Annotated in this window: 50 protein-coding genes; 36 read left to right on the top strand and 14 right to left on the bottom strand. The window is 42.2% G+C overall.

The features are described from left to right. Positions 1-148: 148 nt before the first annotated feature. Positions 149-1,036, bottom strand: a complete 888-nt coding sequence (locus ACKPEB_RS09190) for an ABC transporter permease (protein ID WP_408964568.1) — start codon at positions 1,034-1,036, stop codon at positions 149-151. 142 nt (positions 1,037-1,178) lie between these two features. On the opposite strand from ACKPEB_RS09190, the gene ACKPEB_RS09185 reads away from it, so the two are divergent. Beyond that, positions 1,179-1,847, top strand: coding sequence for a sigma-70 family RNA polymerase sigma factor (locus ACKPEB_RS09185; RefSeq protein WP_408964567.1), 669 nt, complete (start codon positions 1,179-1,181; stop codon positions 1,845-1,847). A 25-nt stretch (positions 1,848-1,872) separates the two neighbouring features. On the opposite strand, the gene ACKPEB_RS09180 is transcribed toward ACKPEB_RS09185, so the two are convergent. Further along, complete coding sequence (locus ACKPEB_RS09180) at positions 1,873-2,391, bottom strand: hypothetical protein (protein ID WP_408964566.1); 519 nt, start codon at positions 2,389-2,391, stop codon at positions 1,873-1,875. Positions 2,392-2,652: 261 nt separating this feature from the next. Between ACKPEB_RS09180 and ACKPEB_RS09175 the strand changes: the two genes are divergently transcribed. Continuing rightward, positions 2,653-2,955, top strand: coding sequence for a hypothetical protein (locus ACKPEB_RS09175; RefSeq protein ID WP_408970058.1), 303 nt, complete (start codon positions 2,653-2,655; stop codon positions 2,953-2,955). Between the two features lie 81 nt (positions 2,956-3,036). Here the strand turns inward: ACKPEB_RS09175 and ACKPEB_RS09170 are convergent, their stop codons facing one another. Further along, entirely contained in the window at positions 3,037-3,606 is a 570-nt protein-coding gene (locus tag ACKPEB_RS09170; RefSeq protein ID WP_408964564.1) for a hypothetical protein, read from the bottom strand. Between the two features lie 114 nt (positions 3,607-3,720). On the opposite strand from ACKPEB_RS09170, the gene ACKPEB_RS09165 reads away from it, so the two are divergent. Next, complete coding sequence (locus ACKPEB_RS09165; RefSeq protein ID WP_408964563.1) at positions 3,721-4,311, top strand: rhomboid family intramembrane serine protease; 591 nt, start codon at positions 3,721-3,723, stop codon at positions 4,309-4,311. Between the two features lie 359 nt (positions 4,312-4,670). Here the strand turns inward: ACKPEB_RS09165 and cheB are convergent, their stop codons facing one another. The 8 genes from cheB to ACKPEB_RS09125 form a co-directional block, all read right to left on the bottom strand. Beyond that, positions 4,671-5,807, bottom strand: a complete 1,137-nt coding sequence (gene cheB, locus ACKPEB_RS09160; RefSeq protein WP_408964562.1) for a chemotaxis-specific protein-glutamate methyltransferase CheB — start codon at positions 5,805-5,807, stop codon at positions 4,671-4,673. A gap of 88 nt (positions 5,808-5,895) precedes the next feature. After that, the gene (locus ACKPEB_RS09155; RefSeq protein ID WP_408964571.1) at positions 5,896-8,496 is read right to left on the bottom strand and encodes a response regulator; all 2,601 of its coding nucleotides are present in this window, start codon (positions 8,494-8,496) and stop codon (positions 5,896-5,898) included. Between the two features lie 57 nt (positions 8,497-8,553). Beyond that, the gene (locus ACKPEB_RS09150) at positions 8,554-9,999 is read right to left on the bottom strand and encodes a methyl-accepting chemotaxis protein (RefSeq protein ID WP_408964561.1); all 1,446 of its coding nucleotides are present in this window, start codon (positions 9,997-9,999) and stop codon (positions 8,554-8,556) included. 84 nt (positions 10,000-10,083) lie between these two features. Next, positions 10,084-11,184, bottom strand: coding sequence for a chemotaxis protein CheW (locus ACKPEB_RS09145; RefSeq protein ID WP_408964560.1), 1,101 nt, complete (start codon positions 11,182-11,184; stop codon positions 10,084-10,086). 67 nt (positions 11,185-11,251) lie between these two features. Beyond that, positions 11,252-12,859: a CheR family methyltransferase gene (locus tag ACKPEB_RS09140; protein WP_408964559.1), complete on the bottom strand. Its 1,608-nt coding sequence runs from the start codon at positions 12,857-12,859 to the stop codon at positions 11,252-11,254. A gap of 379 nt (positions 12,860-13,238) precedes the next feature. Next, positions 13,239-14,993, bottom strand: a complete 1,755-nt coding sequence (locus tag ACKPEB_RS09135) for a R3H domain-containing nucleic acid-binding protein (protein ID WP_408964558.1) — start codon at positions 14,991-14,993, stop codon at positions 13,239-13,241. Positions 14,994-15,106: 113 nt separating this feature from the next. After that, on the bottom strand, positions 15,107-16,366 hold the full coding sequence (ldpA, locus tag ACKPEB_RS09130) for a circadian clock protein LdpA (RefSeq protein WP_408964557.1): 1,260 nt from the start codon (positions 16,364-16,366) through the stop codon (positions 15,107-15,109). 150 nt (positions 16,367-16,516) lie between these two features. Next, the gene (locus ACKPEB_RS09125; protein WP_408964556.1) at positions 16,517-16,993 is read right to left on the bottom strand and encodes an NAD(P)H-quinone oxidoreductase subunit N; all 477 of its coding nucleotides are present in this window, start codon (positions 16,991-16,993) and stop codon (positions 16,517-16,519) included. A 686-nt stretch (positions 16,994-17,679) separates the two neighbouring features. Between ACKPEB_RS09125 and rplC the strand changes: the two genes are divergently transcribed. The 33 genes from rplC to ACKPEB_RS08960 all read left to right on the top strand — a co-directional run bounded on the left by rplC (position 17,680) and on the right by ACKPEB_RS08960 (position 38,759). Further along, complete coding sequence (gene rplC / locus ACKPEB_RS09120; protein WP_408964555.1) at positions 17,680-18,369, top strand: 50S ribosomal protein L3; 690 nt, start codon at positions 17,680-17,682, stop codon at positions 18,367-18,369. A 14-nt stretch (positions 18,370-18,383) separates the two neighbouring features. Continuing rightward, positions 18,384-19,016, top strand: a complete 633-nt coding sequence (gene rplD / locus ACKPEB_RS09115) for a 50S ribosomal protein L4 (RefSeq protein WP_408964554.1) — start codon at positions 18,384-18,386, stop codon at positions 19,014-19,016. Further along, positions 19,009-19,323 carry a 50S ribosomal protein L23 gene (locus ACKPEB_RS09110; RefSeq protein ID WP_408964553.1) on the top strand — a complete coding sequence of 105 codons (315 nt, stop codon included), beginning with the start codon at positions 19,009-19,011 and terminating at the stop codon, positions 19,321-19,323. Before rplD ends, ACKPEB_RS09110 begins: the two co-directional genes overlap by 8 nt. Positions 19,324-19,491: 168 nt before the next feature. Next, on the top strand, positions 19,492-20,355 hold the full coding sequence (gene rplB / locus ACKPEB_RS09105; protein ID WP_408964552.1) for a 50S ribosomal protein L2: 864 nt from the start codon (positions 19,492-19,494) through the stop codon (positions 20,353-20,355). Positions 20,356-20,423: 68 nt separating this feature from the next. Beyond that, on the top strand, positions 20,424-20,702 hold the full coding sequence (gene rpsS / locus ACKPEB_RS09100; protein WP_072719714.1) for a 30S ribosomal protein S19: 279 nt from the start codon (positions 20,424-20,426) through the stop codon (positions 20,700-20,702). 186 nt (positions 20,703-20,888) lie between these two features. Next, positions 20,889-21,242, top strand: coding sequence for a 50S ribosomal protein L22 (rplV, locus tag ACKPEB_RS09095; RefSeq protein ID WP_408964551.1), 354 nt, complete (start codon positions 20,889-20,891; stop codon positions 21,240-21,242). Positions 21,243-21,278: 36 nt separating this feature from the next. Then, positions 21,279-22,007 carry a 30S ribosomal protein S3 gene (rpsC, locus tag ACKPEB_RS09090; RefSeq protein WP_408964550.1) on the top strand — a complete coding sequence of 243 codons (729 nt, stop codon included), beginning with the start codon at positions 21,279-21,281 and terminating at the stop codon, positions 22,005-22,007. Positions 22,008-22,040: 33 nt separating this feature from the next. Then, on the top strand, positions 22,041-22,466 hold the full coding sequence (rplP, locus tag ACKPEB_RS09085) for a 50S ribosomal protein L16 (protein WP_408964549.1): 426 nt from the start codon (positions 22,041-22,043) through the stop codon (positions 22,464-22,466). 52 nt (positions 22,467-22,518) lie between these two features. Then, positions 22,519-22,746, top strand: coding sequence for a 50S ribosomal protein L29 (gene rpmC, locus ACKPEB_RS09080; RefSeq protein ID WP_408964548.1), 228 nt, complete (start codon positions 22,519-22,521; stop codon positions 22,744-22,746). A 117-nt stretch (positions 22,747-22,863) separates the two neighbouring features. After that, entirely contained in the window at positions 22,864-23,121 is a 258-nt protein-coding gene (rpsQ, locus tag ACKPEB_RS09075) for a 30S ribosomal protein S17 (RefSeq protein ID WP_408964547.1), read from the top strand. 85 nt (positions 23,122-23,206) lie between these two features. Further along, positions 23,207-23,575: a 50S ribosomal protein L14 gene (rplN, locus tag ACKPEB_RS09070; protein ID WP_408964546.1), complete on the top strand. Its 369-nt coding sequence runs from the start codon at positions 23,207-23,209 to the stop codon at positions 23,573-23,575. After that, a complete protein-coding gene (gene rplX / locus ACKPEB_RS09065) occupies positions 23,576-23,929 on the top strand; it encodes a 50S ribosomal protein L24 (protein ID WP_408964545.1) in 354 nt (117 codons plus the stop codon). It abuts the gene before it with no gap. A 92-nt stretch (positions 23,930-24,021) separates the two neighbouring features. Further along, positions 24,022-24,567, top strand: coding sequence for a 50S ribosomal protein L5 (gene rplE, locus ACKPEB_RS09060; protein ID WP_408964544.1), 546 nt, complete (start codon positions 24,022-24,024; stop codon positions 24,565-24,567). A 45-nt stretch (positions 24,568-24,612) separates the two neighbouring features. After that, positions 24,613-25,014: a 30S ribosomal protein S8 gene (rpsH, locus tag ACKPEB_RS09055; protein ID WP_408964543.1), complete on the top strand. Its 402-nt coding sequence runs from the start codon at positions 24,613-24,615 to the stop codon at positions 25,012-25,014. Between the two features lie 91 nt (positions 25,015-25,105). Further along, positions 25,106-25,654 (top strand): 50S ribosomal protein L6, encoded by a 549-nt coding sequence (gene rplF, locus ACKPEB_RS09050; protein WP_408964542.1) that lies wholly within the window; start codon positions 25,106-25,108, stop codon positions 25,652-25,654. 3 nt (positions 25,655-25,657) lie between these two features. Beyond that, complete coding sequence (rplR, locus tag ACKPEB_RS09045) at positions 25,658-26,020, top strand: 50S ribosomal protein L18 (RefSeq protein ID WP_408964541.1); 363 nt, start codon at positions 25,658-25,660, stop codon at positions 26,018-26,020. Between the two features lie 137 nt (positions 26,021-26,157). Next, positions 26,158-26,697 carry a 30S ribosomal protein S5 gene (gene rpsE, locus ACKPEB_RS09040; protein ID WP_408964540.1) on the top strand — a complete coding sequence of 180 codons (540 nt, stop codon included), beginning with the start codon at positions 26,158-26,160 and terminating at the stop codon, positions 26,695-26,697. A gap of 39 nt (positions 26,698-26,736) precedes the next feature. Continuing rightward, entirely contained in the window at positions 26,737-27,195 is a 459-nt protein-coding gene (gene rplO, locus ACKPEB_RS09035) for a 50S ribosomal protein L15 (protein ID WP_408964539.1), read from the top strand. Between the two features lie 149 nt (positions 27,196-27,344). Next, entirely contained in the window at positions 27,345-28,652 is a 1,308-nt protein-coding gene (secY, locus tag ACKPEB_RS09030) for a preprotein translocase subunit SecY (protein WP_408964538.1), read from the top strand. Further along, positions 28,652-29,221: an adenylate kinase gene (locus ACKPEB_RS09025; RefSeq protein ID WP_408964537.1), complete on the top strand. Its 570-nt coding sequence runs from the start codon at positions 28,652-28,654 to the stop codon at positions 29,219-29,221. Before secY ends, ACKPEB_RS09025 begins: the two co-directional genes overlap by 1 nt. 313 nt (positions 29,222-29,534) lie before the next feature. Continuing rightward, a complete protein-coding gene (gene infA / locus ACKPEB_RS09020; RefSeq protein WP_008191178.1) occupies positions 29,535-29,759 on the top strand; it encodes a translation initiation factor IF-1 in 225 nt (74 codons plus the stop codon). Positions 29,760-29,863: 104 nt separating this feature from the next. Next, entirely contained in the window at positions 29,864-29,977 is a 114-nt protein-coding gene (gene rpmJ / locus ACKPEB_RS09015) for a 50S ribosomal protein L36 (protein ID WP_071782548.1), read from the top strand. Between the two features lie 310 nt (positions 29,978-30,287). Continuing rightward, a complete protein-coding gene (rpsM, locus tag ACKPEB_RS09010) occupies positions 30,288-30,668 on the top strand; it encodes a 30S ribosomal protein S13 (protein ID WP_408964536.1) in 381 nt (126 codons plus the stop codon). 93 nt (positions 30,669-30,761) lie between these two features. After that, the gene (rpsK, locus tag ACKPEB_RS09005; protein WP_072719730.1) at positions 30,762-31,154 is read left to right on the top strand and encodes a 30S ribosomal protein S11; all 393 of its coding nucleotides are present in this window, start codon (positions 30,762-30,764) and stop codon (positions 31,152-31,154) included. A 137-nt stretch (positions 31,155-31,291) separates the two neighbouring features. Then, positions 31,292-32,251, top strand: coding sequence for a DNA-directed RNA polymerase subunit alpha (locus ACKPEB_RS09000; protein ID WP_408964570.1), 960 nt, complete (start codon positions 31,292-31,294; stop codon positions 32,249-32,251). A gap of 204 nt (positions 32,252-32,455) precedes the next feature. Further along, positions 32,456-32,806 (top strand): 50S ribosomal protein L17, encoded by a 351-nt coding sequence (gene rplQ, locus ACKPEB_RS08995; RefSeq protein WP_408964535.1) that lies wholly within the window; start codon positions 32,456-32,458, stop codon positions 32,804-32,806. 12 nt (positions 32,807-32,818) lie between these two features. After that, complete coding sequence (truA, locus tag ACKPEB_RS08990; protein ID WP_408964534.1) at positions 32,819-33,655, top strand: tRNA pseudouridine(38-40) synthase TruA; 837 nt, start codon at positions 32,819-32,821, stop codon at positions 33,653-33,655. A 95-nt stretch (positions 33,656-33,750) separates the two neighbouring features. Beyond that, positions 33,751-34,209 (top strand): 50S ribosomal protein L13, encoded by a 459-nt coding sequence (gene rplM, locus ACKPEB_RS08985; protein WP_408964533.1) that lies wholly within the window; start codon positions 33,751-33,753, stop codon positions 34,207-34,209. Further along, positions 34,209-34,619 (top strand): 30S ribosomal protein S9, encoded by a 411-nt coding sequence (gene rpsI, locus ACKPEB_RS08980; RefSeq protein ID WP_408964532.1) that lies wholly within the window; start codon positions 34,209-34,211, stop codon positions 34,617-34,619. Before rplM ends, rpsI begins: the two co-directional genes overlap by 1 nt. Before the next feature lie 86 nt (positions 34,620-34,705). Continuing rightward, positions 34,706-34,933, top strand: a complete 228-nt coding sequence (rpmE, locus tag ACKPEB_RS08975) for a 50S ribosomal protein L31 (RefSeq protein WP_408964531.1) — start codon at positions 34,706-34,708, stop codon at positions 34,931-34,933. Positions 34,934-35,133: 200 nt separating this feature from the next. Further along, positions 35,134-36,243 (top strand): peptide chain release factor 1, encoded by a 1,110-nt coding sequence (gene prfA, locus ACKPEB_RS08970; protein WP_408964530.1) that lies wholly within the window; start codon positions 35,134-35,136, stop codon positions 36,241-36,243. A gap of 256 nt (positions 36,244-36,499) precedes the next feature. Beyond that, positions 36,500-36,901 (top strand): response regulator, encoded by a 402-nt coding sequence (locus ACKPEB_RS08965; RefSeq protein WP_408964529.1) that lies wholly within the window; start codon positions 36,500-36,502, stop codon positions 36,899-36,901. A 157-nt stretch (positions 36,902-37,058) separates the two neighbouring features. Then, positions 37,059-38,759 (top strand): ABC-F family ATP-binding cassette domain-containing protein, encoded by a 1,701-nt coding sequence (locus ACKPEB_RS08960; protein WP_408964528.1) that lies wholly within the window; start codon positions 37,059-37,061, stop codon positions 38,757-38,759. A gap of 28 nt (positions 38,760-38,787) precedes the next feature. On the opposite strand, the gene ACKPEB_RS08955 is transcribed toward ACKPEB_RS08960, so the two are convergent. From ACKPEB_RS08955 to ACKPEB_RS08945, 3 genes are all read right to left on the bottom strand, one after another. Continuing rightward, positions 38,788-39,504, bottom strand: a complete 717-nt coding sequence (locus tag ACKPEB_RS08955) for a DUF928 domain-containing protein (protein WP_408964527.1) — start codon at positions 39,502-39,504, stop codon at positions 38,788-38,790. A gap of 69 nt (positions 39,505-39,573) precedes the next feature. After that, positions 39,574-41,388 carry a CHASE2 domain-containing protein gene (locus ACKPEB_RS08950; protein WP_408964526.1) on the bottom strand — a complete coding sequence of 605 codons (1,815 nt, stop codon included), beginning with the start codon at positions 41,386-41,388 and terminating at the stop codon, positions 39,574-39,576. A gap of 240 nt (positions 41,389-41,628) precedes the next feature. Further along, positions 41,629-41,766: a CHAT domain-containing protein gene (locus tag ACKPEB_RS08945; RefSeq protein WP_408964569.1), complete on the bottom strand. Its 138-nt coding sequence runs from the start codon at positions 41,764-41,766 to the stop codon at positions 41,629-41,631. Positions 41,767-41,779: the final 13 nt, after the last annotated feature.

The following is a 41,779-nucleotide window of genomic DNA, read 5'->3' as shown; positions in this document are numbered from 1 at the left end:
GCATCAAAACGAGAGTCATTAAATGAATAAATAATTAAGATTAAAATCGGTAAATAAAGAAAGGTAAATACAAGGGTTGCTTGGAGAGCTAATACTGGTTTTTTATAGGTTTGAATCCATTTTTCCAGGGGCGCTATTTTCATGATATTTATTCAATAGAATTTTCTGAATTAGAACTGCGGAAATAAATAAGAACTGGAATTAAAACTAATAGCATTAATCCCATTGATAAAGCTGATCCAAAAGGCCAATGACGAGCTTGTAAAAATTGATTTTGAATTAAATTTCCAATCATAACTGTTTTGGCTCCGCCGAGAATATCGGGGGTAATAAATGCACCTAAAGCGGGAATAAAAACGAGAATAGACCCTGCAAGAATTCCAGGGGAAGTTAAGGGTAAAATAATTCTGAAAAATGTTTTAATATCGTTTGCCCCTAAATCTTGAGCCGCTTCAACTAAGGAAAAGTTGAAGCGTTCAAGGATTGCATACAAAGGAAGAATCATAAACGGTAAATATCCATAAATTAAACCTACAATAACAGCAAAGGGAGTAAACAGTAAATTCAAAGGTTCTTGAATTAAATTTAAACTTTGCAGAACCGTATTAATCAAGCCTTCAGACCGCAAAATAATCATCCAAGCATAGGTTCTAACTAAAAAGTTAGTCCAGAAGGGAATAATCACTAAAAATAACAGTAAATTTCGCCAACGGGGGGAAATTGTGGCAATAAAAAAGGCTAAGGGATAGCCTATGATTAAGCAGATTAAAGTGGTTAAGGCAGCCAGTCCGAGGGAACGTGCAAAAATATTAAGATATAAATCATTGGCTAACCGTTGATAGTTTCTTAAGGTAAATTCCCAAGTTATGCCTCCATAAGTTCCTCGTTCTAAAAAACTATAAATTAAGACAATTACAAGGGGAATAATAAAGAAAATAACTAACCAAAGGGTGGGGGGAAGTAATAGAAGTAATAATTGTCGAGTTTTACGAGTTTTAAGGGGAAAATGGGATGATTTTTGTGGTAAAAAAGCCATAAATTAATATTAAGAAGATTAGAGTCAACGGATGAGAAGGTTTGGGGGAATGAATCTGGGTTTAAGAGTTGATTTCAGATCCAAGATCAGCTATTATGCAACGGGAAAACACATATCCAGCTAAAATTTGCTGTAGGTTACCGTGCAAACGCTCCATTTACCTGAATCAAGTCATCCTCTGGTCAAGTCTCTATTTCATCACAAAGACCAGGAATTGTTAACCCTGTTTCAGAATTATCCTGATCAGGGGAAATACTTTGTTGCTATTTTCTGCCGTTATGCGTTAATTGTCTATACTTTGATTCGTCATTCAGTGCGATCGCCTGTACAAGCTGATTATTTATTTTCTCAAACGTGGCGACATATTTTTTATGAAATGCGCCCTTTAAATTTAAGAGAACAAGATAATACAGAAGGGGGAACAACGCTACAAAACTGGTTAATTAATATCACTGCTATTTGTATTAACCAAGCGGATTTACCCCCGGTTGAATCGATTCAATATTCTTTATCTGTTGCACCTCCTCCTCTGTGGTGTTATGTGGGGTTAGTATTAGATACAATGGAACCTTTATTAAGGTTAATTCTGGTGATGGCGCAAACCTTTCATTGGAGTGAAACTCGAATTTCTGCCTATTTACAAGCCGAAGGAGAATCCGTTTCTCCCAATGAAGTCAAAGAGCTATTAAAAGGAGCTTATCGCGCATTAGGGGATAATTTACCTGCTGATATTCGGGAAATTTATTTTAATGATCAGACTTTAGCGTCTCCGTTAGAAGAAAATCCTGATCAACGAGTTTTTAAACTTTGAATCATACAATCAGATCAGCCTTGCATTAGTTTAAAAACACGCTTCCAGTTTCCGTAATATTCAAAGCTTTTGTATCAACATCTAAATCATTAGTGACTTGAAATTGTACTTCTAAAACTCCAGGGGACGTTGGCTTGGGTCTGACTAATAATAGCCCGCCATCTTGTCGCCGATAGGTTAAAGTAACCGGAGGTGAACCTTGGATTTGAATGGTGGCATTTTGGGCTAACCATTCTTCACGAGTACCCCCAATGAGTTGATATTTAATGGGTACATTTGCATTATTAATTAATTTAAGAGTGACGACTCCATTCACCGCCCCAACTCTAGCACTCGGTAAAGGGAACTGAGGGGGAATATCATCTTTTTTTGCATTATTTTCTGGGTTAGAAGTTGCCGTTGAAGGTGTTGTTGCAGGTGCCGATTGCGGTTGTGCTGACTTACCTGGAGGGGGGCCACCTGCTAATACCATTAGGGATAAATTGCTGAGTCCTGCGCTGAGTGTCAGGAATAAAACGATTAAAGGAAATCGGGTTGTTTTCATGATCTATCCTGCGTTAATCGAGATTGACAAAATTTGGGAGCAGTCGATGTAATCCAGTTTAATCTAAATTAACAATTTGTGGAAATAATTTGACTTTTGTTTAACTTTTACAGAAAATCCAGATTTGTTCAAGTCATCAGGTTTAGGATTGATCGGTTTTTACACAAAATTCAGACTTGGCTCTATAATAGGTGTATCGTCCTGATCTGATTTCCGTCAATAGGTAACAGGTTAAAACACAATATTGTTATCCGTCTCGCTATGAAATTGCTCAAAAAATTACCGATTTTGATCTTATCATTAAGTGTTGTGGTTATCTCTATTTTAGCGATCGCCAAACCTGGGTTTGCTTCACGCCATACTCACCCATTAATCGCTGAATGGATGCCAATTATTCCTGCTAAAATTGCCTGGGTAGCTCCTCAAATTTCTCAAAATAATCGGGTTAAACAACCTGTTAGCCTCAATCAAATTTCTGCAACTTTAGCTTCAACCTGGACAACCAATCACAACAACGCCTCCATTCCGGGATGCAATTGTCCTCAATGTCAATTAGCCGTTTAATTTCACTCCATGAAAAGACTTCTGGTGTTGAGTGAAATTAACAACAACATCAGAAGTTAGCAATAAATTATTAATCATTAATTAGAATTCCTTGGCTCTTTTCACCCAAGCTTCAATTCCTTTTTGAGTCGGTTTACCTGTCGTTGTAAATGCCCAAATCTGGCGTTTTTGTTGAGGGCCATAACTAATATGAATTGGTCGATTTTTCCCATAAAAATAAAGAGAATCAAAGGGAAGTTTTTGTTTTAAAATCCAATCCACTAATTCATCACTGTCTAACTCTACAATCAAGAAATCACAAGCCGCCCCTAATCGTTGACAGTAATAGTCTCCATTCTTTTTAACTTCATGAGCAATATGTTGATCCAGATTCGGGGCAACTCGACCATTTTTTAATCCAGTAATTGGGTCTTTCTTTTCTAAATAAATTCTTAAATCATGGGAACAAAATCCATAGGTTAGCTTAAATCTATCCAAAGTAAAATAATCAATAATTGGATCAATAATATAATAATTTAATTCTTTTAAAGCTTGAATCGATTCTCCTGAATTGGGATAGGGATTAATGTGATCTGAATATTTTTGATAAGTATTCGTACAGGTACAAAAATCATGCAAGCTCAAATATTTCCCTAATTGAACGTCTTTCATAGGTATTCGGCTCAATTTTTGGTTATCCTATAATTAATCATAGCCGAATGCGAAACGACGGTCTCTAGTTTTGTAGTTAACCCAAACACCTAATTGTCCTACCCTAAAGCCATTATGTCTCATCGCACTGAAACCTCTCTGACTCAGGAACTCAAAAGCCATATCCTCATTCTAGGTAGCATTGTTGCATTGCTATGGATTATTGAAATTATTGATTTTTTTGTATTTGGAGGCGCGTTAAATCGTTTAGGAATTCGTCCCCGTTATATCCAAGGGTTAGACGGCATTTTTTTTGCCCCCTTTTTACATGGAAACTTCCATCACTTAACTGCCAATACTTTACCCTTAATTACATTGGGTTGGTTTGTGATGCTGCGAGGTGTTAAAGATTTCTTTACTGTGACATTCATCACGATGATTGTTAGTGGTTTAGGAGTGTGGTTATTCGCTTCTCCCTATACTATTCATATTGGAGCAAGTGGCGTTATTTTTGGATATTTAGGATTCTTGCTATTAAGAGGATTTTTTGAACGGAGTTTCGTTTCTATTGTCTTATCCTTACTCGTGGGTTGGCTGTATGGCGGTTTATTGTGGGGCGTTTTACCCTTACAATATGGGATTTCTTGGCAAGGACATTTATTTGGATTGATCGGCGGTGTCTTCGCTGCACAAATACTAGCTAAATCTTACCGAACCAAAGCCTAATTTAATTTAAAATAGAGAGAATTTTTAATCAACATTAACTTTAAAAACGTTGATCAAGAATTAGTGATGAGGATTGAAACACTAATACACTTTTCCGATTTTGTATTTGTAATTGCAGCTATCGCAAAAATCCTGTTGGGGTTGGGTCTTCTAACCCCTATCATTTGTGTAGCAGCTGACCACAGTCCTCGTTTTTAAAATTTTATTTTTCGGATTTATTACTAATTTTAAATGAGATTTTATTTTCATATTAATAATCCTTTATTGCCAACCCAATACAGCAACAGCGAGTTAACAGACAACATTCCTGAATGAGTTGCCATTCCTCCTGACTCCTAACTTCTAACTTCTAGCCCCTGCTATAACCCCTTCACCCGATTTAACAAAAACGGAGCTATTTCACTAACAGGTAGGATATATTGAGCCGCCCCTAATGCAATGGCTTCTGCGGGCATTCCAAAGACTACACAACTGTCTTGATTTTGAGCAATCGTTAACCCTCCAGCCTCAGCAATGGCTTTCATCCCATCAGCCCCATCCCGCCCCATTCCTGTTAATAAAACCCCAGCCGCCGACGCTCCATAAAATTGAGCAACCGATTTTAAAGTAACGGTCACCGAAGGGCGATGACCACCTAAAGGAGGTGCAGTTGAGTAACTAAAGCGACCATTACGGCTCAATTCTAAATGATGTCCTTCTGGTGCAAAATAAACCCAGCCCGCTTGAGGCATTTCTCCTGCCGTCGCAATTTTAATTGATAAACGGCATTCTCCATCCAACCAAGTGACTAACCCTTGCAAAAATCCTTCAGTAATATGCTGAATACAAACCACCGGAACGGGAAAATTACTCGGAAGTTGAGTCAAAATGGTATGTAAGGCTTGAGGGCCACCTGTCGAGGCTCCAATGGCTAACATTCTAATCGTTTTACAACAGAGGACAGAAAGTTTTGAGAGATCAACCCCAGTGGACAAGGGAGGCGGTGAAAACGGTGTGCGAGCCACTGGGTCATGGGTGGGGGTTGGAATTGACGGTAGCTTGTTCACAGGAACAGATGATAAAGGTGGGGAAGATTTACGATGTTTCGTAAAAACTTTCACTCCCGAAAGCACTTTAATTTTTTGAATTAATTCCTGCCCAATTAACTCATAATCGGAAGCTAAACCCGTTTTCGGTTTCGGAAATACATCAACCGCCCCAGCATTTAACAGTTGAAAAACATTATGGGTATCATCAGCTTGAACGGAGGCACTAATCACTAAAATCGGACGAGGATAAAGCACCATGACTTCTTGAATAAATTCCAGTCCGTTCATCTGCGGCATATGAAAATCGGTACAAATCACATCCGGTTGTACAGTGGGAACTAATGTTAATGCTTCCTGACCTGTTCGAGCCGTTCCCACAACACAAAGGTCTGAAGAAATTGATAGAATTCGTTTCAGAATAATTAACGCAACCGGAGAATCTTCAACTAAGAGAACTCGAATTGGCATTTGTTAGGAGATGGTCAGTTGTTGGTTGACAGTCAACAGTTAAAAGTCAACGGTCAACGGGTTAGGGTGAGATACCCCCGCACCTAGATCATACCAGTCTTTTTAGAGTGTCTATCAAAACCTCTTGATTAAAAGAGGCTTTCGTAATGTAGGCATTTGCTCCGGCTTCTGCTCCTTTGCGTTTATCTTCATCAGAAGCAAGAGAGGTGACAAGAATAATCGGCAGTTCACTATATTCTTGATGTTGTCGAATTTTTGCGGTTAAACTTAATCCATCGAGATTTGGCATTTGGATATCAGAAACAACCGCATCAAAGGAACGAGTGGTAAGTTTATTAAACCCATCTAACCCATCAACAGCCGTGACCACTTCATAACCCGCAGATTCTAAAATTCGTTTTTCCTGGGTACGAGTTGCAATGGAATCTTCCACTAATAAAATCACAGGTTTATGGGCGGATGACTCCTGAATCTTTAATGAAGAACGCACAGGGGCAGATGTTATGGCTCCTGCTTGCTTGCGGACGGATTTAATTAAATCTTGAGGACTTAAAATAATACAAACTTCCCCTGTTCCTAAAATCGTTGCCCCTGCAACATTTCTCACCCGTTTTAACAACTGGCTTTGAGGTTTTAAGACAACATCTTGCTCATCAATTAACGCATCGACAAATAATCCTAATTTGTCTTCACCAACTTTTAAAATAATACAAGGTAAGGAAACATCAACCGCACCCAAAGTTTCATTTTTTTTCTGCTTTTGATTGGGTGAATTTCGCTGGCTTTCTCCTGAATTTGACCGTTGCCAATTTGTTGGAGTCAAGGAGGAATTTGGCTGATTAAAAGACTGAAGAAATGAAGGAGACATGGAAAGCAGAGATTGGGCATCTGTAGACCCAGTTCTTTCGGAATTAACAGTCGATTCAACTAAGCGAATTTCTAATAAATCTGAGAGTTGAGCCACTGAAATCGGTTGCTCTTCAAACACAATCGTTTCTCGCCCTTCAATGGAAAAAATTTCATGGGACATCACCAACCGAGTCATCTGGACAAACTCAACGGGAATAGCATAAGAAATCCCTTGAACCGACACAATTAAAACGTGAGCCGTTGCTAATGTCGTTCCTAATTGAATCCGAAATAAACATCCTTTTCCGGGTGTAGAATCAACTTGAATAATTCCTTTTAATCGTTCAACATTGGTTCGTACCACATCCATGCCAACACCCCGTCCTGATACTTCCGTGACCACCGTTCGGGTCGTAAAACCTGGAGTAAAAATTAAAGCATGAATTTGTTGGAGAGTCATTCCTAATAATTCTTCTGTTTGACAAATTCCTCGTTTTAAAGCGGTTTGTTTAATTTGTTCAATATCTAATCCTCGACCATCATCCTTAACTTCTAAAACAACATGGGTTGCCGTTTGATAACCTTTTAATTCAATTTTTGCAACGGTCAATTTCCCTTTTCTTTCCCGTTCTTCTGGCGTTTCGATTCCATGATCAATGGCATTTCTTAAAATGTGCATCAACGGATCTTTCATTTCTTCTAAAATCCGTTTATCAGCACGGGTATCTCCACCAGCAATCACTAATTCAATTTGTTTTCCTTGTTGTCGGGCTAAATCCCGTACCATTCGGGGAAATAAATTAAAAATTGTTGATAAAGGTAATAATCGCAGTGTCCGAACTCCATCTTCGAGTTCATCACTAATCGTTTCTAAGCGAGCAATATCTTCTGAAAAAGTATTTCTGAGTTGATTAATTAACTGTCCCAACTTTTCTAAACGTTCAGCACTGCGATGATAATAATTTTGGAGTTGCCCCATAGTTCCATTACTAGAATGATGTTGATTGAGGCGATTTTCTAAGTCATGAACAACAAACCGATTCACAAACGCATCTCGACTCCATTCTTCCCATAAACTGGTAATTTCTTCAATTTCATTCAATCGATGGGCAATGCGAATTTTTGTAACTGTTAATTCTCCTGTTTGGGTCATTAACCCATCTAAATTACTGGTCGGAACTCGAATAGTTTCAATTTTATAAGCCGTTTCTGGGGTAGCGACCACAGGAACCTTAGAATGAGAAGCCGTCTTGGAAATGAGTTCTGGGTTCGGTTCGGGGCTGGCTAAAACCGGAAGCTTAGAATCAGAAGCCATCTGGGAAATCGCTTCTGAGTTCGGTTCTGGGGTGGCTACAACCGGAATCGGAGCAAGTTTCTCCTTCTGTGTCTGTGGAGGTTCAACCCCTACAGAGACAGGGACTGGGGGAGCACCGGGATCGGGGGGAGCACCGGGAGGACTAACAGGTTTGGCCCCCATGAGATAGGCAAGACTTTGAAAGGTATTAATTCCAGAGGCTTCTCCGGTGACTGCCTCATGAACTAATTGACCTATGGCATCAATACCATGGGAAATCCGATCAACTAATTCAGCAGAAAGAGTGGTTTCTTGACGTTTTAAACTGCCTAATAAATGTTCAATTTGGTGGGCTAAAGTGGCAATATCCTTTACCCCCAGCATTCCCGCATCCCCTTTTAGGCTATGGGCTTCTCGCAATAATTCTTCTAGTTTTGTCGTATCATTGGGATTTTTCTCCAGATATAACAATCCATCATCCAAGTTTTGCAAATGTTCTGCACTGGCGGTTTTAAAAACTTCTCGCAGTTCATCATCTTCAATCATCATAGGTGCTTAATCCTTTGACTGTAATTCAATATAGTTTAATTTTTGCAACAGTTATTAAACAATGGAATTGAGGTCTAAGGCAACTTCATTCAATTTTTGCATTCCTATTTTTGCTTGACCTAAACCATTGGCTGTTTCTCCCACACCTTGGCTTAAACTATTCATGGCATCTAAAATCTGTCCAATGGCAATCGCTTGTTGTTTAACATTCAGAGAAATTTGTTGATTATTCAAAACCACATTATTTACGGCTTCAGCGACCCCTGCAAAGGCATCTGCCGTTTCTTTGGCTAATTCCACACTGAATAACACTGTTTTTGTGCCTTCTTCGGTTGCCATAACCGTTGAATTAATTGCCATTAAAATATCAGCAACTAAAGTATTAATTTTTAAAGCCGATTTTCGACTTTCATCCGCTAATTTCCGAATTTCTGTTGCAACAACCGCAAATCCTTTCCCATGTTCTCCGGCTCGAACTGCTTCCACCGCAGCATTTAAAGCTAACATATTGGTTTGATTTGCTAAATCACTAACCAATTCAGAAATATTCCCAATTTGATTAGTTTGTTCACTTAATCGAATAATTTGTTGAGCAATGGCTTCCACTTTGACCTGAAGATTTCCCATCCCTTCTAAGGTACTATTGACCGCTTGTTTCCCCCCTTCTGTTAATCCTAAAGCTTGTCTAGCTCCAAATGTTGCTGACTCAGCTTGTTGGGCAGTTGATTGAGAAGAAGCACTTAATTCATCCATTGTGGTTGTTGTTTGATGGACAGAAGCCGCCTGTTGATTTGCCGTTCGTTCTTGTTCTTCGATGGTCGCTGCAATTTCAGTGGAAGAAGTTGCAATCACCTGTGTGGCGCGATGAATAGTTCCACTAATATTAACGGCAATGGATAAAGCAATTCCAATCGCTCCAATTAAAATTAAAATTGAACCCAAGATTAAAGCATATAATAACCATTGTAAAGATTCTTCGGTATTGTCAGTTTGTTGTGCTAACACTGAGCGTTCAAAGTCTGAAAACTTTAAGCTTTGAGCATCAAACTCCTGCACATATTGAGTACCAATTCTGGCTTGCTCAATGGCTAATTCAATTTTACCTTCATTTACTAAATTAAAAGCTTTTCGAGCAATAACATCATATTGTTTAACATAATTATTGAGATTATTTAAACGTTGTTTCTGCTCTTCACTGATAATTAAAAGAGCGATATCCTGAGAGGCTTCCCTGTAAGTATTCAATGCGATTTCATATTCATTGATAAATTCTGCATTTTTTAAGGATAAATATCCCCTAAGATTCCGAATCATTCCTTGAGCACCGCGCTCCATCAAGTTAACTTCTAAAATTACATTTTGAACTCGCTCTACTTCTTTAAAAATATTAGAAACTTGGTTGATGCTTCCGTATACTATTACCGTGAGTCCAATGAACAAAGAAACGGGAATAGTATAGCCTAATAATAATCGTTCTCTGAGTTTTAAGTTAGTTAGCATTTTATTTTTTTTATTGACGGTTGACAATTGACAGTTTAAGGTTGGCTATTGGCTGGAAATCAAAAACCAACAAGCTACCTCATTTTAAACTTCTTGATCTACCACTAATTCACCTTGAGTCATAATTTTTGTAACATTGAGAATACTCATCATTTTGTCTTTATAAAAAGCTGTCCCTTGTAAATATTCATCCTGTTTCAAATGAACCGCAGTTGGAATTGTTTTAATCTCAGATTCTTTGAGGTACATAACATCATAAATTCCTTCAACTAATATTCCTGACACAATATCATGAATTTTAATAATCATTGCTTTAGATAAAGTTTGTGATCTTTCTAAAGGTAAATTCACCAAACCTCGAATATCAACTAAAGTTAAAATTTCCCCTCGTAAATTCATATTTCCGACAATATGGGGAGGAGTACAAGGAATGGGTGTGACATGATGAATATCGGTAAACTCTCGGATAATCTCTAAATTAACCCCAAAGTATTCTCCATTTAAACCAATCACCGCTAAAGGTACTAAACCTACAAAATCTTGGTTCTCCAAGCAACGCCTTAAATTTTTAGCTCGTTCTTGAAAAATAGCCCGTTCTTCTGGCGTTGCTTCCGGGCAAAACACAAAATTATGTTGAGTTTTGAAATTAAATTTTGTTGAAAATTCAGTGAATTGTTCCTGTTGATTTTCTTCCAGATGACTCTCGGCTTTGTCTAAATTAATATCCCTTAAGGAGTGACTAATATACTGAATTAGAGTTTCAGGATTCAAAATCATGACTAAATATTCATCGACTTGAGCAATTCCTTGAATATAATAAGAATTATGAACTGAATTGAATTCCTGCTGGAGATGATAAGCGAGTTCAGTTTTAATCGTATCAGTTGCGATGAATTGGACTTCATAAACTTCATTAACAATAATTCCGATTCTAATATTATTAAATTTTAAAAGAATGACCCGATCTAATATAGAATATTTGGCAGGAGGATAACCTAATCGAATGCTGAGATCAATAATTGGGATTAACTCCCCACGTACATTAATTAAACCCACTAAATCATTAGGAGCCGAAGGAACTGGAGTTAATTCGGGTAGGAAAAAAATCTCTTGAACCGCAGACGCTGTGATAGCATAACGCATCAACTGAATTGCAAAAATAAGATAAGCATGATTACTATTCATAGGTCGAGTTTTGTCTTGGGTGTTTTAGTGTCAGTGAACAGTCATTTAGGATATTAATAGTTAACCATTAACAGTCAACAGGTAAATGTTTCCTTTCTAAAAAAACAATTAAATCTTCAGCCGTTACTCCTTCTAAATGTTCAATTCTCATATTGGGGGGTAAGGATTTGAGCAGCCCTAAAGCGGTACTATACATTTTAATCGCTCTTGTATCATCTCCCTCTTGTTCATAAATCGATGCAAGTTCCAGATAAGCAGGAACCGATGAAGGCAGCAAATAAATAATCCGTTTAGATAATAATTTAGCTCCCGTAAAATCTTCTTGTTCTTGAGCAATCCGCAGCAATAAATAATAAGTAGAAATCGATAAAGAATCTATTTCCAGAGCTTTTTTACAGTAAAAAACTGCTTTTTCGTATTGTCCTAAATTTGCGGATGCTTGTGCTAATAAATAATAGGCATCAAATTGAATTTCAGGTTTTAGATTTCGGGCTAAAATTCTGCCTTCCTGTCCTCCTAGTGTTAATTCCTGAGTTCTACTTCCCAGTTCCCGATTGATTAAAAAATGGTGACTACTTTGAAGGAATTGCTCAACTTTCTGAATCACTGTTTTATACTGTTTATTTTTAAAAAATTGTTTGGCTTCTTCCAAAGTGTTTTTAGAACCATTATTGGATTCACGTTGATAACTCTCCTGTTTATTATTCGCCTTATTTTGTAGATATAAATCAGATAAAGGCAAATGATGATCAACCTGGCTATTTTGATTAAAATTAATTGGAGCTTGAACTAAAACAGATTCTTCAATCAAAATAATCGGCTTTTGATAAACAATAGATTCCGGGTAAATCTTGGTTTGAAATCGCTCAATCGCATTCCGTTCGGAAAGCTCAGAACAAGCTTGATGATTTAATTCTGCATGACCTGTAATTAAATAACCTCCCGGTTTCAGAACTTGATGAAATTTATAAACAACTTGATTGATATACTCTTTTTCAAAATAAACAAATACATTTCGACAAATAATTAAATCAACATCTTGAATCGCTGTATAATTAGGATCATAATACTGATCTTTGACTAAATTCAACTTGAAAAACTTCACTGAATTCTGAGTCAAAGAGTTGATTTTCCACTCTTGTCCTTGTCTCAAAAAATATTGATTTCTGATATCGGGATCAACCATGCGAAAAGACCAAGCTGTATACAACCCTTGTTTACCTTTGTTTAAGGCTTCTTCATTAACATCAGTTCCCAAAATATTAATATTCCAGCTATTCCAATCAGGAAGTAATTGTTGCAGCAAAATTGACAAAGTATAAGGTTCTTCTCCCGTTGAACAACCGGCACTCCAAAGGGTTAAGGTTTTTGTTTTTTGTCGTGACTCGATTAACTCCGGTAAAATCACCCGTCGCAGTAAATTAATTTGACCTTGATCTCTAAAAAAATAACTTTCAATCGTTGTAATCAAAGGAATTAATTGTTTCCATTCCTGCTGGCTTGTTAGAGTATCCGCACTTAATAAATTAAAGTAAGCTTCGGGGTTTAGTAATTTCAAAGCTTTAACTCGTACCTTAATCTTTTGAGTCAATCCAGCATAGTCTTGTAACCGAATGGATAATCCCATCTGAGTCGCAATAAGCTGAATAAAACGTTCGATTAGTTCTGGTTCCATGAGCAATGTCAGGCGGTGAGAAGAGCGTTAAATAAAAATTATCAGAAAAATCCAACCAGAGGGCGGGTTTTTAAAATAATGAAAGGCTGTGGTGAAAAGTAGACTCTGATCAATAAATTATACGATTTCTTGTTAAAAACTAACAGATTTGACTAACGAACAGGAGAAGAGGAGCAGGGGGAGAAGAGGAGAAGGGGGGGATGAGGAGAAGAGGAGCAGGGGGGATGAGTTAGGCCTGCGTATCCATCCCGATAAATTGGGGAGGAGATAAGTAAGGAGGAAGACGAGAAAAAGAGCATTTTTTTTCGATTCCTTCCCCTGCCTCCCCTGCTCCCGGTGCCTCCCCTGCTCCCGGTGCTCCTCTTCTCCCTCTTCCATCTTAAGCGGGATAAATCCGCAAACGACGATTCGGTTCTTCCCCAAAACTATTCGACTTCAAGCGATAATGTTCTACTAATTCATGCTGCATTTTTCGGACTTGGGGAGACCGAGGTAGCAATTCCACAGGTTGTCCCTTGGGAATCACAATTTGTTCCACAGCCAAACGTGCTTCTTCTAACGCTTCAATTTCATCAGAAGAACCACCCGACGCAAACAAACTTAAATCAGCAATCTCCGGGGTACTGGGATCTTCCATGTTCAATAAACGGCGCAGTGCCCGTGCAATTTGGGGGGGTGTTCCTGATTTAATCGTATGGATCGGAATTTGACGAGTTTTGGCAACATGACGCATTTTCGATTGATTCCGAATATGCGATCGCAACGCTAATACCACATCAGCACTATCAATATCCTTTGTCAAGATCACAGGTAAAGATAAAGTCTGAATCACCTGTTCAATTTGGTGGCGAGGAATCCCATAGGGATAAATACTTAAAGACGAACCCTCCCCCAGATTTTGAATCAAAGGAAATTCTTCATGACTGTGCCATTGTGTCACCCCAGAAAACGACTGTTCCAACAGTTGTTCAAAATATTGAGATTCCGATGTCGCTTTTTCTAATTTTTCCGATACAGTAGGAACCGCCATCATTTTTCCTGACCCTCGTAACCCTCGAAGACCGGGCATCGTAGCCACTGGTTCACGGGATTTACTCGGTGAGCGTCCTTCTAAAGAAACAGGAGTTGGGGGAGTATATCGTTCTTCCACAATGTTGACTTCACCTTCATCATTGAGAGTCCGAATTTGCAATGTCGGTTGCAGTCCCCGTAATAAATGATCAATCGTTGTCGCGACCGATTCATGCACAACCCATCGTTGCTGCTCTAGCATTTCAATAGCAATATCAAAGGTCGGGGGTGCTTTCCGTTCTAACACCGTTTTTTGAGATCCGCGCCGTCGAGCTTCATCATCTCCTAAAGTAACCGCTTGAATTCCCCCAATTAAATCTGCTAAAGTAGGGTTTTTCATTAAGTTTTCAATGCGATTACCGTGGGCTGTGCCAATCAATTGTACCCCCCGTTCTGCAATCGTCCGAGCCGCTAAAGCTTCTAGCTCTGTACCAATCTCATCAATGACAATCACCTGGGGCATATGGTTTTCCACAGCCTCAATCATGACTTGATGTTGTAGTTCAGGACGAGCCACCTGCATCCGACGTGCTCTTCCAATGGCAGGATGGGGAATATCTCCATCCCCAGCAATTTCATTAGAAGTATCAATAATCACCACCCGCTTCTCTAACTCATCAGCTAATACACGAGTAATTTCTCGCAGTGCCGTTGTTTTCCCAACCCCAGGACGACCCAGCAGTAAAATAGATTGACCCGTTTCTACCAAATCTCGGATCATTCCTATTTTTCCAAAGACTGCTCGACCCACACGGCAAGTTAAACCAATAATTTTTCCGGTACGATTACGAATTGCGCTAATTCGATGTAACGTTTGTGATAGTCCGGCTCGGTTGTCGCCACTAAACTCCCCAATCTGCGAGATGCAATGTTCCAGATCTTGCAAAGACACAGGGAGTTCTGAGAGATATTCGGCAGAATTCGGAAAACGAGCTTCTGGAAGACGGCCTAAATCCATCACAATCTCAATCAACGTATCTCGTTGCGGATGCTGTTGCAAATTCTGCCGAATTTCATCGGGAACAACTTCAAGTAATCTGTTCAGGTCGTCTGTAATTTGCATACTCAAATCAGTAAACAGTAAACAGTTAATCAGTTATCAGTTATCAGTTAACGGTGATAAATTATTAGTTATTTGCATGAATGCTAAAAACCAAAACGTTTATTAATCACTCATTACGGATAACTGATTCCTGATTTGAGTTGGGAAACAAGAGTAGAGGCTTTACCCACCGCTTGCCACAGCAAGTCAGGGTTCGCTTCAAGTAGAGAGCTACCATAGCCTGTCTCTACCTGATGAAATGTCCTGTCCTCATTCAAAAATTCAGGTCTTGGGGAAAGCCGTTTCTCCCCAGGCAGAGATTGTGTCTTGAATTTTAGAGTTTGGCGGGATTCTAACTCCTCTAAAATGGGTGATAACAGGACACGCGCATAGCTTCCATAGGCTATACCAGCCACCCAATGACCGTCATCAATTGAACGGATACCATTTTCAATGGACGGTTGAACAGGTCTATCAGGTAAGTGACGAACGGAGTTGATCACAGGTGGATGATCCGTAACCGATGATTGTAAAAGCCCAAGGGATTTGAGCTTGGCTACAGTATAATCGTTTGTGCCACCAGCAAGTTGTACATATCCCGGTAAATTTGCCGATAAAATTTTTTGACACAGTTTCACGGTTTTGGTGGTCGTACCTACCCCAATATCTCCACTCATCGGTCGCCCATCGGTTTGCCAAATTAACGGGCACTCAAGGGGAGTGATCAGCTTATATAAAGTTTGGAGATATTCAACCACACCCTCTCCATCCGGGCAGCTAATCGCAATTAATTTGAGTTTTTGAAGATACGGTTGAATACTATTCCACAGCCGTTTAAAGTCGGTTTCTCGCCCAATTTGGGTATGAATTTCCAGCGCATCTACTCCAGTTTGTAAAATTAACGGCGCAATCACATCGGGACGGTAAACGTAAGAACGGGCATAAATCAGATCACTAGGACAAATTGGAATACAGCGTCCGCAACCATAACATAATTGATCAATAACACCGGATTTGACCGGGGAAAATTGGATCGCCCCTGTGGGACAAACCGTTTCACAAGGTCGTTTGCAACTTGATGGACAAGCAGTCGCCTCAAATTCGGCTTTGCGAAAATGGGGATCTTCACCATCATTGAGACTGACCATTAACCAAGGACGATAGCGATAACCAAATCCCAAAGCTTGAGCTTGTTCACCTAAAGATTCGGCTTGTACTAAGGCTTCCTGAGTCATCGCAATCACCGCCGGATCTGCCGCCACATCAATACAGTCTGCCCCTGCTAAGGTATAAGCTAAGGTTAAACTTCTCACCGCAGGTAAATATTGGTAACTAGCTCCGCAAATCAGCTTAAACCAATTACCTTGTTGTAATGCGGTTAATGGGGAATTCATTTGTCGTCACACTGTCTATCATAGCGAAGTAAGTAAGACTCCTGCTACACTCCTAGGAGTTAACGGAGAATCAAGATCTAAAGTTAAAAAAATAAGTTGGGTGAAGACCCAACTCATTTGGCAACTTAAACTCCCAATTAACAATAAAGTTCAAGCTGCCACGTTGACATCCTTAAGGGGTGTCCACTGCACCACTCTGGCTCCACCCATCTCCACCACCAGCTTGAGACGAGGTTCTTGCTGGGGGAGTTGAGTTAAATACGCCACTTCTTGACTCGACAAAATATGACCTTCAATGATCCAGAGGACTAAACCTTTCGATTTCGCAGGGAGTTGATCTAACTGTGTATTTAAAATGGGTGGAACATAATAAACATTACCCACGGCTGCGTCATTACCACTGCTTTTTTTGCCTAAGTGGGGAGGACGAACCCCATGAACGCTTGTTAAATAGGCTGCTAAATCTCCTAAACCTCGTGCAGACAGATTATAGGTTGTATATCCATTCGCTCGTAACCGACGACGATACCGCCCCTCAAATCCTCCTTCAAGGGGAATATACAGCCCTAAAGCTCCGTATGTTTCTAAATCTCGAATTAACTTGCTCCCGGTTGTAATCAATGGCATAACTCGATCATGAACCTCATTTACTAAATCTGGCTTATCTTCGCTTGAAATATTTTGACATAATCTCCCGCTTCATTGATGCTACGTCGCTGATCCCAACTTCCCTAGATTTAATACAAATCTTATCCAACTTCGGCTTAACCCTTGACAGTTAATTAAAATTACCCTAAAATCAAAAATTGTCGCTAATTGGGCAAATACTGTTGGCTTCCCCAAAGCTAAATTTCTAGGCGGTGAAAGCGTCGTGTTAGCGGTGTTTGCTCCAAGGAATTAGTGATTGGGCATCAATCAGTGAAGCCGAATCCGCCAGGAAACAGCAACCCACTGACATTAAACCCTACACAAATTCAGCATCAATGTAGAGAAGAGGTTTTCTCACACTCTACATCGGGTTTAAGCCGTCAGAACAGGATACTGAGTAGCGTGCTGCTCAAGTCCCGGCGACATACGGGCAGAATCGAGGGCTATCCTCGATCCGCAAACAGCTTAAAACTTGTTGATAGCCTGAAACTGTTCTAAACTCCCCAGGGTTGATCCTCCTAAAACGGCGGGAGACCATTTTGGTGTGTTTAAACATCCACAAGCCATTTTCAAAAAAAGATGTCTTGTGCATTTCAGCAAGCGGATTCTTCCTAACGGTTGATCCGAACTTTATTGTAATGCGTAGAAAAGAGAGGCTAGTTTAAGTGTCTGTAGGTATCCTCGGCACAAAAGTCGGCATGACCCAAGTGTTTGAAGCGGAAAGCGGAAAAGCAATTCCCGTCACCGTCATTCAAGCGGGGCCTTGCATTGTTACCCAGATTAAAACCGAACAAACCGATGGTTACACTGCCATCCAGTTAGGATACGGTGAAGTTCCCGATAAAAAACGCAAGCTTAATACCCCTAAATCTCCCAGCAAAGAGGTGAACAAGTATCTCAGCAATGCGGAACAGGGACATTTAGCCAAATCTGGCGGAACCCTGGTGCGTCACCTCAAAGAGTATCGCGTCAGCGAAACCGGAAACTTTGAATTAGGTCAACAACTCAAAGCGGACATTTTCACCCCCGGACAACTGGTGGATGTGAGTGGAACTAGCATGGGTCGTGGTTTTTCGGGTTATCAAAAACGCCATAACTTTAAACGGGGCCCGATGGCTCACGGTTCAAAAAACCATCGTCTTCCCGGTTCAATCGGCCCTGGAACCACCCCAGGACGGGTTTACCCCGGAAAACGCATGGCCGGACATTATGGAGCCAGCCAAGTCACCACTCGCAAATTAACCGTTGTGCGTGTTGATCCTGAACGTAACCTGCTGTTAGTCAAAGGGGCAGTTCCTGGCAAACCCGGTGGTTTGTTAAGTATCGCACCCGCTAACTTAGTCGGTGGCAAGTAGAGGAGAAAACAACCATGGTTGATTGTGTAGTCCGAAATTGGCAGGGTGAAAGCGTAGGACAAGCAACCCTTGACCTGAAAGTCGCATCCGAAGAAAATGCCAGCCACATTGTCCATAGAGCCTTAGTACGGCAAATGGCGAATGCTCGTCAAGGCACAGCCAGCACCAAAACCCGTTCAGAAGTTCGAGGCGGGGGGCGTAAACCTTGGCGTCAAAAAGGAACCGGTCGCGCTAGAGCAGGTTCCATCCGGTCTCCCTTATGGCGAGGCGGGGGGGTGATTTTTGGGCCTAAACCCAGAGATTATTCCCATAAAATCAACCGCAAAGAAAGACAATTAGCACTGCGAACAGCGTTTCAAAGTCGCGTTGAAGATCTGATTGTCGTTGAAGAATTTGCGGATCAGTTTTCTCGACCCAAAACCAAAGACTTAGTATCGGCGATGACCCGTTGGGGCATTGACGCCGAAGCAAGAGTGCTCTTGGTGTTACCTGAGAAACAACCCAACGTTTACCTATCCGGTCGCAACATCCCCAAACTCAGAATGTGCTTGGCCGATAGCCTCAACGTTTATGACGTGCTGGCGGCTGACAAAATCGTCACCACGGCTGCTGCTCTTGCCAAAATTCAGGAGGTTTACGGTGACTGAATTTCATCATAATTCGGCCGATCTGATTGATTTGGTCAAGCGTCCCATTGTGACTGAAAAAGCGACGATGTTAATGGAGCGCAATCAGTTCACCTTTGATGTTGATCTCAAGGCAACCAAGCCGATGATCAAACAAGCAATTGAACTGTTATTCCCCGTTAAAGTTAAAGCCGTTAATACCTTAATTCCGCCTCGGAAACGTCGTCGGGTCGGTAAATTTGTTGGGTATAAACCACGCTACAAACGGGCAATTATCACTTTGGAGGATGGGGAGCCTCTGCGTAAGGTTCTGTTCCCAGAGGTGTAATCAGTTATCAGATCATCTGCCATCAGGAATTAGTCAAAAAGTTCAAAGTTAATCGTTAATCCTTAAAACTTAAACAGCATTAAGATTTAACTGACAACTGAGCACTGACAACTGATAACTGAGCACTGGCAACTGATAGAGGAATTGAAAAGAATCTAAGGATTAAACATGGGAATTCGTTCATACCGACCCTATACCCCCGGAACACGCCAACATACAGTTTCCGATTTTTCAGAAATTACCCGCTCTGAACCGGAACGTTCTTTAACGGTTTCCTTACACCGCGATAAAGGACGGAATAACCGGGGTGTGATTACTTGTCGCCATCGCGGAGGCGGACATAAGAAACTGTATCGGATTATTGATTTCCGCCGGGATAAACACAACATCCCTGCCAAAGTGGCTGAGATTGAATACGATCCCAACCGCAATGCTCGGATTGCCCTGTTGTACTACACCGATGGCGAAAAACGCTATATTCTGCATCCGGTGGGATTAAAAGTCGGAACTATGATTGTTTCCGGCCCCGATGCGCCCATTGAAATCGGCAATGCCCTGCCCTTAGCTAAAATCCCGTTAGGGACAGAAGTTCATAACGTTGAATTAGTGCCCGGTAAAGGGGGACAAATTGTTCGGGCTGCGGGTGCAACCGCTCAAGTGATGGCAAAAGAAGGTAACTATGTCACATTGAAACTGCCTTCTGGAGAACAACGGAAAATTCCAGCCAAATGCTACGCCACCATCGGACAAGTTGGCAACATTGATGCTCGTAACATCAGCATCGGGAAAGCCGGTCGTACCCGTTGGAAAGGTCGTCGTCCTGAAGTTCGTGGTAGCGTCATGAACCCTGTAGATCACCCTCATGGTGGTGGAGAAGGACGCGCCCCCATCGGTCGCTCTGGCCCGGTTACACCTTGGGGTAAACCCGCTTTAGGGGCGAAGACTCGCAACAAGAAAAAACGCAGTACCGCTTTAATTGTTCGTCGTCGTCGCAAATCCTCGAAACGGGGTAAAGGTGGACGGCAAACTTAATCTTGTTGTCTGTTGCTTGTCAACGGCCAACGGTCAACGGTTAACTGTCAACTGTCAACACATTAACTATGTCTCGTTCTCTCAAAAAAGGCCCATTTGTGGCGGATCATCTCCTCAGCAAAGTTGAAAAATTAAATGCCAAAGGAGAGAAACAAGTCATCAAAACTTGGTCAAGAGCATCCACGATTATCCCCCAAATGGTCGGTCATACCATCGCTGTCCATAACGGAAAACAGCACGTCCCTGTGTTTGTTACCGATCAAATGGTGGGTCATAAATTAGGGGAATTTGCGCCAACTCGCACCTTCCGGGGTCACGCCAAAAGTGACAAAAAAGCTCGCCGTTAATCAGTTATCAGTTAACAGTCACCAGTCATCAAGAGTAGCGTTGATGTTGGGAATTCAAGGTTAACAACCGACATCCCTATCAATTGGCAGCAACCTGTGACTCCCTATGGCAAGTCTCTACAACTGATTACTGATTACTGATTACTCATTACTGATTACTGATTACTGATTACTGATTACTCAATCATGGCTACAGATACTAGCACTGAAGTAAAAGCGATCGCCCGTTACATTCGGATGTCACCTTCTAAGGTCAGACGAGTTTTGGATCAAATTCGGGGGCGATCCTATCGAGAAGCTCTGATCATTCTGGAATTCATGCCCTATCGCTCTTGTGAACCGATTCTCAAGGTATTACGGTCTGCGGTAGCGAACGCTGAACATAATCAAGGCTTAGATCCAGCAAACTTAGTGATTTCTCAGGCTTACGCCGATCAAGGCCCTAGCATCAAACGGTTTAGACCCCGTGCCCAAGGTCGGGCTTACCAAATTCGCAAGCCGACTTGTCATATTGTGGTTGCTGTCGCCCTAAAAGCGTAAACAACTCAGAATTGAAAACCTCATCCTTAATCTGCTATGGGACAAAAAATTCATCCTGTTGGGTTTCGACTGGGAATTACCCAAGAGCACAGATCTCGTTGGTTTGCTGATTCCAAACAGTATCCTGAACTGTTACAAGAAGACCATACCATTCGGGAATTTGTTCGCAAAGAACTCAGCAATGCCGGGATTTCTAAAGTCCGAATTGAGCGCAAAGCCGATCAAATCGATTTAGAAGTCCAAACCGCTAGACCCGGTGTTGTCGTTGGTCGGGGAGGAACAGGGATTGAATCTCTGCGCCTCGGTCTTCAGAAAAAACTGGGGTCACATCGGCAAATTCGGATCAACGTGGTAGAAGTTGCCCGGGTTGATGCTGATGCCACCTTGATTGCCGAGTATATCGCCCAACAACTAGAAAAACGGGTTTCCTTCCGTCGGGTTGTGCGTCAAGCGATTACACGGGCGCAAAAAGCTGGAATTGAAGGCATCAAAATTCAAGTCAGTGGTCGGTTAAACGGTGCAGAAATTGCCCGAACCGAATGGACTCGTGAAGGCAGAGTTCCTCTCCATACCCTGCGGGCCGATATTGACTACGCCTACTGTACCGCTTTAACCATTTACGGGATTCTGGGTGTTAAAGTTTGGGTCTTCAAGGGCGAAATTATCCCTGGGCAAGAAGAAGTGGCTGCTGCAACGACCAATCAACCCCGTCGTAATCGGCAACCCCGTCGTCAAAAATATGACGATCGTTCTAACGAAGGATAAAGAACAACATCAAACCCCAAATCGAACACGATCATGTTAAGTCCCAGAAGAACAAAATTCCGCAAACAACAGCGTGGCCGGATGAAAGGTCAAGCCACTCGTGGGAATGATCTCAACTTCGGTGATTTTGCCCTACAAGCTTTAGAACCTTGTTGGATTACCTCTCGCCAAATTGAAGCAGCCCGTCGAGCTATGACTCGTTATATTCGTCGGGGCGGCAAAATTTGGATTCGGATTTTCCCTGACAAACCAGTTACCATGCGGGCTGCTGAAACTCGGATGGGTTCCGGTAAAGGGGCTCCTGAATATTGGGTAGCGGTCGTTAAACCCGGTCGGGTACTCTTTGAAATTGCGGGGGTTTCCGAAGAAATTGCACGGGAAGCAATGCGGTTAGCGGCGTTTAAGTTGCCGATTAAAACCAAATTTATTGCCCGTTCTGTTGAGGAAGAAGCTTTGTAATTGTGTTGTTAACCCGCTTGGGACAATTAGCTCAACTATTGAGAATTGAAATATGTCTTTTCCCAAAATTGAAGAAGCAAGACAGTTAAATGATGAAGAACTGTCCCAGCAAATCTTAGAAGCCAAAAAACAACTCGCTAACCTACGTTTACTCAAAGCAACGGGGCGTTTAGAAAAAACTCATGAGTTTAAGCATACTCGCCATCGTTTAGCCCAATTAAAAACCGTAGAGCGAGAACGACAAATTAGTAACCAGTTATCAGTTAGCAGTAACCAGTAAATCGTTAAAAGTTAATCGTTAAGGGTGAATCATCTTAATATTTAACTAAAAACTGATCACTAAAAACTGACAACTGATCGCTGATCACTGATAACTGATCTTGGAGAGACTTGCACGATGGCAGTAAAAGAACGAGTTGGCTTGGTCGTTAGTAACAAAATGGATAAAACGGTGGTTGTAGCGGTGGAAAACCGTTCTCCCCATCCAAAATACGGCAAAATTGTCGTTAAAACCAAACGATATAAAGCCCACGACGAAAACAACGAATGTCAAGAAGGAGATCGAGTTCGCATTTCTGAAACTCGTCCTTTAAGTAAAACCAAACGCTGGAATGTGGTCGAAATTCTAAGCGATAAAAACAAAACTGAACTGTAAGAGTTGAAACTTCAAATCGTCATCAGGAATCGTCAAATCATGATTGAACAGGGATTGACAAGCCTGAGAGGGACAAAATAAAACTATGATTCAAGCTCAAACGATTCTTAATGTTGCTGACAATAGCGGTGCACGGAAATTAATGTGTATTCGCGTTTTAAAAGGGGGCAACTGTCGTTATGGTGGCATTGGTGATGTCATCATTGCGGTTGTGAAAGATGCTATCCCGAATATGGCTGTGAAAAAATCCGATGTAGTTCGGGCTGTAATTGTTCGGACTCGTCACAGTTTACGTCGCGATAGTGGTATGAGTATTCGGTTTGATGACAATGCGGCTGTGATTATCAACGCCGATGGGAATCCCAGAGGAACTCGTGTATTTGGGCCTGTAGCGCGGGAACTACGGGATAAGAATTTCACGAAAATTGTTTCTCTTGCACCGGAGGTTCTTTAAATGTCCAATAAAACCCAATCCGACAAACCCCAACGTTACAAAATGCACGTAAAAAAAGGCGATACCGTGCAGGTGATTACCGGAAGCGATAAAGGAAAAGTCGGCGAAATCCTGCGAGTTCTTCCTAAAGTGAGTAAAGTCGTCGTTAAAGATGTTAACGTCAGAACCAAGCACGTTAAACCCCGTCAAGAAGGTGAATCGGGTCAAATCACGACCTTTGAAGCTCCGATTCATAGTTCAAACGTTATGCTCTACTCCACCAAAGAAAACGTCGCCAGTCGGGTGTGTCACACCTTCACTGAAGATGGACGCAAGGTGAGAATGCTGAAAAAAACGGGTGAAATTATTGATTAAGCGGTTGTCTGTTAACGACTTATTGTTAACACTCAACGGTCAATTGTCAACTCTATCCTGACCAAGCCCAGGGTTCATAAAGAACAACAACTATGGTAGCTAAACTCAAAACTGTCTACTTAGACAAAATCGTTCCCAAAATGATGGATCAATTTCAATATGAAAATATCCATCAAGTTCCTAAGATCGTTAAAATCACCGTCAACCGGGGTTTAGGCGAAGCGTCTCAAAATGCTAAAGCTTTAGAGTCTTCCATCAATGAATTAGCCGTGATTACGGGACAAAAACCTGTTGTCACCCGTGCTAAAAAAGCCATCGCTGGGTTCAAAATTCGCAAAGGAATGCCCGTCGGTGTGATGGTAACCTTACGTTCAGACCGGATGTATGCCTTCTTAGATCGACTGATCAATTTAGCTTTACCTCGGATTCGTGACTTTCGTGGGGTCAGTGGTAAAAGTTTTGATGGTCGCGGAAACTACAGTTTAGGTGTCCGAGAACAATTGATCTTTCCTGAAATTAACTATGACAGTATTGATCAAATTCGAGGTTTAGATATTGCAATTGTGACCACAGCCAAAACCGACGAAGAAGGGCGCGCCTTACTCAAAGAGATGGGTATGCCTTTTCGGGAAAGCTAATGTGGAACAGGCATCTTGCCTGTAACTTAAAGTAACGAGGAAACTATGGCGGCAAACGATACCATTGCGGATATGTTGACGCGCATTCGCAATTCTTGCATGGCGCGGCATCAAACTACACAAATTCCTTCTACAAAAATGACCCGTAGTATTGCCCAAGTTCTGAAACAAGAAGGGTTTATTGGGGATTTTGAAGAAACGGGCGAAGGCCTTAAAAAATACTTGGTTGTCTCTCTCAAGTACAACTCTAAAACAAAGGCTCCCACCATTCAGAAGTTACAGCGAGTCAGCCGACCGGGTTTGCGAGTGTATCGCAACCGCAAAGAACTCCCTCGCGTATTAGGTGGAATTGGCGTAGCCATTATTTCTACATCTCGCGGTGTGATGACTGACCGGGAAGCTCGACGCCAAGGACTTGGTGGTGAAGTGCTTTGTTATATCTGGTAGTTGCCTGTTGTCGGTTGTTAGTTGTCGATCAACAGCCAACAGTCAACAGTCAACAATCAACAGTCAACAGTCAACAAATGATGAGATAACTATGTCTAGAATTGGTAAACGTCCAATTTCTGTACCGAAGCAAGTCTCCCTCACCATTAATGGTCAACAAGTCACTGTTAAAGGCCCCAAAGGTGAACTGTCTCGTGTACTTCCCCCAGAAGTTGTTGTGGAGCAGGACGGCGAAATCGTCAACGTTAAACGGGCTTCCGAGTCTCGTACTGCCCGTCAACGTCATGGTTTGTGCCGAACCTTGGTTTCCAATATGGTAGAAGGGGTTTCCAAAGGTTTTGAGCGTCGTTTAGAAATCCAAGGGGTGGGTTATCGGGCAGCCGTGCAAGGTACCAACCTCGTGTTAAACGTCGGTTACAGCAAACCCGTAGAAATGACCCCACCAGAAGGAGTTCGTGTTGCCGTTGAGAACAACACAAACGTGATTATTAGCGGCATTGACAAGGAAATTGTCGGCAATATGGCTGCTCGCGTTCGGGCTGTACGTCCCCCAGAACCCTATAAAGGCAAGGGGATTCGTTATCAAGGCGAAGTGGTCAGACGTAAAGCTGGTAAAACTGGTAAGGGTGGGAAGAAATAAACTATGAAACTAACTCGTCAAGAATCCCGCGATCGCCGTCATCGGCGAGTTCGAGTCAAGGTCTTTGGAACTCCAGAACGGCCAAGATTAGCCGTGTTTCGTTCAAACCAGCATATTTATGCCCAGGTGATTGACGATACGACACATCATACGCTAGTTGCTGCTTCTACTGTCGAACCCAGTTTGAAGTCTGAAGTTGCTTCTAGCGCCAGTTGCGAAGCTTCCGTGAAAATCGGCCAGTTAATTGCTGAGCGTGCGGTAGCTAAAGGCATCAAACAGGTAGTTTTTGATCGGGGTGGATATATCTATCACGGTCGCGTCAAAGCCTTAGCTGATGCCGCCCGAGAAGCTGGACTAGACTTCTAACAGTAAACAGTCAACAGTTATCACTCAATCCCATGAGCGGTTCTGATTCATGAACCCTGAATGCTCCTGACGGGTAACTGATAACTGATAACTGATAGCTGATAACTGACATCAACGTTGATCAGGATATTAAAACTATGGCAGAGCAGCAGCAACAGCAGCGTCGTAAAAAAAGTAATCGCACTAAAGAAAAAGAAGTTGAGTGGCAAGAACGGGTTGTCCAGATCCGTCGGGTGACTAAGGTGGTCAAAGGGGGTAAGAAACTCAGCTTCCGAGCCGTGGTTATCGTTGGCAATGAACACGGCCAAGTCGGTGTCGGTGTCGGTAAAGCCGCCGATGTGATTGGAGCCGTGAGAAAAGGGGTCGCTGACGGTCGTAAAAACGTTGTCGAAGTTCCCTTGACCAAATCTAATTCAATTCCTCATCCGGTTAATGGTGCAGGCGGAGGCGCTCAAGTGATGATGCGTCCTGCTGCTCCGGGGACAGGGGTAATTGCTGGGGGAGCCGTTCGGACGGTTTTGGAACTAGCTGGAGTTCGCAATATCTTAGCGAAACAACTAGGTTCTAGCAATCCTTTAAATAATGCTAGAGCCACAATCGATGCTTTGGAGTCATTACGAACCTTCTCGGATGTTGCCAAAGAGCGGGGAATCCCCATTGAGCATCTTTACGCTTAATTTCGTTATCCATCTGAAACTGTTCAACTAGAAGCAATCATGAGACTCAACGATGCTATACCCAAACCGGGCTCTCGCAAACGCGGTCGTCGCCTAGGTCGTGGGATTTCTGCTGGTCAAGGAGCAAGCTCTGGGAAAGGAATGCGGGGTCAAAATTCTCGTTCCGGTCGCAGTACCCGCCCTGGCTTTGAAGGGGGTCAAAATCCTCTGTACCGTCGCCTTCCTAAACTTAAGGGCTTCCCGCTGATTAATCCTAAACAGTACACTACGATTAATGTAGGTCAGTTGGCATCCCTAAGTGCCAATACTGAAGTTACCTTGACTTCTCTGTTAGACGCGGGACTCTTAACCGGAACTCGTGGCCCTCTAAAAATTTTAGGGAATGGGGAACTGAATGTGGCTCTGCGGATAGAAGCGGCTGCCTTTACCCAAGGAGCGCGTACCAAAATTGAAGCCGCAGGTGGGACTTGTCAGTTATTAGGAGACAGTAATCAGTAAACAGTCAATAGTCAACAGTAAACTGTTAACCATTAACAGTTAATAGTTGTCAAGCGTTAACTAAAAACTGACAACTGATTACTAAAAGCTAAAAACTGACAACTGACAACTGACAACTGATTACTGATTACTGATTGAGGCAGTCCTTCATGGTCGTTAGTCGAGACAAAGCGCCAACTGCACAGGAAACCTTCTTGCAGATGGCACAAGCTGCTGGTCTAAGAGGTCGGATTTTAGTCACCATTGGCTTGCTGATTCTAGTACGGGTCGGTGTATTTCTACCTATCCCTGGTATTGATCGTGCTAGTTTTTCTGCGGCGATTCAGAATAGTCCGGTGATCGGGTTCCTTGATTTATTTTCTGGAGGCGGACTATCGGCTCTGGGAATTTTTGCATTAGGAATTTTGCCGTATATTAATGCCTCCATCATCATGCAATTGATGACGGCGGCTTTACCCAGTCTGGAAGATCTACAGAAAAACGAGGGAGAAGCAGGACGGCGCAAGATTTCTCAAATTACTCGCTATGTAGCTTTAGGGTGGGCTGTGTTACAAAGCGTCGGGATTGCCATTTGGATTAATCCCTTTGCGGATAATCCGGGTATTCTCTTCCAAGTTCAAGTGGTTCTCGCCCTTGCAGCCGGATCGATGTTTGTCATGTGGCTGTCGGAACTGATTACTGAACGAGGAATTGGTAACGGTGCTTCTTTATTGATTTTCCTGGGAATTGTGGCGGTGTTACCGACGTCCTTGGGCAATACCTTAGAGTTAGCGCAAAGTGGCGATCAAGCAATTGTGGGTCGGGTGATTCTTCTGTTAATCGTTTTCCTCGCAATGATTGTGGGGATTGTCTTTGTTCAGGAAGGAACTCGACGTATTCCGATTGTTTCGGCTCGTCGCCAAGTGGGTCGGAAATTATACCGAGAAAAAACCAGCTATCTGCCTCTGCGGTTAAATCAAGGGGGCGTGATGCCGATTATTTTTGCATCGGCGGTTTTAATCTTGCCTGCTTCCCTGTCTCAATTTACGAACAATCCGATTTTGGTTCAAATTGCGACAGCCCTGACACCGAGTGGATCAACTCCTTGGCTATATGCAGCGTTTTATTTATTACTGATTGTGTTCTTTAGCTATTTCTACGCTTCATTAATTATGAATCCTGTAGATATGGCACAGAACCTTAAGAAAATGGGTGCTAGTGTTCCCGGCATTCGCCCTGGTCGCGCTACCAGTGAGTATATTGAGCGGGTTTTAAATCGCTTGACATTTTTGGGAGCTATCTTTTTAGGGTTAGTTGCCATTATCCCAACAATCGTTGAGAGTGCTACACGAGTTCCTACTTTTCGGGGCTTTGGCGCCACCTCTCTGCTGATTCTGGTGGGGGTAGCCATTGATACGGCTAAACAGGTACAAACCTACGTGATTTCTCAACGATATGAAGGAATGGTGAAACGATAGTGCACTTGATTTTTCTAGGCCCTCCAGGGTCGGGAAAGGGGACTCAAGCTGGTCAGATTTCTGCCAAGTTTACAGTGCCTCATATCTCGACGGGTGAAATTTTACGCACTCATGTCAGTCAAGAAACTGATCTGGGTCAAAAAGCTAAGGATTATATGGATCAAGGGGAATTAGTCCCTGATGATTTGATCTTGGATATGGTTGTCCATCGTCTTGAGCAATCTGATGCCCAAAACGGTTGGATCTTAGATGGGTTTCCTCGAAACATTTCTCAAGCGGACTTCGTGGCGACCAATATTATCCCGGCGGACAGTCACCCTAAAGAATTAGTCAGAGAGCTTCGAGTGATTAACTTAGATGTTCCTGATGATATTTTAGTACAGCGATTGTTAGCCCGAGGACGTCAGGATGATCACGAGGAAATCATTCGTCACCGCTTGCAAGTCTATCGGGAACAAACCGCTCCCTTAATTGATTACTATGACGAGCGAGGGCAGCTTTATCACCTTGATGGAAACCGTTCCATCCATGATGTCACAGAAGAGTTAACCCAGATTGTTACCGTTTAGGACATAGCTTGGCTCTTGAAATGTAAGCTCTTTTCAGGAGTTCTTCACAAGCTAGATGCCTGTAGGGGAAGGTCATTCAACCGAAGTTACTCCTGCTTGATCCGTCAACATCTCCCCTTAGCCCTGGGTTGACCCTGGATTTCTCAGGAAATTTAGGGAAAAAGATTGACAAAAAACAGAGATTACGCTCAATTTTTTGATAAAATCTGTTAAGAAATATGTTTGAACTCGGATTTCTTAATGTGATCAGAGGAGCAAATCTCGGTCATTTGTTGATCGAGGGGACAGATCGTTGAATTGAGGTAACAATAACTTGGCTAAACAAGATCTCATTGAAATGGAAGGGACAGTCACTGAATCCCTTCCAAATGCTATGTTTCGCGTAGACTTAGATAACGGGTTTAATGTCTTAGCCCATATCTCTGGGAAAATTCGGCGGAATTACATCAAGATTTTGCCTGGAGATCGGGTCAAGGTTGAATTGACCCCCTATGACCTAACTAAAGGTAGAATTACCTATCGTCTACGCAAAAAATAGAATGAAATCTTATCCCTTAGCCTTTGGGGTAAGGGTTAAATTAGATAAAAATTCCGTTTTCAGTGATATAATAATAAATTTGTTGTAGTGTCGCTCAAATTGGCATGAAAGTTCGAGCATCAGTCCGCAAAATTTGTGAAAAGTGTCGCGTCATCCGTCGTCGAGGACGGGTGATGGTGATTTGTTCAAACCCCAAACATAAGCAACGCCAAGGCTAACAACCCTGGATCGTCCATTTAGGACGGAATTCAGGGTTTTCCTGAGACTGGGAAAACAGACTCAACAACTACAATGCTGTGATTCAAGTTTAGCCTTGAACTAGCCCCAGCCCTTGTTAAGTCTTAAGGAATAGCTACAAAACCCTTTTTTCGACGTGAAAGAGTGGGAAGTTGAAACCAGAACAGTAGCTTCAACCTATCAAGTCGCCCAAGCCATTTAGCAAATTTGGGGATCAACTAAATTGCCTATCATTTTACTGCATGATTTAGGCATTGTCGCGATTGTACATTTTAAAGGGAGACGTTCATTGTGGCACGGATAGCCGGAGTAGACCTTCCACGAGATAAACGTGTTGAAATTGGTCTGACTTATATTTATGGAATTGGACTTTCACGGTCTCAACAAATCCTCAAAGACACGGGTGTCAATCCTGATATCCGGGTTAAAGATTTGAGTGATGCTGATGTTGCAGCCCTACGCGCCGCCATTCAACAGTATCAGGTGGAAGGGGATCTGCGACGGATGGAGGCCATGAATATTAAACGCCTCATGGATATTGGAACGTATCGGGGGCGTCGTCATCGTCTAGGTCTGCCTGTACGGGGTCAGCGCACCAGGACAAACGCGAGAACTCGTCGAGGGGTTCGCCGTACTGTTGCGGGTAAGAAAAAAGCAGCCGCTAAGAAATAATTAGGCAGAACATTTTAAACGCACAGAAATGGCTGATTCAAGTTCAGCCGGGTTCTTAATGCACAGAACAAGAAAATCGTAAACGAGATTACTATGGCGCGACAAACGAAAAAAACAGGGCCGAAAAAGCAAAAACGGAACGTCCCCAATGGGGTAGCCTACATCCAATCCACCTTTAACAATACGATTGTAACCATTACCGACCCGAATGGGGAGGTCATTTCTTGGGCTTCTGCTGGGTCTACCGGATTTAAAGGGGCTAAAAAGGGGACTCCTTTCGCCGCCCAAACCGCAGCCGAAAACGCGGGACGCAGAGCTAATGATCAAGGAATGCGTCAAATTGAAGTTATGGTGAGTGGCCCCGGTGCCGGTCGGGAAACAGCCATTCGTGCGTTGCAAGGGGCTGGTTTAGAAATTACCCTGATTCGAGATATTACTCCCATTCCCCATAATGGTTGCCGTCCTCCCAAACGACGTCGCGTGTAATTACGGCTTTCCCAAGTCGTATAAGCGTGGAGTTTCGCGTCTTAATGGGAAAGAATGAGCCAAAACGCGCTCGTTTCATTCTTTACCTTACTACTGTCAATTCATTTTGGGGTTCAATGGAGAAGGGAGGTCCATCGGTGGCGCAGTTTAAGATTGAGTGTATTGAATCGAACACTGATACAGACCGAAGTCAGTACGGAAAATTCGTCTTAGAACCTTTAGAACGGGGTCAAGGGACGACGGTTGGTAATGCTCTTAGACGGGTTTTACTCTCAAACTTAGAAGGAGCAGCCATTACATCAGTACGGGTTGCTGGTGTGAATCATGAGTTTGCAACGATTACAGGGGTTAGGGAAGACGTTTTAGAAATTCTCCTAAACTTGAAAGAAGTTGTACTCAAAAGCTATACCCATCAAAAACAAATCGGCCGTTTACTCGTTCAAGGCCCAGCGACGGTAACGGCAGGTCATTTTGAGTTACCTTCAGAGGTTGAGGTTGTAGACAAAAACCAATATATCGCTACTCTGGCTCCTGGGGCAACCTTGGAAATGGAATTCCAAGTTGAGAAGGGATGTGGATATCGGGCGGTTGAACGCAGTCGTGATGAAGCGGCGGCTGTGGATTTTCTACAAATCGATGCGGTGTTTATGCCCGTGCGTAAAGTCAATTATACCGTTGAAGACGCACGAGTAGCTGGGTATGAAGAAAAAGACCGACTGATTGTGGAAATTTGGACAAATGGGAGTTACACCCCCCAAGAAGCCCTGAGCCAAGCTGCAACGACATTAGTGGATTTGTTTACGCCCTTGAAAGATATCACCCTGGAATCGATTAAAAGCGATCAAAATGATGATATCGATCCTACCAGTCAAATCCCGATTGAAGAATTGCAGTTATCCGTTCGGGCTTACAACTGCCTCAAACGCGCTCAAATCAACTCAGTCGCGGACTTACGAGATTATACTCAAGAAGACCTCTTAGAAATTAAAAACTTTGGTCAAAAGTCTGCGGAAGAAGTGATCGAGGCGTTACAAAAACGCTTAGGGATTACATTGCCTCAAGAACGAGCCTCTAAATCTACGGCTTCATCTTCTTGAGCCACTCAGAATCAGTTATCAGTTATCAGTCATCAGTGATCCGTTGATCGTGGTGTTTACTCTTTCGTGTTGAGGTAACAACCCTTGACAACTAACGATTAAAGCTCAAGTTTTGACAGTGAACTCTTGCACTGATAACTGATAACTGTTCACGGATAACTGATTAAATCCACTCAATCATTTTTCACCTTAAGGTAAGTCATTATGCGTCATCGTTGTCGTGTTCCCCAATTGGGCAAACCTGCGGATCAGCGTAAAGCACTCCTGCGCTCTCTAGCCACCGAATTGATTCGCCATGGCCGAATCACCACCACTAAAGCTAGAGCGAAAGCGGTACAATCAGAAGCAGAAAAAATGATTACCCTGGCAAAAGATGGTTCCTTAGCGGCCCGTCGCCAAGCCCTGGGGTATATCTATGACAAACAACTGGTTCATTCCTTATTTGAGGGAGCCAAAGAACGGTATGGCTCTCGCAATGGCGGTTATACCCGTGTTGTTAGAACCGTCAGCCGTCGGGGAGATAATTCAGAAATGGCGATTATTGAATTGGTGTAAAGTCGGTTAACTGTGGATTGTTCCCTTCCCCTTCCCCCTGCCCGCAATGATCAACAGCGTATAGCTTTGGTAATTCAGTATCAGGGAACTCACTTTCAAGGTTGGCAACGACAACCGAATCAACGCACGGTGCAACAGGAAATTGAAACGGCGATCCGGGCAGTGACTCAAGCTCCTGTAACCCTGCACGCAGCAGGACGCACAGATACGGGGGTTCATGCGGCGGCTCAAGTGGCGCATTTTGATGCACCGAGTCAGATTCCGGCCTATCGTTGGGCTACCATTCTTAACAATCGCTTATCGCAGGATGTTTTGATTCGGGCATCGGCCTCTGTTCCTTCCACTTGGCACGCGCGGTTTTCCGCAAACTGGCGTCGATATCGATACACTCTGTATACCGAACCTCGACCCAACCTATTTGTCCGTCCTTTCACTTGGCATTACTATCATCATCCTCTGGATGAACAGTTAATCCAATCCGCCTTAGAGCAGTTATTGGGATATCACCATTTATCTGCGTTTCAACGCAGTGGCACATCCCGCCCCCATGCTTGGGTAGACGTACAATTTGTCAGTTGTCAGCGCCAAGACCCCTTCATCCATATTGAAGTGCAAGCCAGTGGATTTTTATATGGCATGATGCGATTGCTTGTAGGGTTGCTGGTGGAAGTTGGAAACGGGGAACGCTCCCTAGAAGAGTTTCGAGACATCTGGACTCAAGAACGCCGAGACGTTGTTAAATATGCAGCCCCAGCCCAAGGGCTTTGCTTATTGCGAGTGGGTTATCCAGAGTTTCCCTTTGATCAGGCTATTTGGTTTGATACTTTTCCTAAATTTGTTGTGGGTTGATGGTTGACGGTCAACAGAGACCCGACACCCTACTTAACAGCCTCATGTTGCCTGTTCCACACAAGTGTCAATCTTAAATTTAAGGACAATCAAGAATGACAACAAAAACCTTCCTTCCTTCAGAGACATCCCTAGAACCGAAATGGTATGTCATTGATGCGGCTGACCAACGCTTAGGTCGCTTGGCCAGTGAAGTCGCCCGTATTATTCGGGGAAAAAATAAACCCATTTACACCCCTCACTTAGACACCGGTGACTTTGTAATTATTGTCAATGCCGAAAAAATTCAAGTGACGGGTAAAAAACGGACTCAAAAACTGTATCGCCGTCACTCCGGTAGACCGGGGGGGATGAAAATCGAAACCTTTGACAAATTGCAAGCTCGAATTCCTGAACGGATTATTGAGCAAGCCGTTAAAGGAATGTTACCCAAGAATACCCTAGGACGGAACCTGTTTACAAAACTCAAAGTTTATGCAGGGCCGGATCATCCTCACCAAGCTCAAAAACCCGAAACCTTAACACTCAATACGATTCCAACAGGAGGTAATTAATGCAAGCAACTGATAGTGGTCGTGCCGTTTACTGGGGAACTGGCCGTCGGAAATCCTCTGTGGCACGAGTTCGCCTCGTCCCCGGTACTGGCAAATTAACGATTAATGGCAAAGATGGCGATTTGTATCTGCAATACAACATGGGCTATCTGGCTGCCGCTAAAGCTCCTCTGGACACCCTCGGTCTGGAAAATGAGTATGATATTTTGGTCAGCGTTCAAGGTGGCGGTTTAACGGGTCAAGCCGAGTCTATCCGTTTAGGGGTTGCTCGTGCTTTGTGCGAACTGAGCCCGGATAATCGTAAACCCCTGAAAACCGAAGGTTACTTAACCCGTGACCCCCGTGCCAAAGAGCGTAAAAAATATGGTTTACGCAAAGCACGTAAAGCTCCCCAATACTCCAAACGTTAAACCCTTCTGGGTTTACAACCCCATCGGGAAGAAATTCCCATGAAAATTTCCATTAAACACTTTGTAAATTTAGAAGCTCAAAAACCATGCCTAAACCTGGTATTCACCCTGAATGGTATCCAGAGGCTGAAGTCTATTGCAACGGTGAATTAGTTACAACCGTTGGTTCCACCCAGCCTCGCCTTTATGTTGATGTGTGGTCAGGAAATCATCCTTTCTACACAGGAACTCAGAAAATCTTAGACACTGAAGGACGAGTAGAACGCTTCCTACGGAAATACGGCATGATGGATGATAAGCAATCCCAAAAATAGCGAGGTTGTCGTTTGTCCGTCGTCTGTTGTCTGTAGTTTTCTCTACTGACAACCGACTGTTTACGAGTTTGCAGGGTGTTCGGTGCTGAATTCACTTTGAAATCAGCCCTTCCCAGCTAGAAATTAAATTTAGGGGTGCAACGCCTCTAAATTGTAAATTTATGACAACTGACAACTGACAACTGACAACTGACAACCTTATGGCTGATGCTTATCTTGTCGATAAACTTAAATCGATTGAACAAACTTTTAATGAATTAACCCTGCGTTTAGCTGATCCTGATATTGCCACTGACCCCAATGAGTTTCAACGAGTTGCTAAAGCTCGTTCGTCGATGGAAGAGATTGTCAGCACTTATCAAGATTGGAAAACATCTCAGGAACAACTTGTCGGAGCTCGTCAAGTCATGAAGGAAGCCGGAGATGATCCAGAAATGCGGGAGATGGCTTCTTTAGAAGTGACTGAGTTAGAAACCCAAATTCATCAACTGGAAATTCGCCTGAAAATCCTGTTACTTCCCCGTGACCCCAACGATGAGAAAAACATTATGTTGGAAATTCGGGCGGGAACCGGAGGGGAAGAAGCGAGTATTTGGGCGGGAGATTTAGTCAGAATGTACACCCGATATGCGGAAGGTCAACGCTGGCGGGTGAGCATGGTGAGCGAGTCTCTGGCTGACATGGGTGGTTTTAAGGAAGCAATTTTAGAAATCCAAGGGGACAGCGTTTACAGCAAACTTAAGTTTGAAGCTGGGGTTCACCGAGTCCAGCGTGTTCCTGTAACTGAGGCTGGGGGGCGGGTTCATACCTCTACTGCTACGGTTGCTGTGATGCCAGAAGTTGATGAAGTGGACGTTGAAATTGATCCCAAGGATATTGAGATAACAACGGCTCGTTCCGGGGGGGCTGGCGGTCAAAACGTCAACAAGGTGGAGACGGCGGTTGACCTGTTCCATAAACCAACGGGAATTCGGATTTTTTGTACCGAAGAACGCAGTCAATTACAAAACCGGGAACGGGCGATGCAAATTTTACGGGCGAAGTTGTACGAAGCGAAACTACGGGAACAACAGGAGGCTGTAACGTCGATGCGTCGTTCTCAGGTGGGAACTGGCTCCCGTTCTGAAAAAATCCGTACTTATAACTATAAAGACAATCGAGTTACTGATCACCGCTTAGGTGAAAACTTTCCTCTAGCAAGCATTTTGGAGGGAAATTTGGAAACTGTACTGGACGCCTGTATTGTTAAAGACCAGGAAGAACGGTTAGCGGAATTAGCCAACTCCACATCTAATCCGGTTTCAGTCTAATGACAGGGGTTTTGACTTTGTTATAGAGAGGATTCTGGCCCGGAATGTCAGCGATCTTGTAGGAAGTGCGAGAACTCATTGGAGTCTCGCTTTTTTTATGATTCTTTGCCTTGGGTCATTTTTGGGCAAAGAAAGTTCCCTTGCTTGGTTTAAGATAGAATTAAAGTTATGATTAATGGTTGATTTTCTAGGAAATGCTCCTAAACCCCAAATGTTATCGGATTTTATTTTTTAAGTTGAATAGAGATCTTAAGGTATGCCTGAAAGCAAACTGAAACTCATGGTGGTTGATGATGAGCGGGATAATCTCGATCTGCTTTATCGAACATTTCGACGGGAATTTCAGGTATTTAGAGCCGATAGCCCTTCTAGTGCGATGAATATTCTGGATACTGAAGGAGAAATGGCGATCATTATTTCTGATCAAAGTATGCCGGAAATGACAGGAATTCAATTTTTTACCGAAGTCAATCAACGTTTTCCTGATACAATTAAGATTCTACTCACCGGTTATTCTGAAGATGCGTTAGAATTAGATTCGGAAACTCTAACATCGACTTTAATTTTTAAATGTATTACCAAACCCTGGGAGCCTGAACTGTTTAAAGCGATTATTAAAAATGCGGTAGAAACTTATCAGGTCAGTAAGGAAGGATAGAATCTTTAAAAAAATAAGGATTAAAATTAATTGGAAATAAAAATTATTTTTTAGATTAAATTATGCTTTAACATAGAAATTGTTATGGCTTAAAATACCTAAAATTAATGAGAAATAACCCATAAACAGTAATTGTTTTATACAAAAGGAAATTAAAATGTTACGTCTTGAGCATATCAGTAAAATTTATCCGACGGGTTTAGTTCTTAAGGATATTAATTGGGAAGTTAAACCGGGCGATCGCGTGGGTTTAGTCGGCGTGAATGGGGCGGGAAAATCAACTCAATTAAAAATTATTGCTGGGGAAATTGAACCCACCTCTGGAGAAATTATTCGTCCATCGAGTTTAAAAATTGCTTATTTAACCCAAGAATTTGAGGTTAACCCAAGTCATACGGTTCGTGAAGAGTTTTGGACAGTTTTTCAAGAAGCCAATCAGATTCACGAAGCTTTGACCGAAGTGCAACATGAAATGCAAACGGCAACTCCAGAAAAGTTAGATCAATTAATTAAAAAATTAGATCGTTTACATCGAGACTTGGAAGCCATTGGCGGGTATACATTAGAATCTCAAATTGAGAAAATATTGCCGGAAATGGGGTTTGACTCAGAAGATGGCGATCGCTTAGTCAGTGCCTTTAGTGGCGGTTGGCAAATGCGAATGAGTTTAGGAAAAATATTACTTCAAGAACCGGATTTATTATTATTAGATGAACCGACTAACCATTTAGATTTAGAAACCATTGAATGGTTAGAAACTTATCTGAAAGGGTTAACAACACCGATGGTGATTGTTTCCCATGACCGAGAATTTTTAGATCGTCTTTGTACGCAAATTGTCGAAACAGAACAGGGGGTTTCTAAAACTTATTTAGGGAATTATTCGGCTTATTTACAACAAAAGGAAGAAGCAGAATTAGCTCAATTAAGTGCCTATGAACGGCAGCAAAAGGAGTTAGAAAAACAACAGGCATTTATTGAACGCTTTCGCGCCAGCGCCACTCGCAGTACCCAAGCAAAAAGTCGGGAAAAACAACTAGATAAAATTGAACGAATTGAAGCACCGACTTCTTTTTCTCAAACCCTAAAATTTCGATTTCCTGCGGCGGTGAGAAGTGGTCGAGAAGTGGTAAATATTAAAGATTTAACTCATTTTTATGATGATAAAATCTTATTTTTAGGCACAGAATTATTAGTTGAACGGGGCGATCGCATTGCCTTTTTAGGGCCGAATGGTTGTGGAAAATCCACGTTACTGCGTTTAATTATGGGGTTAGAAGTACCCACCGAAGGAAAAGTTTCATTAGGAGAACATAACGTAATTCCGGGGTATTTTGAACAAAATCAAGCGGAAGCTTTAGATTTAGAAAAAACGGTTATGGATACGATCCATGATGAAGTTCCTGATTGGAAAAATGAAGAAGTGAGAACTTTATTAGGACGGTTTTTATTTAGTGGAGATACGGTTTTTAAACAGGTTGGGGCGTTAAGTGGCGGAGAAAAAGCCCGTTTAGCGTTAGCTAAATTATTACTACAACCTGTGAATTGTTTAATTTTAGATGAACCGACTAATCATTTAGATATTCCGGCGAAAGAAATGTTAGAGGAAGCTTTACAACATTATGATGGAACGGTGTTGATTGTTTCCCATGACCGTTATTTTATTTCCCGTGTTGCTAATAAAATTGTTGAAATTCGAGATGGGGAATTTCGGGTTTATTTAGGGGATTATCATTATTATTTAGATAAACTCGCAGAAGAGAAAGAACAGGCACGTTTAGCTAAATTGGAAGCGGAGAAAGCCGCCAAAAAAGCAGCGAAGGATGCTAAGAAAAAAGCTAAGGCTAAAGAGAAATAATTGATTTAATCAGGGATTTAACGAGTTTTTAAGGTTGAATCAGAGGTGCTGTTACGAGAGCATCCAGTTTAACTTGTTGGAGGAGTTTTTTCCAATCTGATTCTAATTGTGGATTATTCGGTTGCGCTTGACGGAGGGTGGCTAAAGTGGCGATCGCATCATACCAAATTCCCGCTTGAGCATAAACTGACCATTGTTCAGCAGGCGTTTTTTGTAATGCTTCAGTTAATTCAGAATTGGGTTGAACTCGCTTAATCATCCCGCGAACAGAAGGCGGCTTAGGAGAATCACAGACTAAAGAAACCGTCCAACGATAAATTCCAGGTTGAAGTTCCGGTTGATCTTTGGGAATTGTTATTGCTATAATTCCGGGTTCTTTTGGTAGATTAATTGCTGTTTTATAAACAGGACTATCCGATTGATGATCAAAAACAACAAAATCTGCGGTTTTCGCTTTGGTTTTGGGGATATAAATTAAAATTGTTGGATGGGATAATGTGGTTAATTCGCGTTGTTCTGTATCTAGAATAATGGCGGTTAAGCCTTGAGAGTTGCCATCGACTAAGCAGATTATTTCCCCTGCCGCTCCTGGCCGTGGCCCTCCTGGCTTCGTGTCTCCTGTTCCTCCTGTACCAGGGGGTACAGGGTCGTCTTGAGCTTGTAAGGGTAAGGGAATCAGCAATAGGTTTAAAGCCAAGGTAGAACCAATAAAAATTAGCTTTAAAAATAATGAGGGTTTTAGCATTCCAATTTTGCCCCCTGGATTTTAATTTTATCTAAATATATCATAAGTTGATGAGATTGATCCCATCTTTTAAAATTTTCCTAAAACTTGATAGACTGTAATCGGGATTTCTTTCCCTTTTAACGTTAGTTCTCCCCAGGATTCTACTACAAATCTGCCCTTTAAATAATTTAAGGTTTCTTGAGCAATTAAAATTCGACAGATGCCACCTTCTCGGTGTTTTTCGCAGCTTTCTAAACGGGATGCAATATTAACGCTATCTCCAATTAACCCATATTCTAAACGATTCTTTCCGCCTAAACTTCCGACGGTTACGGTTCCAGTATAAATTCCTACTCGCATTCCGACAGACGGTAATCCTTGTTGTTGCCATTGTTCGTTGAGTTGCTGTAAATGTTGACCCATTTCTAAAGCTGCATTAACGGCATTTTCAGCATCTTTTGCGATCGCTTCAAATGTAGTTCTAGCAACTGGAACCCCAAAGGCTGCCATTAACCCATCTCCGGTGAATTTACTCACAATACCTTGATGTTTTAAAACAATATCGGTCATGGCACTCAGGTATTCATTTAACCAAATCATTAAGGATTCTGAGGATTGCTTTTCGGCGATGGTGCTAAAGTTTTTTAAATCAGTAAATAGGATCGTTGCGGTTAGAGTTTTTGGGGGTAAAAGACCAGAGTTAATTAAATGCGATCGCTCTGTCCAAAGTGTTTCTGCAATATCTGAAGAGGTTTGTTGTCCTAACAATTTCATCACCATATATTGTTGCTGTTGAGATTCCCGAACTTGAGCAATCACCGTCCCAGTAAACGTTAGAATAAATCCTAACATGGGTGCAGCCACCGGAACCCAAAACATCCGCAAAAAAAGTCCGTAACTGATGAGTCCTAATCCACTTAAACACAGTAAGCTGCCTCCAATTAAAAGACTGGTTTTTTTCCATTTAAACCCCAAATATCCTCCTAAGATTGCCCAAGTGAATATCCAGAGAATTTCAACGGGTTCAGACCAAAATCTAAACAAAGGTTTTTCATCTAAAACAGCACTGAGAATTTGACTAATGGCATGACCATGAATCACAACTCCGGGCATTTCTCGCAGTCGAATTTGGGTGCTACTATAGGGAGTGGGGAAAACATCTTTAATGCTGGGCGCAGATGTCCCAATTAAAACAATTTTATCTTTAACCAAATTGGGATTAATTTTATTTTGTAAAATATCGGTTAATGTAACCGTATGAGCCAGATTTTTAGGGGTTCGATAATTCAATAAAAGTTTATATCCGCCTGCATCAATATTTTGATATCCGCCAGAGTTTGATTCTAGCTTTTTAAAGATTACGTTGCCTAATTGATATTCCTTATTAACCGTTAATTTTGGTTTAATGCCTAGGGGTTTAAGATAAGCTAAAGCTAACTGAACAGAAAAAGACTTTAACCCCGAAGTAAACATGAATTGACGACGCACAACCCCATCCGGGTCAACCGGAATATTAACAAACCCGATACGTTCTGGAGGAAGAGTTGGGGGTGGCGGAATTGTCGACATGGAATCATATCCTACAAAATTAATGCCAATAATATTCGGTTTTTGTAATTGTTGAACTAACGCTTCATGACCAGGAGGAATGGCGATATCTCGAAATAAATCTATTCCAATAACACGGGGTTTATGGCGTTGCAAATTGGCTAAAACTTGTGCTAAAATTGAATCAGGTACAGGCCATTGTTTGATCAATTGTAAATCAGCTTCTGTAATTTCGACAATCAAGAGGCGAGGGTCAGGATTATCTTCAGGACGCCATTGCACCATGCTATCAAAGGCGGCTAACTCCAAAGGTTGTAACCCGCCCAATTGTCGAATCACCAGTAAACTAATCATTGTTAAACTAAGAATTATTAATGTCCGCAGTTTAACAGGCAGATTAAAATTTAGATTCATTGATGACCTAACCCCCCTGCCCCCTTCCCTGCAAGGGAAGGGGGAGTTATTATACTAAATACAACTTCTGATTTAAGCGTAACAAAAATTCTCCCCTCTCCTTGCAGGAGATGGGTCGGGGGAGAGGTCATAAAAATCTGCCTGGGAAAATTAAACAGTCCATTGCTTATTCCCAACTTCTTATTGTCCCTCACCAATTAAAGTAAACGCCGCCCAATAATAAGGATCAGGATATTGATTTTTCATCGTTAACATGGCTTGTCGTAACGCTTGGGCTTTGTTGGGTGTCGTCTGTAAGTTTTGATAAAATTGTATCATCAATTGAGAAGTT

This window comes from Planktothrix sp. (genome assembly GCF_046067725.1).
In the GTDB taxonomy this organism is placed as follows: Bacteria; Cyanobacteriota; Cyanobacteriia; order Cyanobacteriales; family Microcoleaceae; genus Planktothrix.
Note: the sequence above shows the minus strand (reverse complement) of the source record. Positions and strands in the feature narration are given on the sequence as shown.

Excerpts from the sequence above, each read along its gene's own strand:
- ACKPEB_RS09140 (WP_408964559.1), bottom strand. The coding sequence starts at position 12,859 with ATGGAACCAGAACTAATCGAACGTTTTATTCAGCTTATTGCGACTCAG.
- rplO (WP_408964539.1), top strand. The coding sequence starts at position 26,737 with ATGAGACTCAACGATGCTATACCCAAACCGGGCTCTCGCAAACGCGGT.
- rpsH (WP_408964543.1), top strand. The coding sequence starts at position 24,613 with ATGGCGGCAAACGATACCATTGCGGATATGTTGACGCGCATTCGCAAT.
- rplR (WP_408964541.1), top strand. The coding sequence starts at position 25,658 with ATGAAACTAACTCGTCAAGAATCCCGCGATCGCCGTCATCGGCGAGTT.
- ACKPEB_RS09165 (WP_408964563.1), top strand. The coding sequence starts at position 3,721 with ATGTCTCATCGCACTGAAACCTCTCTGACTCAGGAACTCAAAAGCCAT.
- rplE (WP_408964544.1), top strand. The coding sequence starts at position 24,022 with ATGGTAGCTAAACTCAAAACTGTCTACTTAGACAAAATCGTTCCCAAA.
- ACKPEB_RS09170 (WP_408964564.1), bottom strand. The coding sequence starts at position 3,606 with ATGAAAGACGTTCAATTAGGGAAATATTTGAGCTTGCATGATTTTTGT.
- ACKPEB_RS09135 (WP_408964558.1), bottom strand. The coding sequence starts at position 14,993 with ATGCAAATTACAGACGACCTGAACAGATTACTTGAAGTTGTTCCCGAT.
- ldpA (WP_408964557.1), bottom strand. The coding sequence starts at position 16,366 with ATGAATTCCCCATTAACCGCATTACAACAAGGTAATTGGTTTAAGCTG.
- ACKPEB_RS09150 (WP_408964561.1), bottom strand. The coding sequence starts at position 9,999 with ATGCTAACTAACTTAAAACTCAGAGAACGATTATTATTAGGCTATACT.
- rpsC (WP_408964550.1), top strand. The coding sequence starts at position 21,279 with ATGGGACAAAAAATTCATCCTGTTGGGTTTCGACTGGGAATTACCCAA.
- rplD (WP_408964554.1), top strand. The coding sequence starts at position 18,384 with ATGGTTGATTGTGTAGTCCGAAATTGGCAGGGTGAAAGCGTAGGACAA.
- rplX (WP_408964545.1), top strand. The coding sequence starts at position 23,576 with ATGTCCAATAAAACCCAATCCGACAAACCCCAACGTTACAAAATGCAC.
- rpmC (WP_408964548.1), top strand. The coding sequence starts at position 22,519 with ATGTCTTTTCCCAAAATTGAAGAAGCAAGACAGTTAAATGATGAAGAA.
- secY (WP_408964538.1), top strand. The coding sequence starts at position 27,345 with ATGGTCGTTAGTCGAGACAAAGCGCCAACTGCACAGGAAACCTTCTTG.
- ACKPEB_RS09145 (WP_408964560.1), bottom strand. The coding sequence starts at position 11,184 with ATGAATAGTAATCATGCTTATCTTATTTTTGCAATTCAGTTGATGCGT.
- ACKPEB_RS09125 (WP_408964556.1), bottom strand. The coding sequence starts at position 16,993 with ATGCCATTGATTACAACCGGGAGCAAGTTAATTCGAGATTTAGAAACA.
- rplV (WP_408964551.1), top strand. The coding sequence starts at position 20,889 with ATGGCTACAGATACTAGCACTGAAGTAAAAGCGATCGCCCGTTACATT.
- rpsE (WP_408964540.1), top strand. The coding sequence starts at position 26,158 with ATGGCAGAGCAGCAGCAACAGCAGCGTCGTAAAAAAAGTAATCGCACT.
- rpmE (WP_408964531.1), top strand. The coding sequence starts at position 34,706 with ATGCCTAAACCTGGTATTCACCCTGAATGGTATCCAGAGGCTGAAGTC.
- rpsQ (WP_408964547.1), top strand. The coding sequence starts at position 22,864 with ATGGCAGTAAAAGAACGAGTTGGCTTGGTCGTTAGTAACAAAATGGAT.
- ACKPEB_RS09180 (WP_408964566.1), bottom strand. The coding sequence starts at position 2,391 with ATGAAAACAACCCGATTTCCTTTAATCGTTTTATTCCTGACACTCAGC.
- ACKPEB_RS08945 (WP_408964569.1), bottom strand. The coding sequence starts at position 41,766 with ATGATACAATTTTATCAAAACTTACAGACGACACCCAACAAAGCCCAA.
- ACKPEB_RS08950 (WP_408964526.1), bottom strand. The coding sequence starts at position 41,388 with ATGATTAGTTTACTGGTGATTCGACAATTGGGCGGGTTACAACCTTTG.
- ACKPEB_RS08960 (WP_408964528.1), top strand. The coding sequence starts at position 37,059 with ATGTTACGTCTTGAGCATATCAGTAAAATTTATCCGACGGGTTTAGTT.
- rplF (WP_408964542.1), top strand. The coding sequence starts at position 25,106 with ATGTCTAGAATTGGTAAACGTCCAATTTCTGTACCGAAGCAAGTCTCC.
- ACKPEB_RS09190 (WP_408964568.1), bottom strand. The coding sequence starts at position 1,036 with ATGGCTTTTTTACCACAAAAATCATCCCATTTTCCCCTTAAAACTCGT.
- ACKPEB_RS09155 (WP_408964571.1), bottom strand. The coding sequence starts at position 8,496 with ATGATTGAAGATGATGAACTGCGAGAAGTTTTTAAAACCGCCAGTGCA.
- rplN (WP_408964546.1), top strand. The coding sequence starts at position 23,207 with ATGATTCAAGCTCAAACGATTCTTAATGTTGCTGACAATAGCGGTGCA.
- ACKPEB_RS08965 (WP_408964529.1), top strand. The coding sequence starts at position 36,500 with ATGCCTGAAAGCAAACTGAAACTCATGGTGGTTGATGATGAGCGGGAT.
- prfA (WP_408964530.1), top strand. The coding sequence starts at position 35,134 with ATGGCTGATGCTTATCTTGTCGATAAACTTAAATCGATTGAACAAACT.
- rplQ (WP_408964535.1), top strand. The coding sequence starts at position 32,456 with ATGCGTCATCGTTGTCGTGTTCCCCAATTGGGCAAACCTGCGGATCAG.
- rpsI (WP_408964532.1), top strand. The coding sequence starts at position 34,209 with ATGCAAGCAACTGATAGTGGTCGTGCCGTTTACTGGGGAACTGGCCGT.
- rpmJ (WP_071782548.1), top strand. The coding sequence starts at position 29,864 with ATGAAAGTTCGAGCATCAGTCCGCAAAATTTGTGAAAAGTGTCGCGTC.
- ACKPEB_RS09175 (WP_408970058.1), top strand. The coding sequence starts at position 2,653 with ATGAAATTGCTCAAAAAATTACCGATTTTGATCTTATCATTAAGTGTT.
- rplM (WP_408964533.1), top strand. The coding sequence starts at position 33,751 with ATGACAACAAAAACCTTCCTTCCTTCAGAGACATCCCTAGAACCGAAA.
- rpsS (WP_072719714.1), top strand. The coding sequence starts at position 20,424 with ATGTCTCGTTCTCTCAAAAAAGGCCCATTTGTGGCGGATCATCTCCTC.
- rplB (WP_408964552.1), top strand. The coding sequence starts at position 19,492 with ATGGGAATTCGTTCATACCGACCCTATACCCCCGGAACACGCCAACAT.
- cheB (WP_408964562.1), bottom strand. The coding sequence starts at position 5,807 with ATGCCAATTCGAGTTCTCTTAGTTGAAGATTCTCCGGTTGCGTTAATT.
- ACKPEB_RS08955 (WP_408964527.1), bottom strand. The coding sequence starts at position 39,504 with ATGCTAAAACCCTCATTATTTTTAAAGCTAATTTTTATTGGTTCTACC.
- rpsK (WP_072719730.1), top strand. The coding sequence starts at position 30,762 with ATGGCGCGACAAACGAAAAAAACAGGGCCGAAAAAGCAAAAACGGAAC.
- rplP (WP_408964549.1), top strand. The coding sequence starts at position 22,041 with ATGTTAAGTCCCAGAAGAACAAAATTCCGCAAACAACAGCGTGGCCGG.